Here is a 54,979-nt window from a genome sequence, read left to right as displayed (position 1 = left end):
CCACCAGAGCTCGTTGAGGTACGCGTCCATCTCGGGCGTGCCGCCGAGGAACACGGCGAGCTCGCGGTCCACGAGGCCCTTGTTGTGCTCCAGGTCCTTGGCGATGCGGACGTGGTGCTCGGCGAGCTCCTTGCCGATGTTCCGCGAGCCGGAGTGGAGCTGGAGCCAGACCTGGTCGTCCTGGTCCAGGCAGACCTCGACGAAGTGGTTGCCGCCACCGAGCGAGCCGAGCTGCTTGCGCGCCCGGGTCTCGAGCTGGCGAACCTTGGGGTTCAGCGTCTCGAACCGCTCCCAGAACGCCTGCTCGCCTCGGAGCCGCTCCTGTCCACCAGAGCCCTTGACGGGCCGCAGCCGGCGCAGGTCCACCTGCTCGTCGTGCGAGTGGAAGCCGACCGGGATGGCGGCCTCGATCCGCTTGCGGAGGCGGGAGAGGTCGTCGGGCAGGTCGGCGGCGGTGAGCGAGGTGCGGACGCCGATCATGCCGCAGCCGATGTCGACGCCGACGGCGTTGGGCGACACGGCGTCGCGCATGGCGATGACGGAGCCGACGGTGGCGCCCTTGCCGAGGTGGACGTCGGGCATCACGCGGACGCCTTCGACCCAGGGCAGGGCGGAGATGTTGCGCAGCTGGTTCAGGGCCGCGTGGTCGACGTCGTGCTCGTGCGCCCACATGAGGGTCTGCGCCCGGGCGCCCGACAGGGCGACCGGGAAGGCCGAGGACATGGGAGTGCTCCAGTTCTGTAGGGGATGGCTCGCAGAACCTATGGGCGGACTACGGAGGTGCGCCAGGACATTTCGGCAGCAGCGCCGACGTCAGCCGAGGTCGGTCCCGTCGAGGGACGACGACGGCTTCTGGTCGGGCAGCCGCATCATGCGCACGGAGTTGCCGAGCCCGACGAGGCCGGCGAACAGCGGGACCAGCAGTGCCACCTGCAGCGACCGGTTGCGGGCCTCCTCGTTGATGGCGAGCACCTCCGCCTCGACGGCGGGCGGGCGGCCGGTGATCTGCTCGGCGAGCTGGGTGTTGCTCATCACCTCTGCGTCGGTCTCGAGCGCGTCGGCGATCTGCTGCTGGTCGGCGGACGGGATGATCTGGCTCTCCTGGGTGAGCTGGTTGAAGCCGAGCGCGAGGGATGCGAGCAGGATGCCGCCCGACATGGCCAGGCCGAACGAGAGCCCGAAGGATCCGGCGGCCGAGTTGACGCCCGCGGCCTCGCTGACGCGCTCCTCCTCGACAGGGGCGAGGGTGTAGTTGTTGAGCTGCGAGACCAGCAGGCCCAGCCCGCAGCCCGTGACGGCGAGCGGGAGCACGAGGTACCAGCCGCTGTCGACGCGCGGTACGAACGGGATGATGAGGGCGATGCCGAGGCTGGCCAGCAGGAAGCCGGTGCGGATGATCGCGGCCGGACGGCGGTTGCCGGCCTTGCGGCCTGCCACGAGCGCGGCCCCGAACATGGTCAGCGAGAGCGGCGTCAGGGCCAGGCCCGCTTCGAGGGCGTTGTACTCCAGCGTCATCTGCAGGAACAGCGGCAGGGCGATCATGGCGCCGCCCAGGGTGACCTGCTGGAGCATCTGGCCGGTGACGCCGGTGGTGAAGCCGGCGTGCCTGAACAGCCCGGGGTCGAGCAGGGGGACCCGGTGCTCCCGGACGCGGCGCATCAGCCAGAGCGCGAGGGCCACGAGCGCGACGACGCCGAGCAGGAGGAGGACCCCGACGAGCTCGCCGCCCTCCTGCCAGACCAGGATGCCGAGCACCACGCCGCCCATGCCGATCACGGACAGGATCGCGCCGACGACGTCGACCCGGCGGTCGCCGGTGTACGGGACGTCGCGCACGAGCCTGATCTGGCTCAGGACGATCGCGATGATGAGCGCCTCCAGCCCGAACCCGACCCGCCACGACAGGTAGGTGGTGACGAACCCGCCCAGCAGCGGGCCGACGGCGGCGGCGATCGCTGCCGCGGCGCCGACCATGGCGTACGCCTGCTTCTGGGCCGGGCCCTCGAAGTTGCCGTGGATCAGCGACTGCATGGCGGGCAGCAGCAGCGAGGCACCGAGCCCGCCGATGATCGCCCAGAAGATGATGATCGCCGTCAGGCTCTGTGCCAGCGTCATGGCCAGCGCCCCGGTCGCGTAGGCCAGGAGCCCGAGGACGTAGGCGCGCTTACGCCCGATCAGGTCGCCCACCTTGCTGTTGATCAGGATGAACGCGGCCGAGACCAGCGCCTCCAGCGCGATCGCGGACTGCACGCCCCCGGCCGTGGTGTCCAGGTCCCGGATGACGGCGGAGATCGACACGTTCATCAGCGAGGTGTCGACCACCAGCACGAACATCGCGGCGGACAGCAGCAGCATCAGTCGCCTGCTGTGCGCGGTCACGGCCTCGGCGCCGTCGCCTGGTGGGGTGCTCATGTCGTCGCCCTCGGCTCACGGGGCGGGTCGGCAGCCCCCGGCGGTGCCACCCGTCGCTCTTCTCGAGCGTACCCAGGCGGACGCCGTCGCGCCGCGCGGGCCCTCACCTGCAGGAACCGCCCGAGGCAGTAGGATCCTTGCGCGGCTCGTGCCGCACGCCCCGTTAGCTCAGCTGGTCAGAGCAGGAGACTCATAATCTCTTGGTCCTCGGTTCAAGTCCGAGACGGGGCACCGTAGGACCGCGATCACGCAGGTCAGCGCTGTGCGGAAGCATGCGGAGACGGCCGTACCCTGTGTCCGTGCAAACGGAAGCGGCATCGTCAGTGCCCTGGGAACTCATCGGAACGGCCGCGACCTCGGTGCTCGGTGTGGTCGCTCTCTGGCTGAAGCGTGCGCGGAACACCCATGTTCGCGACGAGATCGAGCAGGACCAGAAGATCCTCGCGAACCTGCACGAGCAGTCGGCCATGCGGGCGGTCCTGCAGGAGTCGATCGATGCCAGGGTTCGGCAGATCGCGGCGTCGGCCGACAGGGCGAGCCGGGCGAGGCGCGATCCGTTCGGAGTAGGCCTGGCGATCTTCCTGCTCACCCTCGCCGTCGCCTTCGGCTGGTGGGCCGCGCAGGGTGGCTGGTGGCTCCTCCTGTTGCTGCCCGGTGCGTTCTTCGGCTTGCTGGGCCTGGTCGGTCTGTACCAGGACGGCAGGAAGGTGCTGCGCGACGGGAAGGGCAACGAGATCACGGAACCCAGGGCATCGCGCAAGGAGCGGGCCGCTCGATTCTGACCGTTCTGACGACGCTCGCGGGCTCGATACCCAGCGCGCTCCCCGATACCGGTCAATAATCTCCCCGACATGACAACGACCAGGATGATCGCGTGCGACATCGACGGAACCCTGCTCCGCACAGGGCAGCCGCCGACGCCGGCGGTGCGGCGTGCGGCGCAGGAGGTGCTGCACGCCGGGCATCACATCGTCCTGGCAACGGGCCGTTCGGTAAAGGGCGCGGTGACCGCGGCACTACAGCTCGGCCTGCGCGACGTCTGGATGGTCACGAGCAACGGGGCGGTCACCGCGCACCTGGTCGGTGAGCACTACCAGGTCGTGGAACAGCACTCCGTCGACGCCGCGACCGTCATCGACGTCGCGCTGCGGGAGGCACCGGCCGTGCGGGTCGCCGCCGAGATCGTCGGGGTCGGCTGGCGGGTGAGCGCCCCGTTCCCCGGGTACGAGCTCAACGGCGCGCAGCGCCAGGCCCCGCTCGACGAGTTCCCGGCGAATCCCACGCCGCGGATCGCCCTGCACGGCCCCGACGCCTACCGGCTGGTCCCCGAGCTGGTCGCGCGCGGGCTGACGGTGATCGCCACCCGGCTCGACTGGGTCGACGTCACCCCGGCCGGGATCTCGAAGGCATCGTCCCTGGAAAAGGTCCGCATCGAGCTCGGGGTCGACCCGGAGCGGACTGCGGCGATCGGCGACGGGGAGAACGACATCGAGATGTTCGGGTGGGCCGCGCACGCCGTCGCCATGGGCCACGCGTCGCCGTTCGTCCTCGCGGCCGCGACCCACCGCACGGGATCGTTCGACGACGAGGGCGCCGCGAGCGCTCTGCGGTCGCTGCTCGGGTGAACTCGCTCCAGCCCGGCTGATTGGTCGCCGAGCCCGACCCCGCACAGGGCTGAACCCCGGAGAGCGCGACCCGCGCTCCCCAGGGCTCCCCCGTCAGCCTCCCGCTCCCGAGCGACCTACAGGTCCACCTCGTTCCCCCCGATCGTCACCACGAGCCGCCCGTCCGAGGCGAACGACCAGTCCAGCGCCCCCGAGTACTGCGCGCAGCGCGACCCGTTCGAGCCGGACCACCACTGGTTGCCGCCCGCGTCGTTCCCGATGATGCGGTCGTTCGAGCCGCTGTTGCAGGATGTGTTGTCGCGGAACGTCGACGAGCCGCCGTCGAAGTTGAAGTTGCGCTCCGCGCTGCCGATGCTCAGGTTGTTCGAGACCGTCAGCGATCCCAGGTTCCGGTTGTAGCCGAAGCCGTGCTTGCCGTTGTCGTAGGCGATGCTGCGGCGCACCACGTGGTTGACCGCGATGTCCTCGCCGCCGAGCTTGTAGCCGTTGCGGTCACCGTTGCCGGCCTGCGAGCCGTCGGACAGGGTGCCGTTCTCGTACGAGAGCGAGTCCTCGATGGTCACGGCGCCGATGGGACCGGTGTCGTCCTTGGTGTACAGGTCCCAGCCGTCGTCGATGTTGTTGTGCGACACCGTGTACCGGAAGACGTTGCCGCTGCCCACCGTGAGCTTGGGCGCGAACCCGTCGGCGTCCTCCCCGTCGGAGTCCGCGTTGTCGTGCGACTCCGAGGAGACGACGAGGTTGTTCGACGGCCACTCGCTGCTCGGTGCCCCGGCCGTGTACCGGGAGATCTGCAGGCCGGAGTCGTGGTTGAACCGCGTCACGACCCGCTCGATGATGTTGTTGTCGCCGCCCAGCAGGATGCCGTTGTCGCCGGCGTGCTCGACGACGAGGCCGCGCAGGTGCCACCAGTCGCCGCCGATGGCGATACCCCGGTTGGCGGGGTCCTCGCTCTGCGCCGAGAAGTTCAGCACCGGCCGCTCGCCCGGGTACGCGAACAGCTCGGTCCGGTTGCCGGAGGTGCCGCTGTTGCCCGGCGGGATGTCGAGCGTCTGCGACAGGTTGTACGTGCCGCCCCGCACGGAGATGGCGCCGCCGGGCTCGATCCGGTCGATCGCGGAGGCCAGCGTCGTCGGATCGGACTCGGTACCCGCGGCGTCGGCGGTACCGTTCGGTGCCACGAACAAGGCGTCGGCGCTCGGCTGCTCGCCGGGCTCCTCGCCCGGGTCCTCGCCGCCCGGGTCCTCACCGCCGGGGGCGGCGCTCGCGTACGTCTCGAGCTCCGCGACCCGCGGCGTGGCCGAGGAGCTGGTGATCTCGAAGTTGATCTTGGTCAGCGAGGTGGCCGCGAAGCTGATGACGCCGGCCCCGCTGCCCGTGGCCAGCACGGCGCCGTTGCCGTTGTTCACGACCCGCCAGGAGCCGATGTTCCCGACGGCGCCGGACGCCTCGCGGACGTTGATCGCCGACACCGTCGTGGCGCTGCCCCACTTGACCGAGATCCGGCCCGTGGCGCCCGCCGGCGACCAGTACGTGCTCGTGTCGCCGTCGAGCACGTTGCCGTAGCTCGTGCCGCTCGCCTTGCTGGAGCCGTCGGCTCCGGCGCCAAGGCTCAGGTTGGCCCCGGTCGGCGGGTCCGTCGGGTCGGTCGGATCCGTCGGATCCGTGGGGTCGGTCGGGTCCGTGGGATCGGTCGGGTCCGTCGGGGTGCAGCTGCCGTCCGAGACCTGCAGTCCGTTGTTCGCCCCCGCCGTCTCGGCGACGACGGCCGGCACGCAGCTCGCGGCGTCCAGCGGGTAGGAGTAGGGGATGCTGACCGAGGTGTTCGACGTCGGGTTGGGTCCCGCGGGGTTGTTGTCCTCCCCCGGGCTCGACCACGTCACGTTGTCGAAGACGTTGCCCGCGACCTGCCAGTAGCCGGCCTGGTCGGTGTAGAACGTGCCGAGCACGTCCTTCGAGTCCTCGAAGTAGTTGCTGTCCACCTTCGCCTTGGCGCCGGCCCGCGAGTTGATGCCCGACTCGACCAGCCCCACGTAGTGGTTGTTGTACATGTGCGCCACGCCGCCGCGCAGCAGCGGCGTGCGGGAGTTCAGGTTCTGGTACAGGTTGTGGTGGAAGGTGACGAAACCGTTCGAGAGGTCGCTCTCGCTGGACCCGATCAGGCCGCCGCGCTCCGAGTTGCGCAGGATGCTGTACGACAACGTCACGTACTTGGTGTCGTTCTTCATGTCGAACAGGCCGTCGTAGCCCTCCGACTCGCCGCCCGAGGCCAGCAGCGTGAGGTGGTCGGCCCAGACGTTGCGGACGCCGCTCTCCATGCCGATCGCGTCGCCGCCGTTCGACGTCGGCGAGCCCGACTTCTTGACGTTCTGGACGGTCACGTTCTGGATGATGATGTTGCTGGCCTCGCGGATGTGGATGCCGATCTGGTCGAACACCGCACCGCTGCCCACGCCGACGATCGTGACGTTGCTGATCTGCTTGAGCTCGATCACACCGTCGGCCGTGCTGCAGCTGTCGCCCGAGACCTTGCTGGTGTTGCCGTGGTTGATGGTGCCCGACACCTCGATGACGATCGGGGTGTCGCTGCTGGCGCGGTTGCACAGCGCCGTGTGGATCGCGGTGCCCGTGGTGGCTCGCACGGTCTGGCCGCCGGCGCCGCCGGTGGTCCCGCCGTTCTGCGTGGCGAAGCCCGTGGCCGGGCCCGTGGCCGCCGCCGCGTCCGGGGCGGACTGGGCGGCCACCCCGATCGTGACCGCGAGGGTCACCGCGGCCACCGCCGAGAGGAACTGGACAGCTCTGGGTCTTCTCATCGTCATTGCCTCACGTTCGTCGTTGAATGCGGGACATTGCTGTGTTGCGCGCAGCGGGTGAATCCGAGTAACCGGTTTCCCAGATCCTAGTAACCGGTTTCTCAGATGGCAACCCCCTACCCGCGGCCGCTGAGAAAGACCCGGGAAAGACGCCGGTCCGGCGCCCTGCAGCGGGCGCCGGACCGGCGGGGTCAAGCAGTTTGTTCCGGGACGCTAGACGCGCCTGCGGCCCACGAGGCCGATGATCAGGCTCGCCACGAGGACGATCACGCCGATCCAGATCAGGAACTGACCGATCTCGGTGGCTACACCGAGGATCACAAGGACCACGCCGATCAGGATGAGGATGAGCCAGCCGGGCATGTGCTTCTCCTTCCACCACGCGGGCGCTGGGTCGCGCCGCGTTGTATCGACCCTCCCCCGTACCCAGGTCACTCGCACGTCGAAAACGACAAGACGGTCAAACCAGGCTGATACCCGCGGAATGGTGCGGGTCAGGAGCTCTCGCGCGCGAGCACCGACTGCCAGTGCCACGGCTCCGGCACACGGCCGTTCGGCTCCGCGAACGCCGGGTGGATCCAGCCGTGGGCCTCGGCGTGGGTCTTGAGCCAGTTGTACTGCGGGGTGTCGAACGTCTCGACACCGCCGCCGATGTCGACCGCGAGCCCGAGGCCGTGGTTCGAGCAGCCGGGCGGCGCGGCGATGGGCGACGACGGGTCGTACAGCTCCTCCTGGGAGGCGTACGAGCGGTAGGCCGAGTTGATCGTCAGGTGGGTGCCGAACTCCGCCTGGTAGGCCTCGTCGAGCGCGATCAGCCCGTCCAGCACGTCGGCCCGCACGACGAAGTCGGGGGCCCACGGGATGCGCGCGAGCTGGTCCTTCTGCAGCTTGCCGCTGTCCGGGTCCCAGACCTGGTCCGGCGCCGGGCAGGTCACCGCGTCCTGCGCGGTGGCCATCGCCTCCGTGGCCGCCGTGACGACGGAACGCTTGGTGCTCAGGTCGTACTCGGCCTCGCCCAGCCGCTCCAGGTCCGTTCCGGTGAAGGCCGAGCTCGCGGCGGCGTCGGCCGCGGTGCTGGTGTCCAGGGCCGCGCGCAGGCTGGACCGGACGGTGTCGTCGGCCCCCTTGCCCTCCGTCGCCGCGTAGATCTTCTCGCCGCGGCCGGTCGCGGCCGCGAGGCTCTTGCGGGCCGCGGTCACCTCGTGCCGGGCGAGATCCACCATGGACGCGCGGACGGCGTCCGACGCCGCACCGAGCGCATCACCCACCTCTGCGGTGCCCATGGTGAGCCGGGTCAGGAACGGCTCGGCGAGCACGGCGTCGGCCGCCGCGATCTGCTCCGCCAGCGCTTCACGGGTCGCCGGGTCGGCCACCCGGGACTCGGACGAGGCCAGCAGGTGACGGGCCGCGACGTTCTGCGTGCCCAGGTCCTCGACGTCGGACACGAGGTACCAGGAGAGCCCTGCCAGGCCGAGCAGGACGACGACCACGATGGTGGCCGCGAGGGTCCTCCGCAGGGCGCGCCGACGGCGGGCCTTCGCTTCCCGGCGCTCTCTTGCCGAACCGTCCGGCCTCCCGTCCGTCGGCTGGGCGGGAGGCACGGTGTTCGTCAAGGTCACGAGGCTCGAACCTACGGCACCCGGGGGGCCTCCGCCGACCGTTCAGGGGGTGAACTACGTCGCGTCGGAGGTGCTCACGCCGACGGCCGGCGACCCATCCCATGCTCGGCAGTTGGCATCGGGATCGGTCCAGCCCTGGACCGATCTCGATGCCAACTGCCGACGACGCCCCGCACCCTGCCCGGTCGGCGACGCACGGGCCACTAGCCTGGGTGTCATGGGGTTCAGCTCGTGGTTCGCGCACCGCCCGCAGAAGGCGGTCCGCCGCGCCGTCCGCTCGCACCGCACCGACTCGGTGCTGGCCCAGGCGCCACTGGTCACGTCGACCGGGGAGGCCTGGGCCTTCGCCACGCGCGCCGAGCTCCTGCTGATCTCCGCGCCCGAGGCGCCCGACACGAAGGGCGACACGGAATCGCGGGGCGCCCCGTCCGTCGTCGTGCACCGGGAGTGGGCCGACGTCGACCGGGCCACCTACGACACCGAGTCCAACGTGATCCGGGTGCACTGGGTGGACGGCGACGAACCGACGCCGATCGCCCTCGACGGCCGCCGCACGGTGCTGCCGCAGGTGCTCCGGGAGCGGGTCCAGTGGTCGGTGGTGCTGGCCGAGCCCGTGAAGCTGCCCGGCGGGCGGTCCGCCCGCGTGGCGGTGCGGCGCCGGGTCGACGGCGAGCTGTTCTCGCAGGTGATCGGCGGGAACGGCGTGGATCTCGCCGACCCGGAGACGGCACGGGTGATCGACGCCGCCGAGGCGCGGGTGCGCAGCGCGGCAGGCCTATCGGCCTGACTCCCCCGGGTCGTCGCGCCCGGGCGGGCTCGGCCGGTCAGCCCTGCGGGACCAGGCGGAGCGTCGTTCCCACGACCCGCGGGCCCACGACGGTGCCGACGATGCTCTTGTCGTGCTTGGCGTACTTGCGGCGGTAGACGTCGTCGAGGGCGGGGTGGACGTCCTCGACCGGTTCCTGGAACCGGACGTCACGCTCGATGTCGCCCACCTTCACGCGGCCCGTCCCCGAGGCCTTGGCGCGGCGGAACCACCCGTTGTCCGGGCCGTACGCCGATCGCACGTATACGTCGCCGCCCAGGCGAGCGGTCCAGATCGTCACGTACGGGCGCAGGGTGCCGTCCGGACGGTAGGACGAGACCTGCAGCTCCTCGGTTCCGTCGACCTGCGCGAGCTCGTGCTCGGTCCACTGGGTCATCGCATGCTCCCCTCCGGGCACCCCCGGTGCCACCTGCTGCCGAACGCGCGGTGCGGCCTGCCACACCACCGTGCAACACCGGGGCGTGGCCCGCGAGTCCCGGGACTACGGTGTGACCGCTGACCAACCGAAGGAGACCGTCATGCACCACCGCACGCTGGGCCAGGGCCTGGAGGTATCCGCCGTCGGCCTCGGCGCCATGGGGATGTCCGCCGGCTACGGCCCCAACCCGGGCACGCGCGAGGAGATGATCGGCGTGCTGCGGGGCGCCGTGGAGCGTGGCGTCACCCTGTTCGACACCGCCGAGGTCTACGGCCCCTACGTCAACGAGGAGCTCGTCGGCGAGGCGCTGGAGCCGGTGCGGGACCAGGTGGTGATCGCCACCAAGTTCGGCTGGCGCATCGAGGACGGCGCCACCGTGGGCCTGAACAGCCGGCCGGAGCACATCCGCGCCGTCGCCGACGCCTCGTTGCGGCGCCTGCGCACCGACGTGATCGACCTGTTCTACCAGCACCGCGTGGACCCCGACGTGCCGATCGAGGACGTGGCCGGCGCGGTCAAGGAGCTGGTCGAGGCCGGCAAGGTGCGCCACTTCGGACTCTCGGAGGCGAGCCCGGCCACGATCCGCCGGGCGCACGCGGTGCACCCGGTCACGGCCGTGCAGAGCGAGTACTCGCTGTGGACGCGCGACCCCGAGCCGGAGGTGCTGCCCACGCTCGCCGAGCTCGGCATCGGGTTCGTGCCGTTCAGCCCGCTCGGCCGGGGGTTCCTGACCGGGTCGGTCGACGCGTCGACGTCGTTCACGGCCGACGACATGCGGGCGTCGATCCCACGGTTCACTGCCGCGAACCGCGACGCGAACCAGGTGCTGGTGGAGCATGTGCGCGCCCTCGCGGAGGCGCAGGGTGCGACGCCGGGCCAGGTAGCGCTCGCCTGGCTGCTGGCGCAGCGGCCATGGATCGTGCCGATCCCGGGGACGCGGCGGCTGGGACGGGTCGAGGAGAACACGGGGGCAACTGCGGTGGCGCTGTCGGCCGACGACCTGGCGGACCTGAACGGGCTGGCTGCGCGAGTGGGCGTGGTGGGCGACCGGTACAACGAGGCCGGGATGGGCATGGTGGGCCGGTGACCGGTGCCGGGCGGGGGTGCGCGTGAAGGTCACGGTCTACCCAGCGATTACGCCGGAATCTGGCGGCTTTTCGACGCCGGATGACTGGGTAGACCGTGACTTCTGTGCTCGGGCCGTGGGGTGTGATGGAGGCCGCTGTCATCCAGGGCGGATTCGAGTCGGGACTACCCGCTGAGACCTGTTAGAGTTTTCACCGGTCGCCCACCCGGTCAACGGGACGGGTGAACTCGATCCCGCGTAGCTCAGCTGGCAGAGCATCCGACTGTTAATCGGACGGTCGTTGGTTCAAGTCCAACCGCGGGAGCATCCAGAGGCCCCGAACACCCAGATGACCTGGGAGTTCGGGGCCTCGATCGTTTGCCCGCACGCCGAGTCGTAGAGTCGACCCATGGCCTTCGATGTCGCGGCCGAGTCCTACATGCGATTCATGGGCAGGTACTCCGAGCCGCTCGCGGAGAAGCTGGTCGACCTGGTCGACCCGCGGCACGGCCAGCGTGCGCTCGACGTCGGGTGCGGACCGGGGGCAGTGACCGAACGGCTGGTTCGCCGGCTCGGTCCGGACGACGTCGCCGCCGTCGACCCGTCGGTCCCGTTCGTCGAGGCGGCCCGACGACGGTGCCCCGGCGTCGACGTCCGGCACGGGGTGGCGGAGGCGCTGCCGTTCGAGGACGGCGCCGTGGACCTCACGCTCGCGCAGCTCGTGGTGCCCTTCATGACGGACCCCGTGGCAGGACTACGGGAGATGGCGCGGGTCACCGCGCCGGGTGGCCCAGTCTCCGCGAGCGTCTGGGACTTCGGGGGCGAGCGGGCGCCCTTGTCCACGTTCTGGCGCGCGGCGCGGGACGTCGACCCGGATGCCGTCGACGAGGCGGCGGAGGTCGGGGCGCGCACCGGCCAGCTCGCCGACCTGTTCCGAGCCGCGGGGCTGGAGGACGTCCGGTCCTACGAGCTCACCGTCACCACGGCGTACGCGGGTTTTGCCGAGTGGTGGGAGCCGTACACCCTTGGCGTCGGGCCGGCCGGGGACTACGTCGCCGCCCTCGACGCCGGAGCCCGGCGAGCGGTCGAGGCGCGGTGCCGCGAGCTTCTGTCCACGGGGCCGTTCGAGGTCTCGGCCACCGCCTGGACGGTCGTCGGCCGGGCTCGGGCCGGAGCGTCGGTCACGTAGCACGTCAGCCCCCGACCAGCGCCTCCCCCAACGGCGTGCGGACGTGCAGCACGCGCGCGCCGTCCCGCCGGGCGTCGACCAACCGGGCGGCACTCAACAGCGCGAGGTGGTGCGACGCCGTCGACACGGCGAGCCCGCACGCGGCGGCGACCTCGCTCGTGGACAGCGGCGCGCGCAGCGCGAGCAGCACGCCTGCCCGGCCCGCACCGAGCAGGCGGGCGAGCGCCTCGGCGGTGCCAGGTCCGTCGTCGGCCCAGCGTTCGGAGACACCGAGCGCCGGGTAGAACAGGGTGGGCTGGGCCGGCGGCTCGGTGACGACGGAGCACCGGGGCGCCATGACCGACGGCACCAGCACGAGCCCGCTGCCCGCGCAGTCGAGGACCTCGCCGTGCATGCGCAGCCGCACCCGGACGGCATGCGGGGCCCAGCTCACGGCCTCGTGCAGGGTCTCGACCATCGCGCCGAGGCCGTCCGTCGTCGCGCGCCGGGAGCGCACGCCGACGTCGGCCCGCAGGATCCGCTCGAGCTGCGGCCAGTACGGGGCGAGGAACGCGTCCCAGCACTGTTCCCAGGCGTCCGCGGCGGCGGACCGGGTGCGCTCCGGGTCGTCCGCCATCGCCCGCAGCAGGCGCTGCTCGGTGCCGGTCGTGCGGTCGACACGCTTCAGGACGTCGACGCGCAGCGGGCCGAGGTCGGTGGCGCGCAGGCGGGCCAGTTCCTCCTCGGGGCCGAGGTCCCAGCCCGGTGTCGAGGTGAGGAAGTCCGGCATGTACCCGTCCGGTCCGACGAGCAGGCGCATCAGGTCGAATGCCCGCGCCGGCGCCTGGTCGCGGGCCCGGCGCAGCCAGCCCCACTGAAGCGGGTGGTACTGCGGCTGCACCAGCACCCGCACGGCGTGGGCGAGCTCGTGACCGGGCGAGACGCCGAACCGGATGGCCGAGATGTCGTCGGGCGCGAGCCTGAACTCCACCATGTTTCGATGCACGTCGAAACCGTAGTGCGCCGAAGCGACCCCGACGAGGCTGGGGTCACGCCGGCCGCACGGGCCGGCTCCAGAATCTTCGGGAGTCAGACATGGCCGCGATCGTCACCGCCGACACCATCCGCATCTCCGGTTCGCGCACCCTGCGCTTCGAGGGCCGGGACCACGGGTCGGGCGTCTCGTTCTTCCTCGTCACCAACGACCCCGGACAGGGGCCCGGGCTGCACCGTCACCCGTACACCGAGACCTGGTCGGTCCTGGAGGGCGAGGCCACGATCACGGTCGGTGACGAGACGGTCGTCGCCCGGGCGGGCGACACCGCCGTGGTCCAGCCGGACGTCTGGCACGGCTTCAAGAACACCGGGACGGGCACGCTGCGGATGATGTGCATCCACGCGTCGGCCGAGATGATCCAGGAGAACCTCTGATGTCGTTCCAGGCCGACATCGGCAGGGCGAGACCCGGACGGGGCTGGTGCTACGTGAGGCGCAGCAGGCCGGCAGCCGTCGGGCGGAAGCCGCAGGCGTCGAGGTAGAACCGGGCCCGGCTCGCCTCGAAGTCGACGTGCAGCCACTCGCAGCCGTGGTCGCGGGCGGCGTCGGCGGCCGCCGCCACCAGGTCTCGGCCGAGGCCCTGTCCCTGGTACGCCGGGTCGACGACGGTGTCGAGCAGCACCGCGTGCTGTCCGCCGTCGCCGATCACGTTGACGAACCCGATCAGCTGTCCGGTGGGGTCGGTCGCCGTGATCCAGGTCAGGCTGTGACGTGCCAGGCGTTCCGACCACGGCATGACCGACTCGGCCGAGCTCGCGAACGCGCGGGCGTGCAGGGCCGAGAGAACGGCGTCGTCGACCGGGCCGCGGAGAGCCAGTGCGAAGTCCATCGCGGCACCCTATGCCGCACACCTGCCCGGGGTCGTTCCCGATGGTCGGTCCCGGAGACGGGCGCCGTTGTGGATGTGCACGTGGAGGTGCTTGGAGTCCTGGAAACGCCCGAGGTTGGTCAGCACGGAAGCTGCCCCGTCGCGCTGTTCGAGCTTGCGCGCGAGCGCAAATTGACTTCGGTCGGTTGCCGCGACATCGGTCCGACAACCGACCGGTCTCGAGGCAAGGGATCGATCTCAGGGCATCCGACCGATCTCGCGCACGCCACCTGGGCAGCCGCGAGCGCCGCCAGCCACTACTCCCGGCACCTCCGGCACGCCCGGTGTCCGGGCAGCACCGATCCAACTCGCCGTCGGCGTCGAACTCTCTCAGGTAACCGTGCGGTCTGTCCGGTATCGGCTGTCGACAAAACCGCTTCCTGTGCTTGAATATAGCCAGGCTAGCGAAAATCACCGGAGGGGTGACAGTGACGACCGAGAGAGTGGTCCTGCTCGATGACGACGGGAGACCCGTCGGCTCCGAGCTCAAGAGTGCGGTGCACTCCGAACGGACGCCACTGCACCTGGCGTTCTCGTGCCACGTGCTGAACTCCGCCGGGCAGGTGCTGGTGACGCGGCGTTCCCTGCACAAGCAGACCTGGCCGGGGGTGTGGACCAACTCGTTCTGCGGCCACCCCCAGCCGGACGAGCCGAGCGAGGAGGCCCTCGTGCGCCGCGCGCAGGACGAGCTCGGCATCACGCTGCGCGACGTCCGCCTGGAGCTCCCGCAGTTCCGGTACCGAGCGGTGGACGCCAGCGGCATCGTGGAGAACGAGATCTGCCCGGTCTACGTGGCGGTGTCCGACGACGAACCGCAGGTCAACCCGTACGAGGCCATGGAGGCCCGGTGGGTCGACAGCGCGGCGCTGGGCGAGGCCCTGCGCACCGTGCCGTGGGCGTTCTCCCCGTGGTTCGTGGAGCAGGGCGCCGAGATGCCGCTGTACGCGGCGCCGGCCGCCAGAGCGACCAGAGACGGCGTGTGAGGGCCATGACCGAGACCCTGACCCGCGACCCGGTCGAGGTCGTGCTGTCCGACTTCTTCGCCGAGCGGACCCGGCGCGCCGCTCCCCTCGCGGAGCACTACGCGCTGCTGTGGCGGCGGCTGGCCCGGTCGAGCGAGGGCGGCAAGCGCCTGCGCCCCCGGCTCCTGCTCGACGCGCACCGCGCGTTCGGCGCCCCGCACCCCGAGGACGCCGCGCTCGCCGCGGCGGCCTTCGAGCTGGTGCACACCGCGCTGCTGCTGCACGACGACGTCCTCGACAAGGACCTCACCCGGCGCGGCCGCCCCAACCTCGCGGCAGAGTTCGCGACCGACGCGATCCGCAGCGGTCTGCCTGCCGGCGCCGCGGCCGCCTGGGGCACGGCCTCCGGCATCCTGGGCGGCGACCTGCTGCTCAGCTCCGCGTACGCGCTGGTCTCCCGCGTGCGGTCCGCAGGACGGGCCGAGCTGACCGACATCATCGACGAGGCCCTGTTCCGGGCGGCCGCGGGCGAGCACGACGACGTCGCGTTCGGCCTGGGCACGGCGCCGGCGACCCCGGAGCGCCTGCTGCGGATGATGGCGAACAAGACCGGCAGCTACTCGTTCGCCGGGCCGTTGCGTGCGGGCGGCGCGTTGGCCGGCGCGGGCGAGGAGGCGTCGGCCGACCTCGAACGGGTCGGCATCGCGCTGGGCATGCTCTACCAGGTGCGCGACGACCTGCTGGGCGTCTTCGGCGACCCGCTCCGCACGGGCAAGAGCACGACCGGCGACCTGCGTGAGGGCAAGCGGACCCTGCTCGTCGCCTGCGCCGAGGGGGACCCGGCCTGGACCGAGGTGCGGCACCTGTGGGGCAAGCCGGACCTGTCCGAGCACGAGGCCGATCTGTTGCGCACCGCCCTGATCGCCAGCGGCGCCCGCAACGCGGTCGCCGACCTGGTCGACGCCAAGCGGCGTGCCGCGGTCGCGACGATCGAGCGGACGACGCTGCCCGTCGCCCTGCGGCAGGGGCTCACCGGGCTCGCCGACCGGCTCGCGGAGCGTGAGTCGTGACCCCGTCGTCGTCCCTGGACCTGTACTCGCACACGGCCCACGCGGCCGCCGCGCAGGTCATCGGTGCCTACTCCACCTCGTTCAGCCTGGCCACGCGCCTGCTGCCGCCGTCGGTCCGCGGCATGGTCGAGGACATCTACGCTCTGGTCCGCGTGGCCGACGAGATCGTCGACGGCCCGGCCCAGGAGGCGGGGCTGGCGCACGACGAGCGCCGCGCAGCCCTGGACGCGCTGGAGCAGGAGACCTACGTGACGCTGGGCCGCGGGTTCAGCACCAACCTCGTGGTGCACGCGTTCGGCACCACGGCCCGGGCCGTCGGCATCGACGAGACGCTGGTCCGGCCCTTCTTCGCCTCGATGCGCCGTGACCTCGACCCGGTCGAGGCCCTCGACGACGAGGAGTACCGCGCGTACGTCCACGGTTCCGCCGAGGTGGTGGGACTGATGTGCCTGCGCGCGTTCCTGTACGGCCACGCCGTCCCGCCGGCCGTTCGCGCCCGCTTGGAGGAGGGTGCCCGGCGGCTCGGCGCGGCATTCCAGAAGATCAACTTCTTGCGTGACCTCGGCGACGACCAGGAGCGCCTGGGCCGCACCTACTTCCCCGGTGCGGGACCCGAGCGGCTGGACGAGGCGCGCAAGGCCGAGGTCGTCGCGGACGTCGACGCCGACCTCGCCGCCGCCAGGGCCGTGCTCCCGCTGCTGCCCCCCGGGCCGCGCCGGGCCACGGCCCTGGCCGCCGGACTGTTCTCGGAGGTGAACGAGCGCCTGCGCAACACACCCGCCGCGCAGCTGCACGTGCGGCGGGTCTCGGTACCGGCCGCGGTGAAGCTGCGTATCGCCGTGGCGACGCTGGCGGGCACTCAGACGAACAACAAGCGATGGGCCGCATGAACGGACGAGACGGGCAGCACGTGATCGTGGTGGGCGGCGGCATCTCAGGTCTCGCGACCGCCGCCCTCCTGGCCAGGGACGGCGCGTCGGTGACCCTGCTGGAGGCCCGCTCCGACCTGGGCGGGCGCGCGGGACGCTGGGAGCGGGACGGGTTCACGTTCGACACCGGCCCCTCCTGGTACCTCATGCCCGAGGTGTTCGAGCACTTCTTCCGCCTGCTCGGCACGAGCGCGGCCGACGAGCTGGACCTGGTGCGCCTCGACCCGTCCTACCGGGTGTTCTTCGAGGGCGACCAGGAGCCGTTCGACCTGCCTGCCGACGGCGCCCGCGAGGCGCTGCTCGCGCTCGACCCGCCGTCGGCCCCGAAGCTCGAGGCGTACCTGGACTCGGCGGCCGAGACGTACCGAATCGCCACCGAGCGCTTCCTGTACGCGACGTTCGCCTCGGCGGCGCCGCTGCTGGACCCCGCCGTGGTGCGTCGCGCCCCGCGCCTGCTGCGTCTGCTCGGCGAGTCGCTGGACCACTTCATCGCCCGGCACACCACGGACGACCGGGTGCGCCGCATCCTCGGCTACCCCGCCGTGTTCCTCGGCACCTCGCCCGCCTCGGCACCGAGCATGTACCACCTGATGAGCCACCTCGACGTGACCCAGGGCGTGCTCTACCCGCGCGGCGGGTTCGGTGCGGTGATCGACGCCGTCGCCCGGTGCGCCGAGCGGGCGGGCGCCAAGCTGTTCACGAGCCACCGGGTCACCCGCATCACCGTGTCGGACGACGGCGCCGCGACCGGCGTCGAGGTCACCGGACCGGACGGCAGCACGCAGCACCTGCCCGCCGACGTCGTGGTCTCCACGGCGGACCTGCACGTCACCGAGCACGAGCTGCTGGACCCCGAGCACCGCAGCCGCGGCGACCGCTGGTGGAAGCGCCGCGATCCCGGACCGGGCGCGGTGCTGGCCCTGCTGGGCGTGCGTGGCGAGCTGCCGCGGCTCGCCCACCACTCGCTGCTGTTCGCCGAGGACTGGCAGGGCGGCTTCGAGTCCATCTACGGCGCCGCGCGCACGGTGCCGTCGCCCACGTCGCTGTACGTCTGCCGCCCGAGCGCCACGGACGACGTCGCTCCGCCCGGGCACGAGAACCTCTTCGTGCTCGTGCCGGTGCCGGCCGACACGACGATCGGCGCGGGCGGCGTCGACGGCGCCGGGGACCCGGGCGTGGAGAGGATCGTGGACGACGCGATCGCGCAGATCGCGGGCTGGACGGGCACGCCGGACCTCGCCGAGCGGATCGTCGTGCGGCGCAGCATCGGGCCCGCGGACTTCGAGCGGGACCTCGGCGCCTGGCGCGGCGGCGCGCTCGGGCCGGGCCACACACTGCGCCAGAGCGCGATGTTCCGCGGTTCGAACGCCTCCTCCCGGGTGTCGAACCTGCTCTACGCGGGGGCGACGACCATCCCCGGTATCGGCCTGCCCATGTGCCTGATCAGCGCGGAGCTGGTGCTCAAGCGTCTCCACGGCGACACCAGCGCCGGCCCTCTCCAGGAGGTGGCATGAGCTTCGTCTACCTGGCCGTGCTGCTGTTCTCCGCCGCGGGCGTGCTGATCGTGGACTGGCGGTACCGCCTCTTCTGCTGGGCCGAACCGGCCCGGGCCGCGGCGGTCCTCGTGGCCGGCACGGTGTTCTTCGTCCTGTGGGACCTGGCCGGCATCGGGCTGGGCGTGTTCTTCCACGGCGCCGGCCCGTACATGACCGGGCTCATGCTCGCCCCGGAGCTGCCTGTCGAGGAGCTCGTGTTCCTGGCGTTCCTGTGCGAGCTCACGATGGTGCTCGTGCTCGGCGCCCAGCGTCTGCTGTCCCGCCAGGGTGCGACGCGCGCCCGCCAGGCGACCGCGCGGACCCGCCACGAGGCGGGCCGATGACCTACCTGCTGCTCGCGCTGGCCTTCCTCGCGGCGGCGGCCCTGGTCGCGTTCGTCGCACACCGGGTCGCGGCCCGGCGCCGCGGGGAACGCCCCCTGGGGTGGCGCCCGATCGTCCTGGCCGCCGTCGCCCTGTGCGTGCTGACCGCCGTGTTCGACAACGTGATGATCGCCAGCGGCCTGTTCGCCTACTCCGACGCGCACATCTCGGGCCTGCGGCTCGGGCTCGCGCCGGTCGAGGACTTCGCATATCCCCTGGCGGGCGTGATCCTGCTGCCCGCCCTCTGGTACCTGTTCGGGAGTCGACGTGCTCGCTGACCTCGCGCGCGCGTCGCGCCCCTTGAGCTGGATCAACACGGCCTACCCGTTCGCGGCCGCGTACCTGCTGGCCACCGGTGAGGTGGACGTCGCCCTCGTCGTGGGCACCCTGTTCTTCCTCGTGCCCTACAACCTGGCGCTGTACGGGATCAACGACGTGTTCGACTACGCCTCCGACCTGGCCAACCCCCGCAAGGGTGGCGTCGAGGGCGCGCTGCTGTCGCCGCGGCGACACCGCCCGATCCTCGTGGCGTCCGTCGCGACCTGCGTGCCGTTCGTCCTCGCGCTGGTGCTGCTCGGGCCGCCGTCCTCCTGGTTGGTGCTCGCGGTCAGCCTCTTCGCGCTGGTCGCCTACTCCGCGCCGCCGTTCCGGTTCAAGGAGGTGCCGGTGCTGGACTCCCTGACGTCCAGCGTGCACTTCGTGAGCCCGGCGGTGTACGGGCTGGCGCTCGCACAGGCCGCGCCGACGCCGCAGACCTTCGCCGCGCTCGGCGCGTTCCTGCTGTGGGGCATGGCCAGCCACGCGTTCGGCGCCGTCCAGGACGTGGTGCCCGACCGCGAGGGGCGCATCTCCTCGATCGCCACGGCGTTCGGGGCGGCGACCACGGTGCGGCTCGCGCTGGGCGCGTGGGTGGTCGCGGGCGCGCTCGTGGTCACCACGGGCTGGCCCACCGCGCTGCTGGGACTGCTCGCCGTCCCCTACCTCGTGCTCGCGGCGCCCTACGCGAAGGTGAGCGACGAGGACTCCGCCCGCGCCAACGGCGGCTGGCGTCATTTCCTGTGGGTCAACTACGCCGCCGGCGCGGTCGTGACGATCCTCCTGATCGCGGACGCGGCAGGCTACCTGTAGGGAGGGAAGCATGACTCTGCACATGTCGAGCGTCGTGGCACACCCACGGTCCGAGGTCTTCGCGTGGCACGAGCGCCCCGGCGCGGTCCAGCGGCTCGCCCCGCCGTGGTCGCCCCTGACGGTGGTCAGGGAGGCGACGTCGCTGGACGGCGGCGAGGCCGTGCTGCGGCTGCCGCTCGGCCTGCGCTGGGTCGCGCGGCACACCGGCTACGCGCCGCCGGAGCGGTTCGTCGACGAGCTGGTCTCCGCGCCGCTGCGCTGGGTGGTGCCGTGGCGGCACACCCACGAGTTCCACGCCGAGGGCGACCGCACCCGCATCACCGACACCGTGGACACCCCGGTGCCCGAGGCGGTGCTGCGGTCCATGTTCGCCTACCGGCACCGCCAGCTCGGCCTCGACCTCGCCGTGCAGGCCAGCGCCCGCAACGCCGGCGACCGGCCCATGACCGTGGCGATCACCGGCAGCAACGGCCTGGTCGGCGGGGCCCTGGCGCCGTTCCTGACCACCGCCGGCCACCGCGTGGTGCGGTTGGTACGCGGCACCCCGCACGGGCCCGACGAGCGCCGCTGGGACCCGCAGGCCCCCGCCGAGGACCTGCTGGAGGGCGTCGATGCCGTGGTCCACCTGGCCGGCGCGTCGATCGCGGGCCGCTTCACCGACGCGCACCGTGCCGCCATCCGCGGCTCCCGCATCGGCCCGACGACGGCGCTCGCCGGGCTGGCCGCACGCACGCCCGACGGGCCGCGGGTGTTCGTCAGCGCCTCCGCGATCGGCTTCTACGGCCCCGACCGCGGCGACGAGGTGCTGGCCGAGACCAGCGCCCGCGGCGACGGTTTCCTCGCCGACGTCGTGCACGACTGGGAGCAGGCCACCGCGCACGCCGCCGAGGCGGGCGTGCGCGTGGTCAACGTGCGCACCGGCCTGGTGCAGTCACCGCGCGGCGGCACGCTGCGGCTGTTCCACCCGCTGTTCGCCGCCGGGCTGGGCGGCCGCCTGGGTGACGGGCAGATGTGGCAGTCCTGGATCGGCATCGACGACCTCGTCGACGTCTACCACCGCGCGCTGTACGACGAGCGCCTGACCGGGCCGGTCAACGCCGTCGCCCCCACCCCGGTGCGCAACGCCGCCTACACCGCCACGCTCGGGGCGGTGCTGCGCCGCCCGGCCCTGCTGCCCGTGCCGGCGCTGGGGCCGAGGCTGCTGCTGGGCGACGAGGGGGCGGCCGAGCTGGCACGAGCCAGCCAGCGCGTCTCCCCCGAGGCGCTGCTCGACCGGGGCCACCGGTTCCGGCACCCCACCCTGGAACCGGCGCTGCGTCACCTGCTCGGCAAGGACCCGCGGCCCCGGGCCTGACCCTCCGGCGCCAGGGCGCGCGCGTCGACGAGCTGGTAGGGGGCGGCCTTGCCCGACAGGCCCCGCCGGCCACGGGTGAACAGCACAGCCAGCACCAGCACGGTCGCGACCGTCGTCGCCAGCCCCTGCGCGGCGTCGAACCGGTCGGCCAACGCCTGGAGCAGACCCCACAGCGCGCCCCCGGCCAGCCCGCGCCGCAGCCGGGCCGACGGCGCCAGGCGCGTACCGCCGTCGGGCGGCACCACCGCGAGCCAGACCGTGCGCTGACCCAGCGACTCCCCCGCACCCGTGACCAGCGGCAGCACGAAGACCAGCACCCACGCCAGCACGCTCGTGGCCAGCCACACGGCCAGGGAGTCCGCCGGAGCGCGGCCGGACACGAGGTAGTAGCCCAGGCCCAGGGTCAGGGCGAGCACCCCGCCCAGGACCGTGTAGGCCAGGTAGTCCACGACCATGCCGAACAGGCGGCGCCACAGCGTCAGGGGCCGCGGCGTGCCCCGGCCCGCCGCGAGCGTCCGCGCGCGCGGCATCCAGCGCAGCACCCACGGCGCGATCACCGCGCCGAGCACCCCGCCCAGGGTGTTGGTGAGCAGGTCGTCGACGTCGGCCAGCCGGTAGGAGCACGGGATCAGGCCGAAGATGCCGGTGAGCTGCGTGACCTCGATCAGCAGCGACGCCCCCAGCGCCGACGCCGCGGACGCGAGCAGCCCCCAGCCCAGGTAGCGCCGCACCAGCACGCCCCACGGCACGAACAGCACCACGTTGAACACGCCCTGCAGCACCGAGATGTCGCGCACCGCGGCGCCCAGGGACAGCCCGGCGGTGCGCTCGCGGATGTCGGTGACGATCTGCAGGGGGCGCAGCTGGGCGCCGTCGTACCCGTAGCTCGCGCACCAGGCCGCCAGGTCGCCCGACGGCAGCGGGAGCAGCGTGTACGCCACGAGGGCCGTGCCGTAGACGGCGAGCGCCGCCGCCCCGAGCAGGCGGGCCGGGCTGGTGGCGCCGTACCGGCGTACCTGGACCAGGAGGATCGGGATGAGCAGGGCCACGAAGAGGGCAGTTCCGACCAGCACGCCTATCCGGGCGGGCCAGGTCCACACGTCGGTCACCCGGAAACGCTATGCGCCGGGTGAAGTCCGCGCGCGCCGGGGCCGTACGCAGGGGACTTGCCCGCCGCGCGTTCCGTCCCGTACTTTGTCCGTACTTTCTTGTCCTGACAATTGCGACCACCGCCGACCGCGCACAACGAGAGGTTCCGCCATGGATGCCGGACTGACACCGAGATCGACCGTGCCCCTCTACGACTGGATGAACAAGATCCCGGGTGGGCTGATGCTCGTGCCGCTGATCCTGGGCTCGGTCGTCGGGACGTTCTTCCCCGGCTTCCTCGAGCTGGGCTCGTTCACCACCGCCCTGTTCAAGGACTCGGCGCTGCCGCTCATCGCCGTCCTGATCTTCGCCACCGGGATGCAGATCACGGCGCGCACGTCGGGACCGGTGCTCGCCACCACGGGGACACTGCTGCTCACGAAGTCCCTGATCCCCGCCGGACTCGTCGCGCTGGCCGGCGCCGTCTTCGGGATCGAGGGCTTCCTCGGGGTCTCGATCCTGGCCCTCATGGCGACCATCGACAACAGCAACGGCGGCCTGTGGCTCGCCTTCACGGGCCGGTACGGCGACGAGCGGGACCGCGGCGCCTACATGGCGTCCGCCATCAACGACGGCCCGTTCATCTCGATGCTGTTCCTCGGCGCGTCCGGCCTGGCCGACATCCCCCTGACGGCGTTCCTCGCGGCACTCGTCCCGCTCGTCCTGGGCTTCGTCGTCGGCAACCTCGACCCGCGCTGGACCGAGATCATGCGCCCGGTGCCGAACATCGTCATCCCGTTCTTCGCGTTCGCCCTCGGCACCGGGATCGACCTGCGCGACGTCGTGACCGGCGGCGCCTCGGGCATCCTGGTCGGCGTCTTCGCCGTGCTCCTGACGGCGGCGCTGACCTACTCGGGCTACCGGTTCATCCTGCGGCGCGGCATCAAGTCCGGCATCGCGATCTCCGCCGCCACCACGGCGGGCAACGCCGTCGCGACGCCCGCGATCATCGCCGGGGTGGACCCCACGTTCGAGCCGTACGTCGCGGTCGCCACCGCGCAGGTCGCCTCGGCCGTGCTGGTCAGCGCCATCCTGGCGCCGCTCCTGGCCACGTTCGTGCTCAAGCGACAGGGCGGGCTCGCCCCTTCGGACGACGCCCCCGCCGCGGGCTCGCCCGCCGAGGCCGCGGCCGGCGAGGGGCGCGGCACCGCATGAGCGAGCACACCGTCTGCGTCGTCGCCGACGACCTCACCGGAGCCGGGGACTGCGTGGTGCAGTTCGCCCACGCCGGCTGGACCAGCCACCTGGCCCTCGGCCCGGCGCTGCCCACCGGCGAGCGCGCCGCGGTCGCCGTGGTCACCGACGCCCGGGCGCTCGCCGACGCCGCCGCCGCAGCCGCGACGGGGGCCGCCGTGCGGGCGCTGGCCGGCGCCGGCCGCCTCTACGTCAAGATCGACTCGACGCTGCGCGGCAGCGTCGCGGCCCAGGTCAGCGGGGCCCTGACCGCCTGGCGCGAGCGGGTCCCCGGCGCGTTCGCCGTGGTCTGCCCGAGCTACCCCACGCTGGGGCGGACGGTCCGCGACGGGGTGCTCCTGGTCGACGGCGTGCCGGTCGCCGCCACGGTCGCCGGGCGCGACCCCGTCACCCCGGTCCGCGCGAGCGAGCTGACCGCACTCCTGCCGGGCGCCGTCCGGGTGTCGTCCGACGGCGACGCAGCGGCGCTCGCGGGCCGCCTCGCCGAGGCGGGCGCGGACGCGGACACCGTGGTGGTCGACGCCGCGGACGACGCCGGGCTGGAGCGCCTCGCCGACGCCGTGGTGCTGCTCGGCGCCCACGCCGTGCCCGTCGGCTCGGCCGGGCTGGCCGCGGCCCTCGCCCCGCGGTGGGGCGGGAGCCACGCGGGGCTCGCGCCGCCGCGGGTCACCGCCGAGCGCACGCTCGTGGTGCTGAGCTCCCTGAACGAGGTCTCCCGCGGGCAGGCCCACGAGCTGCTGACCGCCGAACCCGGAACGCTGCTCATCACCCCGGAGGCCGGAACCGGCCCGGACGAGCAGGCCGCGCGGGCGCTGGGTGCCGTCGCGGCCGCGCCCGCGACGGTCCTGGTCCGCACGCCGGAGCCGTCCGGACCCGCCGGGACCGGGCGGGAGCGCGCCGCCCACGCGGCCGGTGCGCTGGCCGACCTGGTCGCCGCCGTCACCGAGCGCATGCGCCCCGACGCTGTCGTCCTGATCGGGGGCGACGGCGCCCGCGCGGTCCTCGCCCGGCTCGGAGCCCGCAGCGTGCGGGTGGCCGGGTCCGTCGCCGAGGGCGTGCCGCTCGGGCACCTCGAAGGCGGGCCCGCGCACGACACCGTCGTCGTCACCAAGGCGGGCGGGTTCGGCACCCGCCGGACCGTCGTCGACGTCCTCGAAAGCCTGAGATCGTACTCTTCGCACCAGGAGGTAAACCCTTGAGCATCCCCACCCTCGCCGTCACGCTCGGCGACGTCGCAGGCATCGGCCCGGAGATCACGGCCAAGGCCCTGCTCGGTCACGACGACCTGCGTGCCCTGTGCGTACCCGTGGTCGTGGGCGACGCCGGTGCGCTGCGCCGCGCCGTCGCCGCGATCGGCGGCGACCCGGAGCGGGTCCGCGTGATCGCGTCCCCGGCCGAGGCCACCAACACGCCGGGCACGATCGAGCTGCTCCAGACCGGACCGTCGCTGGCCGACGTCCCGGTCGGCGAGATCAGCGCGGCGGCCGGCGACGGCGCCTACCGGTTCGTCGTCGAGGCCTGCCGGCTGGCCCGGGAGGGCCAGGTGGACGGCATCGTCACGCCGCCGCTGAACAAGGCCGCGATGCACGCCGGCGGGCACAGGTGGCCCGGGCACACGGAGCTGCTCGCCCACGAGTTCGGGGTCAAGAACTTCAGCCTCGTGCTGTCGGCCGGTGACCTGTACTTCTTCCACCTGACGACACACGTCTCGCTGCGCCAGGCCATCGAGGACATCACGCCGGAGCGCACCCGCGACGTGCTCGACCTGGCGGGCGCGTTCACGGCGGCGCTGGGCCGCCCGGACGAGGCCATCGGGCTCGCGGGCCTGAACCCGCACGCCGGCGAGAACCGCCTGTTCGGCGACGAGGACGCCGACGTGCTGGCCCCCGCGGTCGAGGCGGCGCGCGCCCGCGGCCTCAACGCCCACGGCCCGCTCCCCGCCGACGCCCTGATCCCCGCCGCGGTCAAGGGGAAGTGGAACATGGTCGTCGCCTGCTACCACGACCAGGGGCACGCCCCGTTCAAGGCCGTGTACGGCGACGACGGCGTGAACATCACCGTGGGGCTGCCCGTGGTGCGCGTCTCGGTGGACCACGGCACCGCGTTCGACATCGCAGGGCAGGGCATCGCCCGGGAGGCCAGTCTCGTGCTCGCGATCGAACGGGCCGCCGGCCTCGCCCCCGGCTGGGACCACGTGTGGCGGACGGCGCAGCAGAGCGCCCCGAGCGCGGCGAGCTGACCGTGACCCGCCCCGCACCCGACGGCCAGCCGCTCCACCGGCGCATCGGCAGCGAGCTGCGCGCCCAGATCCTGGGCCGCACGCTCGCGCCCGGCGCGCAGGTACCCACCGAGGCCGAGCTGCAGGAACGCTACGGCGTCTCCCGCTCCGTGGTGCGCCAGGCCCTGGCGTCGCTGGAGCAGGAGGGGCTCGTGGAGCGGCGTCGGGGGCGGGGCACGACCGTACGGGAGCGTGGCGAGCTGCACCGCCTGGTGCAGCGCGTCCCGGGCCTGTCGACCCAGGTCGAGGGCGAGGGCGTGCACGTGACCACGCACGTCCTGGAGCTCGGGCTGGAGCCCGCGTCCGAGGCGACCGGCGAGCTCGCCTCCGAGCGGGTGCTGCGCCTGCGTCGCCTGCGCAGCGCCGGCGACGAGCCGCTCGCCCTCATCGAGACCTGGCTGCCCGAGGAGCTCGGGGACCTGAGCGCCGAGGAGCTGACCGACACGTCGCTGCACGCCACGATCCAGCGCCGGTTCGGTACCCACGTGGTGGCGGGCCGGCGGCAGGTCCGGGCCGTGGGCGCCGACGCCGACACGGCGGAGCTGCTCCGGGTGACCGCCGGGACGCCGGTGCTGCTGCTCGAGGGCACCAGCACCGACGAGGCCGCCCGGCCCGTCGAGGTGTTCCGCACCTGGCACCGCGCGGACCGCGTGGTCTTCGACATCAACGTGATCCAGGAGCCCCGGACCTCCACCGGCAGTCTCCGCGAACGCCTCGACGCCCTCGGCCGCGAGATGCTCGACCTGGCTCGGGAGCTGGAGCGTGCCGAGGGCCGCTGAACCGTGCCGGCCACCCAGCCGTCAGACGCCGGGGGCCACCCAGTCCTCGTCGTCCAGCACCCACTCCGTCCCGGCGCCCTCCGGCTGCACGGTGTCGATGAGCCAGTACGTCTCGTCGGGGTTCCACCCGGCGATGACGCTCGCCACGCCGTCGTCGACCGGGATCGCCGTGCCCGCGGCCACGAGGTAGGCCGCGGGGGTGAGGTGCACGGCGTCGTGCACGGCGGCGACCGCCGCCCAGTCGGGCAGCGCCCAGCGCCCCACGCGGCCGGTGGTGCTGTACCAGTCGTGCCGCTTCTGGGCGGTCACCTCCAGGGGGTACTCGCGGCACAGCGCCGCCCAGGCTTCCGGGCCGTCCACCTCCAGCACGCGCGCTCCGGCGGGGACCGCCACGCGGTGGGTCACGGCCCGCTCCCACCCCATGTCGTCCTCCACCAGCCGCAGGCCCACCGGCCCGTGCGGGCCGAGCCCACGCGAGGTGTGCGTCAGGTCCGACGGCGGCGCGGACCACCAGGTACCGCTGAACGGCGCCGTCGGGTCGCTGGGCCGGTCGGTCTGCGCGCGCCGCTCCTCGTCCACCACCTCGGCGCGCCACCAGGTCAGGCGCTCCGCCACGGTCGCGGTCGCACCCGAGGTGCGGCCGTCCCAGATGACCGCGTGCTGGTCCTCGCGGGCCAGCGGCGCGCTCCACCAGTCCACGGTCGCGGACCCGGCGACGTGCGCGGCGACCCGCTCCAGCGCGGCCCGCACCACGGGCGTGGCGGCGAGCAGGTCCTCGCCGTCCGGCTCCTGCCAGTACCTGGCGGCGCGCACCGCCTGGGCGAGCGTGCTCAGGGCGGTCCCCTGGTCGAGCGCGGGGAGGCGGAGGCCGGCCAGCAGGGACGCGACGGCTTCGGGCGTCGCACGCGGCCCCGGCTCGCGGTGACCCGAGCCGAAGAACGACACGACCGTGTCGTCGCGCGCCGGGTCCAGCTCGTAGCCCGCCGACATCACGGCCGCCGCGAGCGGCAGGTCGGCTGCGGCGGCGTACTCCAGCAGGAACCGGCGCCCGCGCCAGCCGCTGAGCAGCATCTCTGGTGTGATCGCCATCATTCGCTCCCTCGTCGACGGCGTCCGCACCGTAACCCGCCTCCCACCGGCTCGCAGCAGCATTTATCGGCGGCGTTGCGCCGTGAGCGCACACCACACCGTCCGGCGCGGGCCAGGCGATACGTTCGCCGGATGAGCGACGACCTGACCGCGTGGCTGCGCGCGAACGCGCGGCGGCTGGCCACTCTCGACCCGGACGGCGACGACGCCGACCTGCTGCCTCTCCTGGAGATCGTCGGCGAGGCGCGGGTCGTCGCGGTCGGCGAGTCGATGCACCGGGTCCACGAGATGTACCAGGTGCGGCACCGGATCCTGCGGTTCCTGGCGCGGCACGGGTTCACCGCCTACGTCATGGAGTCCGGCTTCCCCGAGGGCCGCCTCGTGGACGACTGGGTCGCGGGCCGGAGCGGACTGCCGGTGCGCGAGGTGCTGGAGCGCGGCGTCACCTACAGCATGGGCCGCTGCCAGGAGATGCTCGACCTGCTGACCTGGCTGCGGACCACCGGCGGCATCCGGTTCTACGGCGCGGACGTGCCGGACTCGGCCGCGAGCGCCCGGCCGGCGGTCGAGGCGGTGGCGAGCTTCCTGGACGACGTCGACCCGGGTTACGCGGCGCGCGTGCGCGCCGAGCTGCTGCCGCTGTTCGGCTACCTGCCGTCCGACCGGACGGGGATCGCGCAGGCCGCGCCCGCGCTGCACGCGTACATCGCGCAGCCGCAGGCCGAGCGGGCGGCCCTGACGGCGCTGGTCGGTGAGCTGGCCGAGCGGGTCCGGGCACGCCGCGTCGACTACCTGGAGGCCGGGGCCGACCCGGAGCGTGTGGCGTTCGCTCAGCACGCGGCCCGCGTCGCGCGGCAGACGGACGCGTTCCTGGCCGCGATGCCCACCGGGGCGACGCGCACCTATCCCCCGGGCAACGTCCGCGACCTCACCCTGGCGGACACCGTCGAGTGGGTGCTGGAACGTGAGCCACGCGTGGTGGTCGCCGCCGCGAACGGCCACGTGCAGCGCACACCGTTCCACGCGCCGCCGTTCGTGCCGGAGCCGATGACGACGATGGGCCGCGAGCTCGCCGACCGGCTCGGGGACGACCTGGTGGTGCTGGGCACCACGTTCGGTGGCGGCACGGCCTGGCTGCACCGGCCGGGACCCGACGACGCCCCGGGGCACTCGACGCCGTTCACCCAGGACCTCGGCGAACCGGACCCGAGGAGCCTCGACGCGGTGCTGGCCGCCCCCGGCCTGGGCTCGTACTACGTGGACCTGCGCACCGCCGACGGCGCGGCCGCAGCGGCCCTGGACGCGACACGCGGCACGCACAACGGCGCGGAGCTGCAGCTCGTCGACGCGCGGCGGGCGTTCGACGCCGTGGTGCACGTCGACCGGGTGACGCCGTGGCACACGTGGATCCCGATGCTGCCGGGGCGCTGACTCAGGCCGCGACCAGGCGCCGGGTCTCCGCCGCGACCGTCTTCCAGCACGCCGGCGGCAGGTCGTGCCCGAGGTCGTCGAGCACCATGAGCTTGGCACCCGGGATCGCCCGGGCCGTGGCCCGGGCGCCCGCCGTCCGGATGACGGGGTCGTCCTGGCCGTGCAGCACCAGCGTCGGCGCGCCGATCTCGCGCAGCCGTCCGCCGTGCCACCGGGCACGCAGCAGGCGACCCAGCGCCGTGAGGTCGCGCGGCCCGGCGTCGAGCCCGCGCTCGATCCGCTCGCGGGCCGCGTCCTCGTCGGCGGGGTTGGCCGGGGACGCCATGAGCTTCGCGACGGCCAGGGAGGCCGCGACGTCGCCGTCGTGCCCCTCGGGGTACCGCTTCGTGGCGAGCCGCGCGGCCAGCCCCAGATGCAGGTAGCGCGGGATGTCGCGCCACGACATGTCGCTCGGCGGGGCGTCGCACGAGACGAGGCCGAGCACCCGCTCCGGATGCCGCAGCGCGAACCGTTGCGCCACGATCCCGCCCAGCGAGTGCCCGAACACGACGGCGCGGTCCCAGCCGACGGCGTCGAGCACCGCGGCGGCGTCGTCGACGACGTCCTCGGACGTGTAGGGCACGGTCCCGGTGCCCAGCAACGCCGTGAACGAGCCGCTGCGCTCGCCCGGACGGAACCTGGTCGACGCGCCCGTGTCCCGCTGGTCGTACCGGACCACGTCGAAGCCCTCGTCGGCGAACGCCTGGCACAGCCCGTCCGACCACCAGCACCGGGAGACGGCGAGCCCCATCACGAGCAGGAGCGGGACGCCGCCGCCCGGTCCGAACCGGTCGTAGGCGATCTCGACGTCGCCGTGAGCTGCGAAGCGGGTCGGCGACCACAGGTCGGTTGCCATCAGAGCATTGTTACCCGGACAGCGAGGAAAGGCCGGGGATACCGCGTGGCCCGAGTCCCGGCACGGTGTAGCACCGTGTAGCACACCATGGCACAATCGAAGGCATGAGCACTCAGCCAGAGATCACCCAGCGCGACCTGCGCGCGCGCTCGAAGGAGATCATGGACGCCGTCCAATCCGGGCACTCGTTCACGGTCACCCGCGACGGCCATCAGATCGGTGAGCTGGTCCCACTCCGCCGCCGTCGGCGGTTCGTCCCCCGCGCCGAGTTCGCCGCCATGTCGCAGGCAGGTCCGCGGATGTCTCTGGAAGCGTTCCGCGCCGACCAGGAAGCAACGATCGACGACGAGGTCACCGACCCCTATGAGCGCTGAGCCGACCCAGGGCCTGGTTGACACGAACATCCTGATCCTGCGGGACCGGATCGATCTCGCCGAGCTGCCGGACGAGATGGCCATCAGCGCCATGACCCTCGCCGAGCTCTCCGCCGGACCACACCTGGTGCGCCCGGACAGCACCGAGTACGACGAGCACGTCGAGCGAGCACGCCGCATCGATGTGCTCCAGCGGGTCGAGAACGAGTTCGACCCCATCCCCTTCGGCGCCGAGGCCGCCCGGGTCTACGGCCGGATCACCGCGGGCGTCGTCGCCATCGGACGCACGCCCCGCCGCCGCGCCGTCGACCTCATGATCGCCGCCACCGCCGTCGCCGAGGGCCTCACTCTCTACACGTCGAACCCGGACGACTTCAAAGGGCTCGAACACGCCCTGACGGTCAGCCCGGTCACTCGGCCGACCGACTGAGCCGCCACCTCCCCTGAACCCCTGCCCGACAGCCGTTCCCTGCCGACGTTCGCCGCCTGCGCCGTCGACGACGCCGTGAGCGGCGCGCTCAGCGATCCCGCAGTGCCCCCGCCAGCTCGCGCCTCGAGGTGATCCCGAGCTTGCCGAACACCTTGCGCAGGTGCCACTCCACGGTGCGCGGGCTGAGGAACAGCTCCGCGCCGATCTCCGGGTTGGTCCGGCCGGCCACCGCCAGCCGCGCGATCTGCGCCTCCTGGGCGGTCAGCGCGTCCGCCGCGACCGCACCGCGCTTGCGCACCGTCTCGCCCGTGGCCGCCAGCTCCCGTGCGGACCGGCCGGCGAAGCCCTCCGCGCCCGCCCGCGCGAACACCTCGTGCGCGGCCCGCAGGTGGTCCCGTGCGTCACCACGCCGGTTCTCGCGGCGCAGCCACTCGCCGTACAGCAGCCGGGCTCGTGCCGCCAGCACCGTCAGGCGCGTGCCGCCCAGCAGCTCGACCGCCTCGCGGTAGCGGTCCTCCGCGGCGTCCGCGGGACCGGCCAGCGCGTCCGCGAGGGCCTGCGCGCCCAGGGCCCAGCACGTCCCGGCGGCAGTCGTCCGTTCGGTGAGGCGCTCGCGCGCCTCGCCCGCCGCCGCCTCGTCCCCGGTGCGGGCCGCGGCCTCGACCAGCTCGCCGAGCGTCCAGCCGGTCAGGGCGAGGTCGTCGTGGGCGACGGCGCTGCGTGCGGCCGCCAGGGCGGCCGGGTACCGGCCGAGCCCGTTGTGCAGCACGGCCCCGGCGTAGCCCGCCAGGCCGAGCCAGCGGCCCTCGCCCCGGGCCTCGGCCTCGCGGACGGTCGCGCCGATCAGGCGGGTCGCGGCCTCCTCGGCGCCCTGGTGCGCGGCGAGGGTGAGCGCCGCGGACGGGTGCGAGGGCCCGGGGGCGACCGACCCGGCCTCGCCGAGCAGGGCGGACGCCTCGGCGAACCGCCCCTCCGCGACCAGGGCGCCGGCCCGGAACGTGAGGGCCGTGGGCAGCAGTGAGCGTGCGCCGGTCGCCCGGGCCGTGCCGAGCGCCTGCTCGGTGAGCCGGTGCCAGGCGCCGTCGTCCCACAGCTCGTGGGCGACCGGCGCGGACAGCCACAGCAGCGCCGCCTCGCCGTCGGGCAGCGCCGACAGGGCCCGGCGCAGGTGCGGGACGGCGTCGGCGTACCCGGCGAGGACCCGTTCGGTGAGACCGGTCAGGAACAGACCGGCGGCGTCGTGGCCGGGCGGCATGCCGCGCGCTGCCTCGGCGGCGCGGCGCAGGTCGCCGTCGCCGAGCCGGCCTGCGTGCATCGCGGCGCCGAGCGCCCAGAGGTAGGTCTCACGGGCGGCGCCCGGGTCCAGCTCCGCGAGCCGCCGCGCGGCCTCCAGCAGGGGCGTCACCGCGCCCCGGCCGCGGTCGAGCGCGAACGCGACCTGGGCCCGCAGCCGCTCCGCTCCGGCGCGCTGCAGCGGGTCGAGCGGGCCGAGCTCCGCGGCCGACAGCAGCGCGGGCACCGCGTCCAGCGCGCCGGACGCGAACCGGGCGCGCGCGGCGGCCAGCACGCGCGCGGCGCGGGGCTTGGGGTCCTTGGTCAGCTCGGCGGCGCGCTCCAGGAACGCCGCGGCGGCGGACCGCCCGCCGCGGGCCAGCGCCCGGTCGGCGGTGCGCTCCAGCTCGGCGGCGACGTCGTTGTCCGGCCCGAGCGCCGCGTGCGCGCGGTGCCACGCGTGCCGGTCGGGGTCCTGGCCCGGGTCGGTCACCTCGGCGAGCGCGCGGTGCACGGCGCGCAGCTCGGCGGGGTCGGCCGAGCGCCAGCACGCCGAGCGCACCAGCGGGTGGTGGAACCGGACCCGGGTGCCGATCCGCACCAGGCCCGCGGCCTCGGCCGGCGCGGCGGCGTCCGGCCCGACACCGAGGCGGTCCAGGGCGCGCCACAGCAGCGGCACGTCGCCGACCGGCTCGACGGCCGCGGCAAGCAGCAGCACGCGGGTGTCCGCCGGGAGCGCCGCGAGCCGCCGCTGGAACCCCGCCTCGACCCGGTCCACGACGGGTGTCGGGCTCGGGGCGCCGAACCCGAACGCGAGCTCGGCCGGGGTCAGCCCGCGGGGCAGCTCCAGCAACGCGAGGGGGTTGCCGTGCGTCTCGGCGAGGATGCGCTCCCGGACGTGGCCGTCGACCGGGCCGGGCAGCACGGTGTCGAGCAGCGCCATCGCGTCGTCGGCGGGCAGGCCGGCGACGCGCAGCTCGGGCAGGCCCGGCAGCACCTCTTCGTCGCCCGGGCTGCGCAGGGCGAAGACCAGGGCGACCGACTCGGCCTCCAGGCGGCGGGCCACGAAGGTCAGGATCACCTGCGACATGCGGTCGACCCACTGCAGGTCGTCCACGAGGCAGACCAGCGGCCGCTCCGCGGCGGCCTCGGCGAACAGCCCGAGCACGGCGAGCCCCACGAGGAGCGCCTCGGGCGGCTCACCGGGGCCGAGCCCGAACGCGGTGGCGAGGGTGTCGCGCTGTGGCTCCGGAAGCCGGTCGAGGTGGTCGAGCAGCGGCGCGCAGAGGTGCTGGAGCGCCGAGTAGGCGATCTCGGACTCCGGCTCCACACCGACCGTGCGGACCACCCGGGCGGTCCCGGCCCCCGCGGCCAGGTGGTCCAGCAGCGCGGACTTGCCGATACCGGCCTCGCCCCGCAGCACCAGCACACGGCTGTGCCCGGCCCGGACCTCGCGCAGCAGCTCGTCGAGCGTGCCGGTCTCACGCCGTCTGCCGCGCAGCACGCTTCCCACCGTCTCGCTCGCCACACGCACCTCCTCGCGGAGGTTACACCGGGCGGTTTCTCAGCCCGGGCGGCCGCTCACAGCCGGTCTGCGTCGACGACGGCGCGGGCGAAGGCCGCGGGCGCCTCCTGCGGCACGTTGTGGCCGACCCCGCGGAACGTGCGGTGGTCGTACGGCCCGGTGAACATGGCGCGGTAGCCCGCGCCCTCGCCGGGCGGCGTGAACGGGTCGAGCTCGCCGTCGATCGTCACCGTCGGCACCGCGATCCTCGGCCCGGCCGCGAGCCGCGCCTCGACGTCGTCGAACCGGGGGTCGCCGTCCGCCAGGCCGAGGCGCCAGCGGTAGTTGTGCAGCACGATCGCGGCGTAGTCGGGGTTGGTGAACGCGGCCGCCGTCCGGTCGAAGGTGGCGTCGTCGAAGCGCCAGGTGGGCGAGCTGAACGTCCACACCACGCGGGCCAGCTCCTTGCGGTAGTGCTCGTCCTGCAGCCCCAGCCGCCCGCGCTCGGTGGCGAAGTAGTACTGGTACCACCACGCCCACTCCCGCTCGGGCTCGATGGGCGCCTCGTTGGCCGCGCGGTTGGTGATGAGGTAGCCGGTCACCGACACGAGCGCGCGGACCCGCTCGGGCCACAGGGCGGCGACGATGTCGGCGGTCCGCGAGCCCCAGTCGTACCCGGCCAGCACCGCGCGGCGGACGTGCAGGGCGTCCAGCAACGCGACGACGTCCCTGGCGACCACGTACTGCTGGGCGTTGCGGAACGTGTCGGCCGACAGGAACGTGGTGCTGCCGTGTCCGCGCAGGTACGGCACGATCACGCGGTAGCCGCGCGCGGCGAGCAGGGGCGCGACCTCGGCGTAGCTGTGGATGTCGTACGGCCAGCCGTGCAGCAGCACCACCGGGGTGCCCCCGGCAGGCCCCAGCTCCGCGTAGCCGACATCGAGCTCGCCGGCCCGGACCTGCTTGATCACGGGGAACGACGGCGGCGTTGCGACCGGGGCAGGGCGGGCGGCCACGGGCTGCGCGGCCGCGGCGGGCACGGCGGCGCCACCCACCGCGGCGGAGGTCGCGAGCAGCCCTGCGGTCCTGACGAATGTCCTTCTGTCCATGGGCACCACCGTCGCAGCGCGGGCCTGCCGTCGCGCCCGGGGGCATCCCTGGTGTGCACACCAGGGTGTCCCCCTGGGGCGGCCCGGGTACCCGCCGGGACAGGGTGTGCAGCATGAACAAGCTAGCCATCATCATGACGGCGCTGGTGTCGGTGTCGGCCGCCGGGCTGCTGCCCATGGCTGCGCCGGCGAGCGGTCCCGCCGAGGGCGCACACCCCGCGTCGTCGGCGTGCTCCGCCGTGCCCGTCTCCGCGCCGCGCGGTGCCCACGTCGAGTCCGTGACCGCCCAGGCGTACCCCGCCGGGACAGTCACCTTCCCCGAGGCCACGCCGCCGCTGCAGACCCCTGCCCCGATCCCCGACGTCCCCGCCCGCTGCGAGATCACGGTGACCCTCACGCACGGCCGGGCCGGCGACCACGAGACCGTCAAGGTCGCGCTGCCGCAGGACCGGGCCGCCTGGTCGGGCCGCTTCCAGGCCACCGGCGGCAGCGCGTACCTGGCCGGCGACCTGGGCGCCACCCTGGTGGCGGCCGTGAAGAACGGATACGCCGCGGCGGCCACCGACGCGGGTATCGGCCAGTCCCCCGCCGACGTCAGCGGCTGGGCGCTGACGCCGGACGGGCGGGTGAACGAGCCGCTCCTGGAGAACTTCGCGTCACGTTCGGTGCACGACCTCGCGGTGGTCGGCAAGTCCGTGACCAAGGAGTTCTACGGGCGCAAGGCCACCTACTCCTACTGGAACGGCTGCTCCACGGGCGGCCGCCAGGGCTACGTGGCCGCGCAGGAGTACCCCACGGACTTCCAGGGCATCCTGGCCGGTGCGCCCGCGGTGAGCTGGGACCGGTTCGCCGTGGCCACCCTGTGGCCGCAGGTCGTGTTCAACGAGGAGGACGTCGCTCCCGCGCCGTGCGTGCTGGAGGCCTTCAACACCGCGGCCGTCGAGGCCTGCGACACCGCGGACGGCGTACGGGACGGCGTCATCGACGATCCACGCGGCTGCCGGTGGGACCCGCGTGAGCTGGTGGGCACCCGGGTCGACTGCGACGGAGCGACGCACACCATCACGCCGCAGCTGGCCGACGCGGTCCGCAAGATCTGGCAGGGCCCGGTCTCCAGCAGCGGGCGTCCGCTCTGGTACGGGCCGAACAAGGGCGCGGCGTTCAGCTGGCTCGCCAACCCCGGCCAGCCCTTCGTGGTGGCCGACCAGTGGGTCAGGTACTTCGTCGCGAAGGACCCGGGCCTGGACACCACGCACCTGACCTACGGGCAGTTCGACCGCCTCTTCGCGACGTCGCAGCGTGACTTCCACTCGGTGATCGGCAGCGACGACCCGGACCTGTCCGCATTCGCCCGCTCCGGCGGCAAGCTGCTGAGCTGGCACGGCCAGGCCGACCAGCTCGTGCCCACGCAGGGCACGGTCGACTACCGCGAGCACGTCAACCGGGCCATGGGCGGCAACGCCCGGGTCGACTCCTTCTACCGCCTGTTCCTGCCCCCGGGCGTGGAGCACTGCGGCATCGGCACCGACCCGCTGGGCTCCCTGGTGGAGTGGGTCGAGCAGGGGCACGCGCCCGCGACGCTGCCGGCCGTCGTCACCGACGGTGACGGCAACACCGTGACGCGCGAGGTGTGCCGCTACCCGCAGGTGACCCGGCGGGTCGGTACCGACGTCCGCTGCGTCAGTGGGTCAGCTTCAACCCGATAACACAGCCGATCAGGCCCGCGATCAGCAGGACGCGGACCACGGAGAGGGGTTCGGCGCCCGTGGCCATCGCCCAGGCGACGGTGGTCGCGGCGCCGATCCCCACCCAGACCGCGTAGGCGGTCCCGACGGGCAGGTCGCGCAGCGCGAAGGCGAGGCCGCCCATGCTCGCGACGAGGGCGACGCCGAACACGATGCTCGGCACGACGTTGCTGAAGCCCTCCGACCGGCTCAGGGCGGTGGCCCAGACGGCCTCCAGCAGGCCGGACAGGACAAGGACGATCCACGACACGGTGTGCTCCTCAAGATGCCGTCTTGTCGCACACCGGGTACGGCAACCCTCGTCCGGGAGCCCCTGTGGGCTCTGCCTCGATCTTCGCACACACTGGGGTGCATGACGGAGCAGATGACGGGCATGCGGCGGCTGAGCAGCGTGCTGGACGGCCCGCACGCCGTGCGGATCGTCGTGTCGTTGCTGGTCGGCGCCCTGCTCGGCTGGCTGCTGGCGTGGGACTCCACGGCGGCGGCCCTGCTCGGCGGCTGGGCCGGCGCCGGGCTCGTGTTCGTCGGCTGGACGGCACTGGTCATCGTCCCGATGGACCCGAGGGCCACCAGCGAGCATGCCGTGCGCGAGGAGCCCACCCGCGGCATCGCGCACGTGATCGTGCTGCTCGCCGCCGTGGCGAGCCTGGGCGGGATCGTTGTCGTGCTCGTCGGCGGCGTCCGGGCCGACGGCACCGTCACCACGGCCGCCGTCCTCACCTCGGTGGTGGTGTCCTGGGCCTGCGTGCACACGGTGTTCGCGCTGCACTACGCCCGCGCCTACTACACGGCGCCGGCGGGCGGCATCGACTTCCACCAGACAGCGCCGCCCCGGTACACCGACTTCACCTACCTGGCGGTGACCGTCGGCATGAGCTTCGCCGTCTCGGACACCGACCTCGGCTCCTCCGAGATGCGCCGGATCGCGCAGGTGCACGCGCTGCTCGCCTACCTGTTCGGCACCGTGATCGTGGCCCTGCTGATCAACCTGGTGGCCGGGCTCGCAAACTGAGGCGGGGCCGCCGTCCGACGTCGGACGGCGGCCCCGCCGCTGGATCAGCCGGCCGGCTCGAAGCTGCGCCCGTCGAACCCGATGAAGCTGTGGATGTCGCTCGCCGGGAAGGTCAGCGCCCGGCCCGTGCAGTCGGTGCTCTCGTACACCCGGATGCCCGTCGCGGTCTCGTTGAGCTCCGCGTGCACGACGAACGGCAGGGTCGTGCAGCCCGTCCCCGCGTCGGGGTACGTCACGGTCTGGCCCGTGAACGCACCCGACCAGAACGTGAGGTCGCCGTCGGCCGCCGAGGCCGCCGTCGGGACGGCGACGGCGAGCAGGCCGGCCACCGCCAGGGCGGCGGCCGCGAGACGCTTCTTGGCACGGATCATGGTGTTCTCCTTCGAGAAGGTCGGAGTCATGAACGCGACCGCAATCGGCGGTCACTGCGTACGACGAGGCCGGAGGGCGAAAGGTTCACCCGTTTCGGGTGAATGTCCGTCGCCGCCCTCACCTTTCGTACCCTCCCGGCCCGACGTCCCCGGTCAGCGCGGGCGCAACCCGGTCCTCGCGGTTACTTTGAAAAGACGGATCGGGCATTCCACCGGTCCGTTCCGAACCATCGGATGGCCGTCGAGAACGGGGCGAGTCATGGATTTCTGGGATTTCTTCTGGCTGATGGTCTACAGCTTCTTCTTCGTGGCGTACCTGATGGTGCTGTTCCAGATCATCGCGGACCTCTTCCGCGACCACGAGCTCTCCGGCTGGTGGAAGGCGCTGTGGATCATCTTCCTCATCTTCCTGCCGGTCCTCACCGCGCTCGTCTACCTCATCGCCCGCGGGCGGGGCATGGCCGAGCGGCACGCCGAGGGGATGGCGCAGGCGCAGAAGGCGACCGAGACCTACATCCGCGAGGTCGCGACGGGTCCCTCGCCCGCCGACCAGATCGCGAGCGCCAAGGCGCTGCTCGACGCCGGCACCATCTCGCCGGCGGAGTTCGAGCGGTTGAAGTCCAAGGCGCTCGTCTGAGGCAGGAACCGTGAACGACGCCGCCGACCCGCCCGACGCGGCGGACCCGGCCGCCCGGCTGGCCGCCCTGGAGCGAGAGAACGAAGAGCTCCGGAAGCGGCTGGCCGGGGTGGCCCGGGCCGGCGCGGCGGCCCCGGCCACCCCCGCCCCGGAACACCACCGTGCGCGCACCGCGACCGCCGTGGTGCTGATCCTCCTGGGCGCCCTCCTGGCCCCCGTCGGCGTGGTCGCCGCGTGGGCCGAGCGCACCCTGACCGACACCGACCGCTACGTCGCCACGGTGGCGCCCCTGGCCCGGGAGCCGGTGGTGCAGCAGGCCGTGGCCGGCCGGCTGACCACCGCCGTCATGGACGAGATCGACGTCGGCGCGGTGCTCAAGGACGTGCAGGACGGTCTTAACGAACGCGACATCGCCCCCCGGGCAGCACAAGCCATCACCGCCCTGGAGGGCCCGCTGACCAGCGGCGTCGAGTCCTTCGTCCGCAACGCGGCCGACCGCGTGGTGGAGAGCGACCAGTTCGAGTCCGCCTGGACCCAGGCCAACCGGGTGGCGCACGAACAGCTCGTCGACGTCATGCGCGGCACCGGGGGCGACATCGCCCAGATCAGCCAGAACGGCGAGCTGACCATCCAGCTCGGCGGCCTCGTCGACATCCTCAAGCAACGCCTCGTGGACCGGGGCCTCGCGCTCGCGGGCAACCTGCCGACGATCAACGCCACGTTCACCGTGATGCAGAGCAGCCAGCTCGTCGAGATCCAGAACCGGTACGCCCAGGTCGTCGCACTGGGCACCTGGCTCCCGTGGATCGTGCTGGTGCTGCTCGGCGCCGGCGTCGTCGCCGCCGTGCACCACCTGCGCGCCCTGGTCGTGGCCGGCCTCGCGCTCGCCGGCGCGATGCTGCTCCTGGCGATCGGCCTGGCCGTCGCACGCGGGCTCTACCTCGACGCGCTCAGCGGCAAGGTCCTGCGCCTGGACGCCGCCGGGATCCTGTTCGACCAGCTCGTCTCGTTCCTGCGCATCACCCTGCGCACCGTCGGGATGCTCGGCATCGTGGTGGCGCTCGCCGCCTACCTGGGCGGCTCGAGCGCGTCCGCGCGCGGCCTGCGCGCCGGGATCGGCAAGGGCATGAGCCGCACCCGCGCCTGGGCCGAGGGCCGGGGCGTGTCCACCGGCGCGACGGGAGTGTGGCTCGCGCGCTACCGGGGCGTCGCCCGGGCGGCCGTGATCGCGCTCGCGGTGCTCGTGATCCTGCTCGCCGGCAGCCCGACGCCGGCGCTGATCGTCGGTGTCGCCGCCGGGGCCGTGGTGCTCATCCTGCTGATCGAGCTGGTAGCACGGCCGGGAGCCGCCGAACCACCGCCGTGACGGCCTCGCGGCCCGCCCGGTTGGCACCGACCGTCGACTGCGACGGCCCGAACCCGATGAGGTGCACGCGGGGCTCGACGGCCGGCTGGGTGCCCTGCATGGTGATGCCGCCCAGCTCGTTGCGCAGGCCCAGCGGGCCCAGGTGTGCCAGGTCGGCCTTGAACCCGGTGGCCCACAGGATGGCGTCGAGCGGGGTCAGGCTGCCGTCCGCCTCACGGACGCCGTCGGGCTCGATCGCCGTGAACATGGGCCGCCGCTGAAGGGCGCCACGTTCCTTGGCGGCCAGCGCGTACGGCGTCCAGACCAGCCCGGTGTAGGAGACGACGCTCCCCGTGGGCCGGCCGGCGTCGACGTCCGCCATGACCTTGGCGATGGTCTCGCGGCCGAGGGTCTCGCTACGGAACTCGTCGTGGAAGACGGGCTCGCGCCGGGTGTACCAGCGGGTGGTCGCCACGCGCGAGATCTCCTCCAGGAGCTGCAGCGCCGAGATCCCGCCGCCGACGACGGCGACGCGCTGCCCCGCGAATTCCTCGGCCCGCACGTAGTCGCGCGTGTGGAGCTGCCGGCCGCGGAACGTGTCCTGCCCCGGGTAGCGCGGCAGCACGGGGTTGGTCCAGGTGCCGGTCGCGTTGATGACGGCGGACGTGGTCCACGACCCGTGGTCGGTGGTCACCACGAGATCGCCGTCGGGGTCGTCGTCGGCGCGCCGGACGGCGACCACGCGCACCGGGCGCAGGATCGGGAAGCCGAACTCCCGTTCGTACCCGGCGAAGTAGCGCGGGACGGCCGACCGGCTGGGCTCGGCCGCGTCGACCGGGGGCTGGGCCAGGCCCGGGAGGTCGAAGATCCCGTTGACCGTGGCCATCCGCAGGGACTCCCAGCGATGCTGCCAGGCCCCGCCCGGCGCAGGGTTGGCGTCGAGCAGCACGTAGGTGCGCTCGGCCTCCGGCTCGTCGAGAGCGCTCACGAAGCCCCGGCGCCGCAGGTGGTAAGCGGCCGACAGGCCGGCTTGCCCGGCCCCGATCACCACGACGGTCGCCCGCCTCATCTCGCTCACACCAGGGACAACAGTCCGCCGCGGAGGTTGTTCCGGCTAGGCGGGGGTTGTGATGCGCCGCACGGCCTCGGTGACCGTCCCGGGCTGCGGCGCCTCGGTGTCGAGGGCCCGGTGGATGGTCAGGCCCTCGATCAGGGCGTCGAGCAGCCGTGCCGTGACCGGGTCGAAGTGCCGCTCCAGGGCGGCCCGGGACCGCGCCATCCACGCGTTGGTCAGCTCGCGGTAGGCAGGCTCGCGGGACGCGAGCGTGTAGAGCTCGTGGGTCAGCACGAGGTCGTGCTGCGTGCCGAACACGTCCTGCGTGATGATCGCGACGACGGCGGCCCGCGCGCTCTCCAGGTCGGTCGCCTCGCTCATCCGCTGCTCGAACCCGTCGCTCCCGGCCCGCGCGAACCGGCCGAACGCCTCGCGCAGCAGCTCGTCCATCCCGGCGAAGTGGTAGGTCATGGAGCCGAGCGGCACGTCGGCGGCGGCGGCCACCTTGCGGTGCGAGACACCGGCCACGCCCACCTCGGCGATCAGGTCGAGGCAGACGTCGATGATCCGGCTCCTGCGGTCGGGGTCGTGCCGTCGCCCGGTCACGGTCAGCCCTCGGTGATGTCGCGGACCACGCGGGCGGGGTTGCCCACGGCGACGACGTTCGCCGGCAGGTCGCGGGTGACGACGGCGCCGGCCCCGACCACGGTGTTGTCGCCGATCGTCACGCCGGGGCAGACGATGACGCCGCCGCCGAGCCAGACGTTGTCGCCGATCGTGATGGGCTGCGCGGCCTCGAGCTTGTCCCGGCGCGGGGTGGGCTCGACGGGGTGGGTCGGCGTGAGGAGCTGCACGTTCGGCCCGATCTGGCAGTCGGCGCCGATAGTGATCGTCGCGACGTCCAAGGCCGTCAGGTTGTAGTTGGCGAAGGTGCGCGGGCCGACGTGGATGTTGCCGCCGTAGTCGACGAACAGCGGGGGCTTGACGTAGGCGTCCTCACCCAGGGTGCCGAGCAGGTCGTCCAGGATGGCGCGGGCGCCGTCGTCGCCCGCGACCGATGCGCGGTGGTAGGCGTCGGCGAGGGCGACGCCGCGCTGGGCGAGACGCACGCTCTCCGGGTCCTGACCGCCGATGTACAGGTCGCCGGCGAGCATGCGCTCGTGGTGGGTGCGGGGGTCGCCGGCGAAGTAGTCGTGAGCCATGCGCACAGCGTAGCGGGCGATGTGTACGAACGTACGTAACGCAGGTACGCTCGTCGGCATGTCGCTCTCCCCGGACGCCCGTCCGCCGCTCGCCCTCCGGCGTGCCCGCGCCGCCGTCGGCGCGCTGTTCCTGACCAACGGCGCCCTGTACGCCAACCTGGTGCCGCGCCTGCCGGAGATCAAGACCGCCCTCGACCTCGACAACGCGTCCTACGGCCTGGCCATCGCCGCGTTCCCGACCGGCGCCATCGTCTCCGGGCTCGCGGCGGGCTGGATGGTGCGCCGGTTCGGCTCGGGGCGGGTCGCGGTGGTCGGCACCGTGCTGACCGGGCTCGGCACCCTGGCCGCGGGACTCTCGCCGACGTTCGCGCTGCTCGTGGCCGCCCTGTTCCTCGGCGGAGCGTCCGACTCGATCACCGACGTGGGGCAGAACACCCACGGGCTGCGCGTGCAGCGCCGCTACGGTCGGTCCATCATCAACGGCTTCCACGCGGTGTGGTCCATCGGCGCGGTGCTGGGCGGGTCCATGGCCGCGGGCGCCATCGCGCTCGGCCTGCCGCTGCAGGTGCACCTGGGCATCTCGCTGGCGATCTTCGCGACCGTGGCGGTCGTGTCCCTGCGCTTCCTCCTGCCCGGGAAGGACGACGAGACCGCCGACAACGACGCCGCGCCCGTCTCCCGGGCGACCGGGATGCGCGCCCCGCGTCTGAGCGCGCGCACGCTGGCCATCATCACGGCGCTCGTCCTGATCGGGATCGGCGGGGCCCTCGTGGAGGACGCCGGCAGCTCCTGGGCCACGCTCTACCTCTCGGCCGGCCTCGGCGCCCCGGCCGCGCTGGCCGCCACCGCCTACGTGTCGCTCGTCGGCGCCCAGACCGTGGGCCGGCTGCTCGGCGACCGCCTGGTGGACCGGTTCGGGCAGCGCACGGTCGCCTGCGCGGGCGGCGTGATCATCGCGCTCGGCATGGGCCTGGCGCTGGCCTGGCCCACCGTGCCCGGCACGATCGCCGGGTTCGCCGCCGCCGGGTTCGGCAGCGCGACGCTGATCCCCGCCGCCATGCACGAGGCCGACGAGCTGCCGGGTCTGCGCCCCGGCACGGGCCTGACCGTCGTGTCGTGGCTGCTGCGGCTCGGGTTCCTGTTCTCCCCGCCGCTCGTGGGCCTGGTCGCCGACTCGGCGGGCCTGCGCACCGGCCTGCTGGTGGTGCCGATCGCGGGGGTGCTGGTCATGCTGCTGTCGCCGGTGCTGAAGGGCCGAGTCTCCCGGGCGTGACCGCCCCCTCCCCTTTGAGGCCTAAGTTTCTTCGCTTTGGGGCATCCCAAAGCGAAGAAACTTAGGCCTCGAAGGAGAGATCCGTCGGCCCGTCGGGGTCGGCCCGTCGGGGTCGGCCCGTCGGGGTCAGCCGAGTCAGGAGCCGTCGAAGAGCGCGTTGACCTGCTCGTTCGCCTCGGTCAGCGAGCTGACGTCGGCCTTGCCGCCCAGCACCTCGTCCATCGCGGGGGTCATGATCGCGTGCACGTCGGAGGCATGGTCGGTCACCGGGAAGAGGAACGTGGTGCCGTCCTCGACGTGGGTGGTGAACGGCGAGACGTCGATCCCCTTCTCGGCGAACGCCTCGGTGGCGATCTCGGCCGAGCTGGTGATCGCAGGGAAGACGACGCCGGCCGCGCCCACGAGGTCCTGGCAGTCGGTCGAGCCCAGGAACGCGACCCACTTGGCTGCACCCTCGGGGTTGTCCGTGCCCGCCCAGACGGAGTCCGCCAGTCCGTTGAACATGCTCGCCCGCTGCCCGTTCGGGCCGGTGGGCGTGGGCGCCAGGCCGACGTCGACGCCGTCGTACCCGAAGTACGTGGAGAGCATCCAGTCGCCGCTGATGTTGATGGCGGACTTGCCCGCGCCGAAGTTGTCGTTCACCGAGGCGCCGATCGTGGTCTCCAGCGGCGGCGCGTACCCCTTCTCGATCAGGGAGTACCACCAGGCGATCGTGTCCTGGAACCGCGGGTCGTCGTAGTTGTAGTGCGTGCCCCAGGGGTTCTCGTCCGTGTGGGTCCAGCCCGTGGTGGCGGTGTACATGCTCCACTCGGTCTGGCCGTTCTCGTACCCGGCGCCGGGGATGCCCAGGCCGTAGACGGCGACGTTCTCCTTGTCGAAGCCCGGCTCGTCGCCCCGCACCCCGTTGGCGTCGACGGTCAGGCGCGCGATGGTCTCCTCGTACGTGCCGCCGTCGTCGGGGTTCCAGTCGAGGTCCTGCATGTCCTTCTCCGACAGCCCGGCGTCCTCGACCATCTTCTGGTTGTAGAAGATCGCGACGGTGTCCCAGTCCTTCGGCAGGCCGTACCGCTTGCCGTCCTGCGCGACCCACAGGTCCGCCAGCCCGGCCGAGTACTGGTCGAGGTCGACGTCGGCGATGTGGTCGTCCAGGGCCAGGAGCTGGCCGTTCGCGACGAACTCGGGGTACTTGGACACGTGGTCGGTGAACACGTCCGGGCCGGTACCCGACGAGAACGCCGTGGTCAGCGCCGACCAGTAGTCGTCCCACCCGCGCTGCGTGATCTTGACCGTCAGGTCGGGGTTGGCCTCGTGGAAGGCGTCGGCGCACTGCTGGTAGGCGGGCTGCTGGTTCGAGTCCCAGAGCCAGTAGTCGATCTGGCCCTCGGCCTCGACGCCGCCCGGGCCGCCCGCGCAGGCGGTCAGGGACAGGGACGCGAGGGCGACGGCGCCCGCGAGCATCTTTCGCTTCATGGTGTTCCTTTCCGCCCCGGCTACTTGATGCCGGAGAAACCGATGGAGTTGATGACCCGGCGCCCGAAGACGGCGTACAGGATCACGATGGGCAGGGCCGCGACGAGGGACGCGGCCATGAGCCCGGCCCAGTCGGGCGCGCCCTGCGGCGTCTGCGAGCGGAAGACGCCGAGAGCCACGGTGAGCACCTTGGACTCCTCCGTCTGACCCACCAGGAGCGGCCAGAAGTAGTCGTTCCAGGTGTTGATGAACGTGAGGATGCCGAGCGTCGTGACCGGAGCCGCCGAGATCGGCAGGATGATCCGGAAGAAGATGCGCCAGGGCTTGGCGCCGTCGATCATCGCCGCCTCGTCGATCTCCTGGGGGATGCCGAGAAAGAACTGCCGCATGAAGAAGATCGCGAACGGCGTCATGAACAGGCTCGGCAGCATGATCCCGGGCAGCGTGTTCAGCAGGCCCAGCGACTTGATCGTCAGGAAGTTCGGCAGCGAGGTGAAGATCGGCGGCACCAGGAGCGCCCCGAGGAAGACGGCGAACCAGGCGTCTCGCCCCGGCCAGCGCAGCCGCGCGAACGCGTAGGCCGCCATCGACGAGAACAGCACCTGGCCCACCGTCACGGCCGTGGCGACCACGAGCGAGTTGCGCAGGTAGAGCCAGAAGCTCAGGGACGCGCCCGAGCCACCCTCCGCCATCGCCTCCTCGGGCGTGGCCAGGCCGAACACCCGCTCGAACGGTCCGAGCGTGAAGTCGGCGGGCAGCAGCGAGAAGGACTGGGCGGCGAGCGCCTGGTTGTCCGAGAACGCGGTGCGCAGCATCCAGTAGAACGGCAGCACGGTGGCCAGCACGAAGAACCACAGCACGACCCAGGCGAGCAGCCGGCCCCAGGTGATCCGTGTACGCATGTGCGCTCCCATCAGGTCAGGTCGGACTCGCCGGCACGCAGCAGTCGCATCTGCGCGAAGGCGGCCCCGGCGAGGATGATGAACAGGACCACGGACATGGCGGACGCGTAGCCGAAGTGCCCGCGGGCGAACGCCTGCTCGTAGATGTAGAGCTGGAGCACGCGGGAGGCGTTGCCGGGTCCGCCGGCGGTGGTCACGGCCACCGTGTCGAAGACCTGGAAGGCTCCCGTGACGGTGATGACCAGCACGAGCACGAGCACGGGGCGCAGCAGGGGCAGGGTGATGCGCCAGAAGGTGCGCCACTCCCCCGCGCCGTCGACGGCGGCGGCCTCGTAGACGCTGGCCGGGATCATCTGCAGGCCGGCGAACACGAGCAGGGCGGTGTACCCGAGGTGCCGCCAGGTGTTGACGCCGGCGATCGTGGCGACGGTCCACGCCTCGTCGCCGAAGAAGGCGACCTTGGGCAGCCCGACGGCGTCGATGACGGCGTTGACGATGCCGATGTTGTAGTCGAGCATCCAGAACCAGAGCAGGGCGACGACGACGTTGGCGATGAGGTACGGCAGCAGCAGGCTGCCGCGGATCAGCACCGACTTCGTCAGCCGGTGCATGAGCACCGCCAGCCCGACGGCGAGGACGGTCTGGAGCCCGATGTTCAGCACCACGTACAGGAACGTGACGCGGATGGCGTTCCAGAAGACGTCGTCCTGTGCCATGTCGACGTAGTTGCGCAGGCCCACGAAGACGGGGCTGCCCAGCACGTTGTACTCGGTGAGCGACAGGTAGGCGCCGCGCAGCGTCGGGTAGAGGTAGAAGACCAGGAACCCCAGGGCCGCGGGGGCGATCATCCCGAGCGCGGGCAGGAGCTGGTTGCGGGGCCGTCGGGCGACGGCGGCGGTGGTCATCGGTCGGCCTCGATCGCGTAGACCCGCACGTCCTCGCCCGGTACGACGGCGCGGAGCCTGCCCGCCGCGCGACTCTCCTGGCCGGTCCAGAGTTCGGTGACGTCGTACCGGCCGCCGTCCAGGCCCAGGTCGCGCAGCGCGAGGTCGGCCCGGCGCGGCGTCGCGCCGTAGTTGAACGCCGCGACGTAGGTGGTCCCTCCGTCGCGCAGCACGAACGTGTCGGCCGCGGTGAAGGCGTCGGGTCCGGCCTGCACCGGGGCGAACGACCGGCCGAGCTCGGCGAGGTGGTTGATGCCGGGGTTCTGCAGCAGGTCGCGGGCCCGCTCCTTGATGACGGGGTGGCCGGTGGCGGTGAGGTCCTCGCTGACCTGGTAGATACCCGTGATGGCGGCGGAGGTGACACGCGCCCGGTTCTGACCCTCGGGCCAGATGCTCGGGTACGGGTCGTCGAGCAGGTAGGCGTTGGCGTCGCCGTCGTACTCGTAGTTGCCGAACTGGACGTGGTCGCCGTCGTTGAAGGCGTAGACCTCGTCGAGCCACCAGCCGTAGGTCAGGGAGTTGAGCAGGTACTCGGTGCTCTTCTGGTAGCGGTCGGGCTGCGTGGGGTGCCAGTTGTTCAGGGCGCCGTGCACGTCGCACGAGATGCGGCGGGCGTGGGCGAACTCCGAGGCGAACAGGGGCGAGATGGCCAGGTCGACGAACATGTCGTCGCCGACGACGTCGACCACCTGTGCCATGCCCTGGCGGAAGGCCTGCTGGCCGGTGTGCACTCCCGTGTCGTACCAGTCGTCGGCCTCGACGTAGCCGTGGGTCAGGAAGTCGAGCTTGACGTAGCGCACGCCGAGCTCGCGGAACTTACCCAGCGCGATCCTGGCGCGGTTCTGCACGCCGGGGTTGGTCGGGTCGAGCGCCCAGGCGCCGTCGATGTTCACGGGCACCCCGTTCACCGTGAGCGCCATCTCGCGGTAGGTCTGGTTCTCGCAGGTGTCACAGAGCGCGGTGCCGCCGATCTTCTCGTCCAGGCCCTCGCGCCAGAAGTTGGCGAACGGCTGGAAGTACAGCGCCGGCTCCTGGCCGCGCGCCTTCACGTCGGCGACGTACCGCTCGAGCTCCGCCCAGGAGGTGTTCGGGTCCTCGAAGGCGTACTCGGGGGCGAGCATCTTGTCCCAGTAGGAGTCGACGCCCACGTAGGGGCCCTGGGCCGACGTCGTGTTCCGGAACCCGGGCGTCTCCTCGGCGAGGAACCGGGAGACCTCGTCCATGACGTCGGCGTCGCCGCCGCGGGCGCCGAGCCCGCCCCAGCTGTTGAAACCGAAGGGCGTGCCCTCGTCCCAGGTACGGGAGCCTGCCGCCTGCGCGGCCGCCTTGCCGAACGTCTCCATGCCTTCGCGCCAGTCCGGGAACAGGCCCACGAACATGCGCGGGGAGCGCACCGTGGTGCCGCTGACCTCGGCGTGCGGCTTGAGCTCGCGGTTGAACTGGTACTTGTTCATGCCGTCGCCGTAGTCGTAGCTCCAGTCGGTCAGGCCGGCCGCGGCCTGCAGCCGGTCCAGGCCGCCGCTGTCGTTCCCGTCGGCCACCACGCCGGACTTCCACGTGTCGCGGTCCAGGGAGCCGACGACGAGGCCGCGGCGCGAGGCGTCGTCGACGAACGCGGTGACCTCGAAGCTGCGCCGGGCGGGCGTCACGTCCTTGATCGCCGGGGTCTCGTAGCGGACCCAGTGGTCGTTGTCGAAGGGCACCAGCACCATGCGGTTGTCGCCGTTGCGACCGAGGTCCACCGAGCCGCGCCGGTCGGTCATGACCGGGACCATCATCGAGGTGGCGACCGGACCGTCGGTGCCCGTCACGTCGAGCCGCACCGAGAACGAGCGGTCGCCGTCGAACGCGAACTCCTGGCGCAGCGTGGGCAGGCCCTGCTTGGCGCAGGTGACGGTGGTGCGGCCGGTGAGCCGGCAGGCGCCGTCGTACTGCTTGGTGGTGACGAACTCGTCGCCCAGGCGCACGCCGCTGTAGAAGCCGGTCACGGTCTTGCGACCGCTCCAGCGGGCGTCGGCGGTGCCGCTGGCGAGCGAGTAGTCGATGACGACGTCGCCGCCGCGGAGGGCCGCGCTCCTGCCCCCCGGCTCGACCCAGGTCGGGTCGACGGGCACGGGGTCGGCCGCGTCGGGGTCGGTGAGCGTCCAGTCCTTGGCGGTCGCGCCGGCGACGTCGACCCGGTCCAGGTCGGGGCCGAGCGCACCGGCGGGGGCGCTGAAGGTCAGGCTGTTCTCACCCGCGCGCAGCGGCAGGTCCACGGTGGTGGTGCCCACGCGGTCCCAGCCGCCGGTGGAGGCGACCGGCACGGTGACGGCCGCGCCGCCGTCGGGCGTGACGGTCAGGGCGCGTGAGTCGTCACCGCTCAGGTAGTGCAGGGTCACCTCGTAGGTGCCGCCCTCGGGCGCGATGACGCCGGGGAGCGCCACCGTGGCGGACGGGTCGATGCTGCCGACCTTGCCCTCGCCCGAGCAGGCGGAGCAGCCGCTGCGGCTCGCGCCGTCGAGGACCACCTGGGTGGCCTCGGCCTCGACGGAGGCCGATCCGGGTGCGGCGGCGGTCGCGGCCGTGGCGGCGTCGGCTGCCGCGGGCACCACCCCCGCCGCGGCCACGACGGCGAGCGCCAGGCCGGTCGCGAGCCACGAACGGGTGGCGTGCCGCTTCTGGTCGGGTTCGGGCTGGACTGACATGGAAGCTCCTCCGGCGTCGTTGCTGGGTGCGGACACTCAAGCGTCTTTTTTTGTTGCTGTCAATTAAGTGACGCCGATAGAGTCGTGACATGTCCGCGAGAACTGCCGCACCCGCGCTCAGCCCGGCGGGGACGCGTGTCTTCCAGCAGCTGGTCCGGAGCGGGGACGCGTCGCGCACCGCCCTGGCCCGGGACACCGGCCTGACGCCGGGCGCGATCACGCGCGCCGTGCGGCCGCTGCTGGAGGCGGGGCTCCTGCTGGAGACGGGCGACCGGGCGTCCACCGACGGCGCGCTGGGGCGGCCCGCGACGATGGTGACCGTGCAGGCGGGGGCGCACCAGGTGATCGGCGTCAAGATCACCGCGGACCAGCTCTTCGGCGTCGTCTGCGACCTGCGGTGCCGGGTGCTGGACGAGGTCACCGTGCCGGTGGCCGACCACGCGCCCGACGCGATCGTCGGACAGATCGTGGACCTGGTCGACGGCCTGCGGGCGGGGCGGCCCGAGGTGGGCAGCGTGGGCCTGGCCGTGTCGGGCGACGTCGACGCCGCCTCGGGGCACGTGGCCTACTCACCGTTCCTGGCCTGGCACGACGTGCCGCTCGGCGAGCTCGTGGCGCAGCGCACGGGCCTGGCGACCACCGTGGAGAACGACGTGCGCGCCCTGCTGACCGGCGAGCGCTGGTACGGCGTGGGCCGCGGCATCTCGTCGCTGGCGCTCGTCACGGTCGGCACCGGCATCGGGTGCGCGCTGCTCGTCAACGGACAGGTGGTGCACGGCAGCTTCGGCGTGGCCGGCGAGGTGGGTCACGTGCTCGTGGACCCCGAGGGGCCGCTGTGCCACTGCGGCAACCGGGGCTGCGTCGAGGCCATCGCGGGGTCGGCCGGCATCCTGGAGCGCATGGCCCAGGCCGGGTTCGAGGGGCTCGGCATCGGCGACGTCGCCGACCTGGCACGCTCCGGGCAGCCCGACGCCGTACGGGTGCTCGCCGAGGCCGGCCGCGCCGTCGGCACGGGTATCGCGACGATCGCCAACCTGCTGGGGGCGCAGCACATCGTCATCACGGGCGAGGCGATCGGGAGCAGCCCGGGGGCCGGGGTCGGCTCCGGCGGCGAGCAGGACTACGACGTCATGGACCCGCACGTCCGGAGCGCGTTCGAGCAGCGGGCGTTCGGGTCAGCCGCGCGGTCCGAGATCGAGCTGCGACCGCTGCGGTTCGTCGACTGGGCCCGTGGTGCGGCGGCGTGCGCCGTCGAGGACTTCGTGACGCACTACGGCAGGTCCTGAGACCTGGTGGCGGCCGGCGTGCGGTCAGCCTCCCGGTCGAGGTCACCGAGCGAGACGATCCCGACGGCGACCTCGCCGTCGACCACCGGGATCCGCAGGGCGTCGGCAGCGTGCATCACGCCCGCAGCGACCTCCACGGGCACGTCGGGCCCGATCGTGACGAGGTCCTCGCTGGCCACCTCGCCGACCATCGCCTCGAGGCCGAGCCCCTCGGCCAGACCCCGGACGACGAGGTCCCGGTCGGTGACGATCCCGATGACGGTGGAACCGGCGCGGACCACGAGCGCGGTGACGTCCTGGACCGCCATCGCACGGGCCGCGGCCTCGAACGTCTCGGACATACCGATCGTCGTCGGCGCCGGCGTCATGACATCGGCGACTGTCTGGACCATGTCGCGCTCCTTCCTCCTCGGGGCCGGCGTCCGGGCATCGACACCAGCAACTCCCAACGTGCACCGCGGTCCAGCCACTCGCATCCGATTGACGAGCGATCCGGGCAGGGGGCACCGGGACCGGCGTCCGGGCAGGTCCGGACGCGGCATGTGAGGCAATCGTCCGGGCGTCGCTCTCACTTTCCCGAAGTGGACGCAGGCGTCCGTTAGCGTCCCCGGCGAAGCACCGGAACAACGCACGGAGACGAATGATGCGCGCAGTGACGATCCAGGAGTTCGGCGACCCGAGCGGGATGGTGGTCTCGAACCTCCCCACGCCGGTACCGGAACCCGGTCAGGTGGTCATCGAGAACGAGGCGATCGGGGTGGGCGGGGTCGACGCCGTCATCCGGCGCGGCACCCTCGGCGACTGGGGCTTCAGCACCGGGCTGGTGCCCGGCAGCGAGGTGGCCGGGACCGTGACGGCGGTCGGTGCGGGCGTCGACGGGTCGTGGGTGGGCCGCCGGGTCTGGGCGTTCACCGGCACGAGCGGCGGTTACGTCGAGCAGGCGGTCGCCCGGGTGGACGACGCCGTGGAGCTGCCCGCCGGGCTGTCAGCGACCGACGCGGTGACCCTCGGGAGCTCGGCGCCCGTGGCGCACTTCGCGCTCGCGCACGCCCATCTCGCCCCCGGCGAGTCCGTGCTGGTTCGCGGTGCGGCGGGCAGCATCGGCATCGCGGCGGTGGAGCTCGCGGTGCGTGGCGGGGCGAGTGCGGTGGCGGTGACGACGTCGTCCGCCGAACGAGGCGACCGCCTCCGCGAGCTGGGCGCGACCCACGTGCTCGACCGGTCCGGAGGTGGTGGCTCGGCGGCGCCGGCGGCCTACGACGTGATCGTCGACATCGTGGGCGGGGCCGGCACCCCGGAGTTCATCGACCGGCTCGCGCCGAACGGGCGCATGATCGCGGTCGGGGCGATCGCCGGGATGCCGCCGGCCGACTTCGGCGGGCGACTGCTGGCCGCGTTCCAGCAGTCGCGCACGTTCGGCACGCTGAGCCTCGACTCGGTGCCCGCCCCCGCCCTGGCCGCCGTCCGGGCCGAGCAGCTCGCGGCCGCGGCGCGCGGCGAGCTGCACGCGGTGGTGCACGACGTGCTGCCGCTCGACCAGGCAGCCGAGGCACACCGGCAGATGGACGCGGGGACGGTGTTCGGGCGGATCGTGCTGGTGCCGTGAGGTCACGGCTGCTGGACCCTGAGGCCCAGCAGAAGGCTGTCGAGCGCCCGCTCGGTCTGGACGAGCGCCTGCGGGCCCGGTGACCTGGCCAGCCACAGGGCCGCCTCGTTCATGGCACCGGAGAGCAGGCGGGTCAGGGGTTCGACGGGCTGGTCCGCGATGACCCCGGCCTCGACGAGGCCGGTCAGCGCCTCGGCGAGGTGGCGGGCGGAGGAGTCCTCGTCCATGGCGCGCCACTCGTCCCAGCCGAGGACGGCCGGGGCGTCCAGCAGGACGATCCGGCGCACCGTCGGATCGTGGCCGGCGGCGAGGAAGGCGTGGCAACCGGCGCGCAGCTGGTCCCACGGGCCGGTGTGCGCCTCGGCGGCCGCTGCGACCCGCTCCCCCAGCTCGTGCTGCACCTCGGCGACGACCGCGCGGAAGAGCCCGGCCTTGCTCTCGAAGTGGTGGTAGGCGGCCCCCTTGGTCACGCCGACCGCCTGCGCGACGTCGGCGAGGACGACGGCGTGGTAGCCGTCGGCGGCGAACCGCCTGCGCCCTTCCGCGAGGAGCGCCTGCCTCGTCGCCGCTCGCTGCTCCGCCCTGGTCATCCTCGTCCCCTCTCGTTCACATACCCTGGGTATGCTACTTTCACATACCCAGGGTATGCCAAACGGGAGAGTCGAAGGAGACGCGACATGACCACGCTCGGAAGCTTCTACCCGGTGATCGCGACGCGCGACGTCGCCGCCGCGCGCGAATTCTGGACCCGGCACCTCGGGTTCGAGGTCACCTTCGAGGCCGACTGGTACGTGAGCCTGCACCGGCCGGACGCCCCGCAGTACGAGCTCGCCCTGCTGGACCACACCCACCCGACGATCCCGGAGGGGCATCGCGTCCCGGTCCAGGGCGGGCTCCTGCTCAACTTCGAGGTCGACGACGTCGACGCGGAGCACCGGCGGCTCGTCGGCGAGGCGGGACTGCCGGAGCTGCTCGGCCTGCGCACGGAGGCGTTCGGGCAGCGGCACTTCATCGTGGGCGGGCCGGACGGGGTGCTGATCGACGTGATCACCGTGGTGCCGGCCGATGCGGAGTACGCGGGACAGTACGCCGAGGGGCATGTGCCGGGATAGCCGCGTGCCGCCTTGACCGTGCCCCCGGGGCACGGTCTGAACTGGTGCGATGGACACCAGAATCAGGACCGACCGGCCCGGCTGGCTCGAGATCGCGGTGGGGATCGCCGCGATGGCCGTGGTCGGCTTCGCGCTCCCGGCCCTGCTCAGCGACCAGATCGACTTGACGGGGGCGGTCGGGGGCGCGTTCCTGGCCTGCCTGTCGGGCATCGCGGGGATGGCCGGGTTCGGCGTGGCGGTCCTCGTGCGCCGGCGGCCGGTGGAGTCGTTCGGCGTCCGGCGGACCAGCGCGCGCTGGCTCTGGCTGGGCGTGGCGGGCGGTGCGGTCGCGCTGCTCGCCAAGGGTGTGCTGGTGCCGCTGTTCATGTGGCTGACCGACGCCCCGACGGACACCCAGGCCGGCTACGCCGCCGGAGCGAGCGGCGGTATCTGGCTGCTGGCGGTGACCGCGATCGGGCTGGTGGTGCTCACCCCCATCGGCGAGGAACTCCTCTTCCGCGGCGTGGTGACCACCGGCCTGCTCCGGTACGGGCCGGTGATCGCGACGGTCGGCAGCGCCGTGATCTTCGCGCTGCTGCACGGCATCAACGTGGTGCTCCCTGCCGCACTGGTCGTCGGGATCATCACCGCGGAGCTCCGCCGGCGCAGCGACTCGGTATGGCCGGGCGTGGTGGTGCACGCGTTCAACAACTCGATCACGGTGATCGCGTACGCGGTGGCGCCGGAGATCGCGGGCTAGTCAGGTGGGGTGGGTCCAGGAGAGGTCGGGGCGGCGGGTTCGACCGGGGGCCCGGTTGGCTGGGCGGTGCTGTGGTTGCTGGGCCGGGCGGATTTGGCGGGCTGGTGGGCTCGGTCGGTAGGGGATCGCTCCGTGGGCGAGCGTGGTGTGGCAGCCGATGGAGTAGCGGCTGCGTGGGATGCGGCCCGGGGCGGGGCCGGTCATGCCGACCGCGGGGGTCCAGGGCGGGGTGGCGGTGACGTCGCGGGTCGGGGTCGCGTCCGGAACGTAGTCGGGCTCGCTGGCCGCCGAGACGAGATCTGCCGAGGTATCTGCGACGAGTGCCGGCTTGCCTGCTGCCATGCTGCCAAGCCCGGTCGAGCTCGCGATCGATTCCGCCTCACGCGCTGAGGCAGTGGCACGCGCCGAGGGCACGCCAGGAAGGGCGGACGCGTCACGCGCGGGTGCCGTGTCCCGGCCCGGTGTCGTGTCACTGGTCCTTGCTGGGGCCGGTGGTGTGGACGCGACCGAGACATAGGTGTGCCCCGTCGGGGTGACCGTCTCGACCGCATGCCGACCATCGAGCTGGGTCGTCTTCTGCGACCAGCCCGGGGCCTGCTTCGCGTGATTACACCTCGCGCACAGGCCCTGCCCGTTGTCGAGACTGGTCGGGCCACCCTCTACATACGGCGTGATGTGGTCGGTGTGCCGGACCGGGGCGTCACACCACGTGGTGGCACAGATGCCCTGTTCCCTGGCCCGCAACAGGCTCGCGAGACCGTGCGGGTGGAACCGGGACGTGGACGTCGTGGCCAGGAGGCGCCCGTGGGGGTTGACGTAGATCGACCGCAGCCAGGCGGTGTCGGTGTCGATCGCGTG

At 72.9% G+C, this 54,979-nt stretch carries 55 protein-coding genes, 2 tRNA genes and 1 riboswitch (1 of these 58 cut by a window edge); of the genes, 32 read left to right on the top strand and 25 right to left on the bottom strand.

Annotation, left to right across the window (positions count from 1 at the left end; genetic code table 11):
- Both ACH47X_RS07765 and ACH47X_RS07760 read right to left on the bottom strand, forming a co-directional pair.
- Positions 1-723: the 5' portion of an RtcB family protein gene (locus ACH47X_RS07765; RefSeq protein ID WP_397402996.1), read on the bottom strand. The gene continues 516 nt to the left of window position 1, outside the view; the window shows 723 of its 1,239 coding nt (coding positions 1-723); its start codon is at positions 721-723; its stop codon lies beyond the left edge, outside the window.
- A gap of 90 nt (positions 724-813) precedes the next feature.
- The gene (locus tag ACH47X_RS07760; RefSeq protein WP_397402994.1) at positions 814-2,412 is read right to left on the bottom strand and encodes an MFS transporter; all 1,599 of its coding nucleotides are present in this window, start codon (positions 2,410-2,412) and stop codon (positions 814-816) included.
- Between the two features lie 157 nt (positions 2,413-2,569).
- Between ACH47X_RS07760 and ACH47X_RS07755 the strand changes: the two genes are divergently transcribed.
- From ACH47X_RS07755 to ACH47X_RS07745, 3 genes are all read left to right on the top strand, one after another.
- Positions 2,570-2,643, top strand: a tRNA-Ile gene (locus ACH47X_RS07755).
- A gap of 68 nt (positions 2,644-2,711) precedes the next feature.
- Entirely contained in the window at positions 2,712-3,194 is a 483-nt protein-coding gene (locus tag ACH47X_RS07750; RefSeq protein ID WP_397402992.1) for a hypothetical protein, read from the top strand.
- Positions 3,195-3,263: 69 nt separating this feature from the next.
- Positions 3,264-4,037: an HAD family hydrolase gene (locus tag ACH47X_RS07745; protein ID WP_397402990.1), complete on the top strand. Its 774-nt coding sequence runs from the start codon at positions 3,264-3,266 to the stop codon at positions 4,035-4,037.
- Positions 4,038-4,153: 116 nt separating this feature from the next.
- Here the strand turns inward: ACH47X_RS07745 and ACH47X_RS07740 are convergent, their stop codons facing one another.
- From ACH47X_RS07740 to ACH47X_RS07730, 3 genes are all read right to left on the bottom strand, one after another.
- The gene (locus tag ACH47X_RS07740; RefSeq protein ID WP_397402988.1) at positions 4,154-6,850 is read right to left on the bottom strand and encodes a polysaccharide lyase family 1 protein; all 2,697 of its coding nucleotides are present in this window, start codon (positions 6,848-6,850) and stop codon (positions 4,154-4,156) included.
- 213 nt (positions 6,851-7,063) lie between these two features.
- Positions 7,064-7,213, bottom strand: a complete 150-nt coding sequence (locus tag ACH47X_RS07735) for a hypothetical protein (RefSeq protein ID WP_169736524.1) — start codon at positions 7,211-7,213, stop codon at positions 7,064-7,066.
- A 131-nt stretch (positions 7,214-7,344) separates the two neighbouring features.
- Entirely contained in the window at positions 7,345-8,469 is a 1,125-nt protein-coding gene (locus tag ACH47X_RS07730; protein ID WP_397402985.1) for a M15 family metallopeptidase, read from the bottom strand.
- A 217-nt stretch (positions 8,470-8,686) separates the two neighbouring features.
- Here ACH47X_RS07730 and ACH47X_RS07725 point away from each other — a divergent pair, with 217 nt between their 5' ends.
- Entirely contained in the window at positions 8,687-9,256 is a 570-nt protein-coding gene (locus ACH47X_RS07725) for a hypothetical protein (protein ID WP_397402983.1), read from the top strand.
- Positions 9,257-9,293: 37 nt separating this feature from the next.
- On the opposite strand, the gene ACH47X_RS07720 is transcribed toward ACH47X_RS07725, so the two are convergent.
- Positions 9,294-9,671: a DUF2255 family protein gene (locus ACH47X_RS07720; RefSeq protein ID WP_397402981.1), complete on the bottom strand. Its 378-nt coding sequence runs from the start codon at positions 9,669-9,671 to the stop codon at positions 9,294-9,296.
- A 142-nt stretch (positions 9,672-9,813) separates the two neighbouring features.
- On the opposite strand from ACH47X_RS07720, the gene ACH47X_RS07715 reads away from it, so the two are divergent.
- The 3 genes from ACH47X_RS07715 (at position 9,814) to ACH47X_RS07705 (ending at position 11,968) form a co-directional block, all read left to right on the top strand.
- Positions 9,814-10,800, top strand: coding sequence for an aldo/keto reductase (locus tag ACH47X_RS07715; RefSeq protein ID WP_397402979.1), 987 nt, complete (start codon positions 9,814-9,816; stop codon positions 10,798-10,800).
- A 231-nt stretch (positions 10,801-11,031) separates the two neighbouring features.
- Positions 11,032-11,104: transfer RNA gene (locus ACH47X_RS07710), tRNA-Asn, on the top strand.
- 84 nt (positions 11,105-11,188) lie between these two features.
- Positions 11,189-11,968, top strand: a complete 780-nt coding sequence (locus tag ACH47X_RS07705; RefSeq protein ID WP_397402977.1) for a class I SAM-dependent methyltransferase — start codon at positions 11,189-11,191, stop codon at positions 11,966-11,968.
- Between the two features lie 4 nt (positions 11,969-11,972).
- Here the strand turns inward: ACH47X_RS07705 and ACH47X_RS07700 are convergent, their stop codons facing one another.
- The gene (locus tag ACH47X_RS07700; RefSeq protein WP_397402975.1) at positions 11,973-12,953 is read right to left on the bottom strand and encodes an ArsR/SmtB family transcription factor; all 981 of its coding nucleotides are present in this window, start codon (positions 12,951-12,953) and stop codon (positions 11,973-11,975) included.
- Positions 12,954-13,042: 89 nt separating this feature from the next.
- On the opposite strand from ACH47X_RS07700, the gene ACH47X_RS07695 reads away from it, so the two are divergent.
- The gene (locus tag ACH47X_RS07695) at positions 13,043-13,378 is read left to right on the top strand and encodes a cupin domain-containing protein (RefSeq protein WP_036967794.1); all 336 of its coding nucleotides are present in this window, start codon (positions 13,043-13,045) and stop codon (positions 13,376-13,378) included.
- 49 nt (positions 13,379-13,427) lie between these two features.
- Here the strand turns inward: ACH47X_RS07695 and ACH47X_RS07690 are convergent, their stop codons facing one another.
- Positions 13,428-13,832, bottom strand: a complete 405-nt coding sequence (locus tag ACH47X_RS07690; protein ID WP_397402972.1) for a GNAT family N-acetyltransferase — start codon at positions 13,830-13,832, stop codon at positions 13,428-13,430.
- A 461-nt stretch (positions 13,833-14,293) separates the two neighbouring features.
- Between ACH47X_RS07690 and idi the strand changes: the two genes are divergently transcribed.
- From idi to ACH47X_RS07650, 8 genes are read left to right on the top strand one after another with little or no spacing between them, the layout of a single operon-like run.
- The gene (gene idi, locus ACH47X_RS07685; protein WP_397402970.1) at positions 14,294-14,854 is read left to right on the top strand and encodes an isopentenyl-diphosphate Delta-isomerase; all 561 of its coding nucleotides are present in this window, start codon (positions 14,294-14,296) and stop codon (positions 14,852-14,854) included.
- A 5-nt stretch (positions 14,855-14,859) separates the two neighbouring features.
- Positions 14,860-15,903: a polyprenyl synthetase family protein gene (locus tag ACH47X_RS07680; RefSeq protein WP_397402968.1), complete on the top strand. Its 1,044-nt coding sequence runs from the start codon at positions 14,860-14,862 to the stop codon at positions 15,901-15,903.
- Positions 15,900-16,793, top strand: coding sequence for a phytoene/squalene synthase family protein (locus ACH47X_RS07675; RefSeq protein ID WP_397402966.1), 894 nt, complete (start codon positions 15,900-15,902; stop codon positions 16,791-16,793). The genes ACH47X_RS07680 and ACH47X_RS07675 overlap by 4 nt, the downstream gene beginning before the upstream one ends.
- Entirely contained in the window at positions 16,781-18,346 is a 1,566-nt protein-coding gene (gene crtI / locus ACH47X_RS07670) for a phytoene desaturase family protein (protein WP_397402964.1), read from the top strand. Before ACH47X_RS07675 ends, crtI begins: the two co-directional genes overlap by 13 nt.
- Positions 18,343-18,711 carry a lycopene cyclase domain-containing protein gene (locus ACH47X_RS07665; RefSeq protein WP_036964223.1) on the top strand — a complete coding sequence of 123 codons (369 nt, stop codon included), beginning with the start codon at positions 18,343-18,345 and terminating at the stop codon, positions 18,709-18,711. Before crtI ends, ACH47X_RS07665 begins: the two co-directional genes overlap by 4 nt.
- On the top strand, positions 18,708-19,028 hold the full coding sequence (locus ACH47X_RS07660; protein WP_142037776.1) for a lycopene cyclase domain-containing protein: 321 nt from the start codon (positions 18,708-18,710) through the stop codon (positions 19,026-19,028). The genes ACH47X_RS07665 and ACH47X_RS07660 overlap by 4 nt, the downstream gene beginning before the upstream one ends.
- Positions 19,018-19,878: a prenyltransferase gene (locus ACH47X_RS07655; RefSeq protein ID WP_397402961.1), complete on the top strand. Its 861-nt coding sequence runs from the start codon at positions 19,018-19,020 to the stop codon at positions 19,876-19,878. The genes ACH47X_RS07660 and ACH47X_RS07655 overlap by 11 nt, the downstream gene beginning before the upstream one ends.
- Positions 19,879-19,888: 10 nt before the next feature.
- On the top strand, positions 19,889-21,232 hold the full coding sequence (locus tag ACH47X_RS07650; RefSeq protein WP_397402959.1) for a TIGR01777 family oxidoreductase: 1,344 nt from the start codon (positions 19,889-19,891) through the stop codon (positions 21,230-21,232).
- Here the strand turns inward: ACH47X_RS07650 and ACH47X_RS07645 are convergent.
- Entirely contained in the window at positions 21,196-22,341 is a 1,146-nt protein-coding gene (locus ACH47X_RS07645) for a VanZ family protein (protein ID WP_397402957.1), read from the bottom strand. The two genes, ACH47X_RS07650 and ACH47X_RS07645, sit on opposite strands and share 37 nt — an antisense overlap.
- Before the next feature lie 181 nt (positions 22,342-22,522).
- Here ACH47X_RS07645 and ACH47X_RS07640 point away from each other — a divergent pair, with 181 nt between their 5' ends.
- From ACH47X_RS07640 to ACH47X_RS07625, 4 genes are read left to right on the top strand one after another with little or no spacing between them, the layout of a single operon-like run.
- Positions 22,523-23,536: a 2-keto-3-deoxygluconate permease gene (locus tag ACH47X_RS07640; RefSeq protein ID WP_397402955.1), complete on the top strand. Its 1,014-nt coding sequence runs from the start codon at positions 22,523-22,525 to the stop codon at positions 23,534-23,536.
- A complete protein-coding gene (locus ACH47X_RS07635) occupies positions 23,533-24,774 on the top strand; it encodes a four-carbon acid sugar kinase family protein (protein WP_397402953.1) in 1,242 nt (413 codons plus the stop codon). The genes ACH47X_RS07640 and ACH47X_RS07635 overlap by 4 nt, the downstream gene beginning before the upstream one ends.
- A complete protein-coding gene (gene pdxA, locus ACH47X_RS07630) occupies positions 24,771-25,814 on the top strand; it encodes a 4-hydroxythreonine-4-phosphate dehydrogenase PdxA (protein WP_397402951.1) in 1,044 nt (347 codons plus the stop codon). Before ACH47X_RS07635 ends, pdxA begins: the two co-directional genes overlap by 4 nt.
- Positions 25,772-26,632 (top strand): GntR family transcriptional regulator, encoded by an 861-nt coding sequence (locus tag ACH47X_RS07625; RefSeq protein WP_397402949.1) that lies wholly within the window; start codon positions 25,772-25,774, stop codon positions 26,630-26,632. The genes pdxA and ACH47X_RS07625 overlap by 43 nt, the downstream gene beginning before the upstream one ends.
- Positions 26,633-26,653: 21 nt before the next feature.
- On the opposite strand, the gene ACH47X_RS07620 is transcribed toward ACH47X_RS07625, so the two are convergent.
- The gene (locus ACH47X_RS07620) at positions 26,654-27,721 is read right to left on the bottom strand and encodes a hypothetical protein (RefSeq protein ID WP_397402947.1); all 1,068 of its coding nucleotides are present in this window, start codon (positions 27,719-27,721) and stop codon (positions 26,654-26,656) included.
- Between the two features lie 132 nt (positions 27,722-27,853).
- On the opposite strand from ACH47X_RS07620, the gene ACH47X_RS07615 reads away from it, so the two are divergent.
- Positions 27,854-29,152, top strand: a complete 1,299-nt coding sequence (locus tag ACH47X_RS07615) for an erythromycin esterase family protein (protein ID WP_397402945.1) — start codon at positions 27,854-27,856, stop codon at positions 29,150-29,152.
- Position 29,153: 1 nt separating this feature from the next.
- Here the strand turns inward: ACH47X_RS07615 and ACH47X_RS07610 are convergent, their stop codons facing one another.
- A complete protein-coding gene (locus tag ACH47X_RS07610) occupies positions 29,154-30,047 on the bottom strand; it encodes an alpha/beta fold hydrolase (protein ID WP_397402943.1) in 894 nt (297 codons plus the stop codon).
- Positions 30,048-30,151: 104 nt separating this feature from the next.
- On the opposite strand from ACH47X_RS07610, the gene ACH47X_RS07605 reads away from it, so the two are divergent.
- Entirely contained in the window at positions 30,152-30,421 is a 270-nt protein-coding gene (locus tag ACH47X_RS07605) for a type II toxin-antitoxin system prevent-host-death family antitoxin (RefSeq protein ID WP_397402941.1), read from the top strand.
- On the top strand, positions 30,411-30,851 hold the full coding sequence (locus ACH47X_RS07600) for a type II toxin-antitoxin system VapC family toxin (protein WP_397402939.1): 441 nt from the start codon (positions 30,411-30,413) through the stop codon (positions 30,849-30,851). The genes ACH47X_RS07605 and ACH47X_RS07600 overlap by 11 nt, the downstream gene beginning before the upstream one ends.
- An 88-nt stretch (positions 30,852-30,939) precedes the next feature.
- On the opposite strand, the gene ACH47X_RS07595 is transcribed toward ACH47X_RS07600, so the two are convergent.
- Together ACH47X_RS07595 and ACH47X_RS07590 are read right to left on the bottom strand one after the other, a co-directional pair.
- On the bottom strand, positions 30,940-33,651 hold the full coding sequence (locus ACH47X_RS07595; RefSeq protein WP_397402937.1) for an ATP-binding protein: 2,712 nt from the start codon (positions 33,649-33,651) through the stop codon (positions 30,940-30,942).
- A gap of 53 nt (positions 33,652-33,704) precedes the next feature.
- Entirely contained in the window at positions 33,705-34,736 is a 1,032-nt protein-coding gene (locus ACH47X_RS07590; protein ID WP_397402935.1) for an alpha/beta fold hydrolase, read from the bottom strand.
- Between the two features lie 113 nt (positions 34,737-34,849).
- Between ACH47X_RS07590 and ACH47X_RS07585 the strand changes: the two genes are divergently transcribed.
- Entirely contained in the window at positions 34,850-36,442 is a 1,593-nt protein-coding gene (locus ACH47X_RS07585; RefSeq protein ID WP_397402933.1) for a tannase/feruloyl esterase family alpha/beta hydrolase, read from the top strand.
- Here ACH47X_RS07585 and ACH47X_RS07580 read toward each other — a convergent pair.
- The gene (locus ACH47X_RS07580) at positions 36,417-36,731 is read right to left on the bottom strand and encodes a DMT family transporter (RefSeq protein ID WP_036960621.1); all 315 of its coding nucleotides are present in this window, start codon (positions 36,729-36,731) and stop codon (positions 36,417-36,419) included. The genes ACH47X_RS07585 and ACH47X_RS07580 overlap by 26 nt on opposite strands.
- Before the next feature lie 12 nt (positions 36,732-36,743).
- A riboswitch (guanidine-III (ykkC-III) riboswitch) is annotated at positions 36,744-36,807 on the bottom strand.
- A gap of 26 nt (positions 36,808-36,833) precedes the next feature.
- On the opposite strand from ACH47X_RS07580, the gene ACH47X_RS07575 reads away from it, so the two are divergent.
- Positions 36,834-37,493 (top strand): DUF1345 domain-containing protein, encoded by a 660-nt coding sequence (locus ACH47X_RS07575; protein ID WP_397402930.1) that lies wholly within the window; start codon positions 36,834-36,836, stop codon positions 37,491-37,493.
- Positions 37,494-37,537: 44 nt separating this feature from the next.
- On the opposite strand, the gene ACH47X_RS07570 is transcribed toward ACH47X_RS07575, so the two are convergent.
- Positions 37,538-37,894 (bottom strand): hypothetical protein, encoded by a 357-nt coding sequence (locus ACH47X_RS07570; protein WP_397402928.1) that lies wholly within the window; start codon positions 37,892-37,894, stop codon positions 37,538-37,540.
- A gap of 229 nt (positions 37,895-38,123) precedes the next feature.
- Between ACH47X_RS07570 and ACH47X_RS07565 the strand changes: the two genes are divergently transcribed.
- Together ACH47X_RS07565 and ACH47X_RS07560 are read left to right on the top strand one after the other, a co-directional pair.
- Entirely contained in the window at positions 38,124-38,501 is a 378-nt protein-coding gene (locus ACH47X_RS07565) for an SHOCT domain-containing protein (protein WP_036960615.1), read from the top strand.
- Between the two features lie 10 nt (positions 38,502-38,511).
- On the top strand, positions 38,512-39,867 hold the full coding sequence (locus tag ACH47X_RS07560; protein ID WP_397402926.1) for a hypothetical protein: 1,356 nt from the start codon (positions 38,512-38,514) through the stop codon (positions 39,865-39,867).
- Here the strand turns inward: ACH47X_RS07560 and ACH47X_RS07555 are convergent.
- From ACH47X_RS07555 to ACH47X_RS07545, 3 genes are read right to left on the bottom strand one after another with little or no spacing between them, the layout of a single operon-like run.
- Entirely contained in the window at positions 39,812-40,915 is a 1,104-nt protein-coding gene (locus tag ACH47X_RS07555) for an NAD(P)-binding domain-containing protein (protein ID WP_397403479.1), read from the bottom strand. The genes ACH47X_RS07560 and ACH47X_RS07555 overlap by 56 nt on opposite strands.
- Positions 40,916-40,960: 45 nt before the next feature.
- The gene (locus tag ACH47X_RS07550) at positions 40,961-41,506 is read right to left on the bottom strand and encodes a TetR/AcrR family transcriptional regulator (RefSeq protein WP_397402924.1); all 546 of its coding nucleotides are present in this window, start codon (positions 41,504-41,506) and stop codon (positions 40,961-40,963) included.
- Between the two features lie 2 nt (positions 41,507-41,508).
- Positions 41,509-42,102, bottom strand: coding sequence for a sugar O-acetyltransferase (locus tag ACH47X_RS07545; RefSeq protein WP_397402922.1), 594 nt, complete (start codon positions 42,100-42,102; stop codon positions 41,509-41,511).
- A gap of 58 nt (positions 42,103-42,160) precedes the next feature.
- Between ACH47X_RS07545 and ACH47X_RS07540 the strand changes: the two genes are divergently transcribed.
- Positions 42,161-43,375 carry an MFS transporter gene (locus tag ACH47X_RS07540; RefSeq protein WP_397402920.1) on the top strand — a complete coding sequence of 405 codons (1,215 nt, stop codon included), beginning with the start codon at positions 42,161-42,163 and terminating at the stop codon, positions 43,373-43,375.
- Between the two features lie 135 nt (positions 43,376-43,510).
- On the opposite strand, the gene ACH47X_RS07535 is transcribed toward ACH47X_RS07540, so the two are convergent.
- The 4 genes from ACH47X_RS07535 to ACH47X_RS07520 are packed head-to-tail and all read right to left on the bottom strand — an operon-like array spanning position 43,511 to position 49,378.
- Positions 43,511-44,845 carry an ABC transporter substrate-binding protein gene (locus ACH47X_RS07535; RefSeq protein ID WP_397402918.1) on the bottom strand — a complete coding sequence of 445 codons (1,335 nt, stop codon included), beginning with the start codon at positions 44,843-44,845 and terminating at the stop codon, positions 43,511-43,513.
- A gap of 20 nt (positions 44,846-44,865) precedes the next feature.
- The gene (locus ACH47X_RS07530; protein WP_397402916.1) at positions 44,866-45,747 is read right to left on the bottom strand and encodes a carbohydrate ABC transporter permease; all 882 of its coding nucleotides are present in this window, start codon (positions 45,745-45,747) and stop codon (positions 44,866-44,868) included.
- Positions 45,748-45,758: 11 nt separating this feature from the next.
- Entirely contained in the window at positions 45,759-46,652 is an 894-nt protein-coding gene (locus ACH47X_RS07525) for a carbohydrate ABC transporter permease (protein WP_397402914.1), read from the bottom strand.
- Entirely contained in the window at positions 46,649-49,378 is a 2,730-nt protein-coding gene (locus tag ACH47X_RS07520) for a hypothetical protein (protein WP_397402912.1), read from the bottom strand. Before ACH47X_RS07520 ends, ACH47X_RS07525 begins: the two co-directional genes overlap by 4 nt.
- Positions 49,379-49,467: 89 nt before the next feature.
- Here ACH47X_RS07520 and ACH47X_RS07515 point away from each other — a divergent pair, with 89 nt between their 5' ends.
- On the top strand, positions 49,468-50,664 hold the full coding sequence (locus ACH47X_RS07515) for an ROK family protein (RefSeq protein ID WP_397402910.1): 1,197 nt from the start codon (positions 49,468-49,470) through the stop codon (positions 50,662-50,664).
- On the opposite strand, the gene ACH47X_RS07510 is transcribed toward ACH47X_RS07515, so the two are convergent.
- The gene (locus tag ACH47X_RS07510) at positions 50,649-51,056 is read right to left on the bottom strand and encodes a CBS domain-containing protein (RefSeq protein WP_397402908.1); all 408 of its coding nucleotides are present in this window, start codon (positions 51,054-51,056) and stop codon (positions 50,649-50,651) included. The two genes, ACH47X_RS07515 and ACH47X_RS07510, sit on opposite strands and share 16 nt — an antisense overlap.
- Positions 51,057-51,307: 251 nt before the next feature.
- Here ACH47X_RS07510 and ACH47X_RS07505 point away from each other — a divergent pair, with 251 nt between their 5' ends.
- The gene (locus ACH47X_RS07505; protein ID WP_397402906.1) at positions 51,308-52,270 is read left to right on the top strand and encodes a zinc-dependent alcohol dehydrogenase family protein; all 963 of its coding nucleotides are present in this window, start codon (positions 51,308-51,310) and stop codon (positions 52,268-52,270) included.
- Between the two features lie 2 nt (positions 52,271-52,272).
- Here the strand turns inward: ACH47X_RS07505 and ACH47X_RS07500 are convergent, their stop codons facing one another.
- Positions 52,273-52,860 carry a TetR/AcrR family transcriptional regulator gene (locus tag ACH47X_RS07500; RefSeq protein ID WP_397402904.1) on the bottom strand — a complete coding sequence of 196 codons (588 nt, stop codon included), beginning with the start codon at positions 52,858-52,860 and terminating at the stop codon, positions 52,273-52,275.
- 87 nt (positions 52,861-52,947) lie between these two features.
- Here ACH47X_RS07500 and ACH47X_RS07495 point away from each other — a divergent pair, with 87 nt between their 5' ends.
- Complete coding sequence (locus ACH47X_RS07495; protein WP_397402902.1) at positions 52,948-53,382, top strand: VOC family protein; 435 nt, start codon at positions 52,948-52,950, stop codon at positions 53,380-53,382.
- Positions 53,383-53,431: 49 nt separating this feature from the next.
- Complete coding sequence (locus ACH47X_RS07490; protein ID WP_397402900.1) at positions 53,432-54,121, top strand: CPBP family glutamic-type intramembrane protease; 690 nt, start codon at positions 53,432-53,434, stop codon at positions 54,119-54,121.
- Here ACH47X_RS07490 and ACH47X_RS07485 read toward each other — a convergent pair.
- The coding region (locus tag ACH47X_RS07485) for an HNH endonuclease (RefSeq protein WP_397402898.1) at positions 54,122-54,979 on the bottom strand (858 nt) is incomplete at its 5' end.

Source organism: Promicromonospora kroppenstedtii, from assembly GCF_044389675.1.
Classification (GTDB): domain Bacteria; phylum Actinomycetota; class Actinomycetes; order Actinomycetales; family Cellulomonadaceae; genus Promicromonospora; species Promicromonospora kroppenstedtii.
This window is presented reverse-complemented; position numbering and strand designations above follow the sequence as displayed.

Bases quoted from the DNA above. Each gene is read 5' to 3' on its own strand.
- ACH47X_RS07590 (WP_397402935.1), bottom strand. From the start codon at position 34,736: ATGGACAGAAGGACATTCGTCAGGACCGCAGGGCTGCTCGCGACCTCC.
- ACH47X_RS07575 (WP_397402930.1), top strand. From the start codon at position 36,834: ATGACGGAGCAGATGACGGGCATGCGGCGGCTGAGCAGCGTGCTGGAC.
- ACH47X_RS07680 (WP_397402968.1), top strand. From the start codon at position 14,860: ATGACCGAGACCCTGACCCGCGACCCGGTCGAGGTCGTGCTGTCCGAC.
- ACH47X_RS07760 (WP_397402994.1), bottom strand. From the start codon at position 2,412: ATGAGCACCCCACCAGGCGACGGCGCCGAGGCCGTGACCGCGCACAGC.
- ACH47X_RS07735 (WP_169736524.1), bottom strand. From the start codon at position 7,213: ATGCCCGGCTGGCTCATCCTCATCCTGATCGGCGTGGTCCTTGTGATC.
- ACH47X_RS07715 (WP_397402979.1), top strand. From the start codon at position 9,814: ATGCACCACCGCACGCTGGGCCAGGGCCTGGAGGTATCCGCCGTCGGC.
- ACH47X_RS07555 (WP_397403479.1), bottom strand. From the start codon at position 40,915: ATGAGGCGGGCGACCGTCGTGGTGATCGGGGCCGGGCAAGCCGGCCTG.
- ACH47X_RS07690 (WP_397402972.1), bottom strand. From the start codon at position 13,832: ATGGACTTCGCACTGGCTCTCCGCGGCCCGGTCGACGACGCCGTTCTC.
- ACH47X_RS07665 (WP_036964223.1), top strand. From the start codon at position 18,343: ATGAGCTTCGTCTACCTGGCCGTGCTGCTGTTCTCCGCCGCGGGCGTG.
- ACH47X_RS07695 (WP_036967794.1), top strand. From the start codon at position 13,043: ATGGCCGCGATCGTCACCGCCGACACCATCCGCATCTCCGGTTCGCGC.
- ACH47X_RS07530 (WP_397402916.1), bottom strand. From the start codon at position 45,747: ATGCGTACACGGATCACCTGGGGCCGGCTGCTCGCCTGGGTCGTGCTG.
- ACH47X_RS07745 (WP_397402990.1), top strand. From the start codon at position 3,264: ATGACAACGACCAGGATGATCGCGTGCGACATCGACGGAACCCTGCTC.
- ACH47X_RS07540 (WP_397402920.1), top strand. From the start codon at position 42,161: ATGTCGCTCTCCCCGGACGCCCGTCCGCCGCTCGCCCTCCGGCGTGCC.
- ACH47X_RS07565 (WP_036960615.1), top strand. From the start codon at position 38,124: ATGGATTTCTGGGATTTCTTCTGGCTGATGGTCTACAGCTTCTTCTTC.
- ACH47X_RS07610 (WP_397402943.1), bottom strand. From the start codon at position 30,047: ATGGCAACCGACCTGTGGTCGCCGACCCGCTTCGCAGCTCACGGCGAC.
- ACH47X_RS07490 (WP_397402900.1), top strand. From the start codon at position 53,432: ATGGACACCAGAATCAGGACCGACCGGCCCGGCTGGCTCGAGATCGCG.
- ACH47X_RS07570 (WP_397402928.1), bottom strand. From the start codon at position 37,894: ATGACTCCGACCTTCTCGAAGGAGAACACCATGATCCGTGCCAAGAAG.
- ACH47X_RS07635 (WP_397402953.1), top strand. From the start codon at position 23,533: ATGAGCGAGCACACCGTCTGCGTCGTCGCCGACGACCTCACCGGAGCC.
- ACH47X_RS07620 (WP_397402947.1), bottom strand. From the start codon at position 27,721: ATGGCGATCACACCAGAGATGCTGCTCAGCGGCTGGCGCGGGCGCCGG.
- ACH47X_RS07720 (WP_397402981.1), bottom strand. From the start codon at position 9,671: ATGACCCAGTGGACCGAGCACGAGCTCGCGCAGGTCGACGGAACCGAG.
- crtI (WP_397402964.1), top strand. From the start codon at position 16,781: ATGGGCCGCATGAACGGACGAGACGGGCAGCACGTGATCGTGGTGGGC.
- ACH47X_RS07650 (WP_397402959.1), top strand. From the start codon at position 19,889: ATGACTCTGCACATGTCGAGCGTCGTGGCACACCCACGGTCCGAGGTC.
- ACH47X_RS07515 (WP_397402910.1), top strand. From the start codon at position 49,468: ATGTCCGCGAGAACTGCCGCACCCGCGCTCAGCCCGGCGGGGACGCGT.
- ACH47X_RS07545 (WP_397402922.1), bottom strand. From the start codon at position 42,102: ATGGCTCACGACTACTTCGCCGGCGACCCCCGCACCCACCACGAGCGC.
- ACH47X_RS07615 (WP_397402945.1), top strand. From the start codon at position 27,854: ATGAGCGACGACCTGACCGCGTGGCTGCGCGCGAACGCGCGGCGGCTG.
- ACH47X_RS07740 (WP_397402988.1), bottom strand. From the start codon at position 6,850: ATGAGAAGACCCAGAGCTGTCCAGTTCCTCTCGGCGGTGGCCGCGGTG.
- ACH47X_RS07660 (WP_142037776.1), top strand. From the start codon at position 18,708: ATGACCTACCTGCTGCTCGCGCTGGCCTTCCTCGCGGCGGCGGCCCTG.
- ACH47X_RS07585 (WP_397402933.1), top strand. From the start codon at position 34,850: ATGAACAAGCTAGCCATCATCATGACGGCGCTGGTGTCGGTGTCGGCC.
- ACH47X_RS07705 (WP_397402977.1), top strand. From the start codon at position 11,189: ATGGCCTTCGATGTCGCGGCCGAGTCCTACATGCGATTCATGGGCAGG.
- ACH47X_RS07520 (WP_397402912.1), bottom strand. From the start codon at position 49,378: ATGTCAGTCCAGCCCGAACCCGACCAGAAGCGGCACGCCACCCGTTCG.
- ACH47X_RS07525 (WP_397402914.1), bottom strand. From the start codon at position 46,652: ATGACCACCGCCGCCGTCGCCCGACGGCCCCGCAACCAGCTCCTGCCC.
- ACH47X_RS07605 (WP_397402941.1), top strand. From the start codon at position 30,152: ATGAGCACTCAGCCAGAGATCACCCAGCGCGACCTGCGCGCGCGCTCG.
- ACH47X_RS07535 (WP_397402918.1), bottom strand. From the start codon at position 44,845: ATGAAGCGAAAGATGCTCGCGGGCGCCGTCGCCCTCGCGTCCCTGTCC.
- ACH47X_RS07600 (WP_397402939.1), top strand. From the start codon at position 30,411: ATGAGCGCTGAGCCGACCCAGGGCCTGGTTGACACGAACATCCTGATC.
- ACH47X_RS07510 (WP_397402908.1), bottom strand. From the start codon at position 51,056: ATGGTCCAGACAGTCGCCGATGTCATGACGCCGGCGCCGACGACGATC.
- ACH47X_RS07725 (WP_397402983.1), top strand. From the start codon at position 8,687: ATGGGGTTCAGCTCGTGGTTCGCGCACCGCCCGCAGAAGGCGGTCCGC.
- ACH47X_RS07495 (WP_397402902.1), top strand. From the start codon at position 52,948: ATGACCACGCTCGGAAGCTTCTACCCGGTGATCGCGACGCGCGACGTC.
- ACH47X_RS07505 (WP_397402906.1), top strand. From the start codon at position 51,308: ATGCGCGCAGTGACGATCCAGGAGTTCGGCGACCCGAGCGGGATGGTG.
- ACH47X_RS07500 (WP_397402904.1), bottom strand. From the start codon at position 52,860: ATGACCAGGGCGGAGCAGCGAGCGGCGACGAGGCAGGCGCTCCTCGCG.